This window comes from Paraglaciecola arctica BSs20135 (assembly GCF_000314995.1).
GTDB classification, from domain to species: Bacteria; Pseudomonadota; Gammaproteobacteria; order Enterobacterales; family Alteromonadaceae; genus Paraglaciecola; species Paraglaciecola arctica.
The window spans coordinates 1-57,671 of the sequence record NZ_BAEO01000054.1; the positions used below are offsets into that span (position 1 = coordinate 1).

General features: G+C 39.8%; 35 protein-coding genes, 1 tRNA gene and 2 pseudogenes (1 of these 38 running past the window's edge). 12 read left to right on the top strand and 26 right to left on the bottom strand.

Features of this window, described 5'->3' with window-relative positions:
- Positions 1-404: 404 nt before the first annotated feature.
- On the bottom strand, positions 405-1,127 hold the full coding sequence (locus GARC_RS16855) for a hemopexin repeat-containing protein (RefSeq protein ID WP_007622378.1): 723 nt from the start codon (positions 1,125-1,127) through the stop codon (positions 405-407).
- 385 nt (positions 1,128-1,512) lie between these two features.
- Here GARC_RS16855 and GARC_RS16860 point away from each other — a divergent pair, with 385 nt between their 5' ends.
- Positions 1,513-2,316 carry a restriction endonuclease gene (locus tag GARC_RS16860; protein WP_007622380.1) on the top strand — a complete coding sequence of 268 codons (804 nt, stop codon included), beginning with the start codon at positions 1,513-1,515 and terminating at the stop codon, positions 2,314-2,316.
- Between the two features lie 954 nt (positions 2,317-3,270).
- On the opposite strand, the gene GARC_RS16865 is transcribed toward GARC_RS16860, so the two are convergent.
- The 7 genes from GARC_RS16865 to GARC_RS16895 form a co-directional block, all read right to left on the bottom strand.
- Positions 3,271-5,394 carry a PKD domain-containing protein gene (locus tag GARC_RS16865; protein WP_007622382.1) on the bottom strand — a complete coding sequence of 708 codons (2,124 nt, stop codon included), beginning with the start codon at positions 5,392-5,394 and terminating at the stop codon, positions 3,271-3,273.
- Positions 5,395-5,682: 288 nt separating this feature from the next.
- The gene (locus tag GARC_RS16870; RefSeq protein ID WP_007622386.1) at positions 5,683-9,801 is read right to left on the bottom strand and encodes a hybrid sensor histidine kinase/response regulator transcription factor; all 4,119 of its coding nucleotides are present in this window, start codon (positions 9,799-9,801) and stop codon (positions 5,683-5,685) included.
- Positions 9,802-10,726: 925 nt separating this feature from the next.
- Positions 10,727-11,866: an HDOD domain-containing protein gene (locus tag GARC_RS16875; protein ID WP_007622388.1), complete on the bottom strand. Its 1,140-nt coding sequence runs from the start codon at positions 11,864-11,866 to the stop codon at positions 10,727-10,729.
- A gap of 1 nt (position 11,867) precedes the next feature.
- A complete protein-coding gene (locus tag GARC_RS16880; protein WP_007622392.1) occupies positions 11,868-13,880 on the bottom strand; it encodes an MHYT domain-containing protein in 2,013 nt (670 codons plus the stop codon).
- A 72-nt stretch (positions 13,881-13,952) separates the two neighbouring features.
- Entirely contained in the window at positions 13,953-15,665 is a 1,713-nt protein-coding gene (locus GARC_RS16885) for a GGDEF/EAL domain-containing response regulator (RefSeq protein WP_007622394.1), read from the bottom strand.
- Positions 15,658-16,803, bottom strand: a complete 1,146-nt coding sequence (locus GARC_RS16890) for an HD domain-containing phosphohydrolase (RefSeq protein ID WP_007622395.1) — start codon at positions 16,801-16,803, stop codon at positions 15,658-15,660. The genes GARC_RS16885 and GARC_RS16890 overlap by 8 nt, the downstream gene beginning before the upstream one ends.
- Before the next feature lie 932 nt (positions 16,804-17,735).
- Positions 17,736-18,761, bottom strand: coding sequence for an IS110 family RNA-guided transposase (locus tag GARC_RS16895; protein ID WP_007622396.1), 1,026 nt, complete (start codon positions 18,759-18,761; stop codon positions 17,736-17,738).
- 596 nt (positions 18,762-19,357) lie between these two features.
- Between GARC_RS16895 and GARC_RS27395 the strand changes: the two genes are divergently transcribed.
- The 8 genes and pseudogenes from GARC_RS27395 (at position 19,358) to GARC_RS16925 (ending at position 27,555) form a co-directional block, all read left to right on the top strand.
- Positions 19,358-19,669, top strand: coding sequence for a HipA N-terminal domain-containing protein (locus GARC_RS27395; protein ID WP_226989205.1), 312 nt, complete (start codon positions 19,358-19,360; stop codon positions 19,667-19,669).
- Between the two features lie 115 nt (positions 19,670-19,784).
- Positions 19,785-20,675: pseudogene (locus GARC_RS16900) on the top strand (HipA domain-containing protein).
- A gap of 68 nt (positions 20,676-20,743) precedes the next feature.
- Positions 20,744-20,875 (top strand): annotated as a pseudogene (locus GARC_RS27590) (topoisomerase DNA-binding C4 zinc finger domain-containing protein); the annotation flags it as partial.
- 381 nt (positions 20,876-21,256) lie between these two features.
- Positions 21,257-23,392 carry a TonB-dependent siderophore receptor gene (locus GARC_RS16905; RefSeq protein WP_007622401.1) on the top strand — a complete coding sequence of 712 codons (2,136 nt, stop codon included), beginning with the start codon at positions 21,257-21,259 and terminating at the stop codon, positions 23,390-23,392.
- A 103-nt stretch (positions 23,393-23,495) separates the two neighbouring features.
- A complete protein-coding gene (locus tag GARC_RS16910; protein WP_007622403.1) occupies positions 23,496-23,780 on the top strand; it encodes a hypothetical protein in 285 nt (94 codons plus the stop codon).
- Positions 23,781-23,785: 5 nt separating this feature from the next.
- Positions 23,786-25,402, top strand: a complete 1,617-nt coding sequence (locus GARC_RS16915) for a PepSY-associated TM helix domain-containing protein (protein ID WP_007622407.1) — start codon at positions 23,786-23,788, stop codon at positions 25,400-25,402.
- Complete coding sequence (locus GARC_RS16920) at positions 25,399-25,686, top strand: hypothetical protein (protein ID WP_007622408.1); 288 nt, start codon at positions 25,399-25,401, stop codon at positions 25,684-25,686. The genes GARC_RS16915 and GARC_RS16920 overlap by 4 nt, the downstream gene beginning before the upstream one ends.
- Before the next feature lie 405 nt (positions 25,687-26,091).
- A complete protein-coding gene (locus GARC_RS16925; RefSeq protein WP_007622409.1) occupies positions 26,092-27,555 on the top strand; it encodes a carbon starvation CstA family protein in 1,464 nt (487 codons plus the stop codon).
- Between the two features lie 144 nt (positions 27,556-27,699).
- On the opposite strand, the gene GARC_RS16930 is transcribed toward GARC_RS16925, so the two are convergent.
- A complete protein-coding gene (locus GARC_RS16930) occupies positions 27,700-28,407 on the bottom strand; it encodes an NYN domain-containing protein (protein WP_007622410.1) in 708 nt (235 codons plus the stop codon).
- Between the two features lie 345 nt (positions 28,408-28,752).
- Here GARC_RS16930 and GARC_RS16935 point away from each other — a divergent pair, with 345 nt between their 5' ends.
- Positions 28,753-29,544, top strand: a complete 792-nt coding sequence (locus tag GARC_RS16935) for a substrate-binding periplasmic protein (RefSeq protein WP_081587574.1) — start codon at positions 28,753-28,755, stop codon at positions 29,542-29,544.
- A gap of 117 nt (positions 29,545-29,661) precedes the next feature.
- Here the strand turns inward: GARC_RS16935 and GARC_RS16940 are convergent.
- From GARC_RS16940 to nlpI, 5 genes are all read right to left on the bottom strand, one after another.
- Positions 29,662-29,751, bottom strand: a tRNA-Ser gene (locus GARC_RS16940).
- Between the two features lie 178 nt (positions 29,752-29,929).
- Positions 29,930-30,520, bottom strand: coding sequence for a beta-phosphoglucomutase family hydrolase (locus GARC_RS16945; protein ID WP_007622413.1), 591 nt, complete (start codon positions 30,518-30,520; stop codon positions 29,930-29,932).
- Positions 30,521-30,624: 104 nt separating this feature from the next.
- The gene (gene nadA, locus GARC_RS16950) at positions 30,625-31,683 is read right to left on the bottom strand and encodes a quinolinate synthase NadA (RefSeq protein WP_007622416.1); all 1,059 of its coding nucleotides are present in this window, start codon (positions 31,681-31,683) and stop codon (positions 30,625-30,627) included.
- Positions 31,684-31,993: 310 nt separating this feature from the next.
- The gene (locus GARC_RS16955; RefSeq protein WP_007622419.1) at positions 31,994-33,118 is read right to left on the bottom strand and encodes a hypothetical protein; all 1,125 of its coding nucleotides are present in this window, start codon (positions 33,116-33,118) and stop codon (positions 31,994-31,996) included.
- Positions 33,119-33,120: 2 nt separating this feature from the next.
- Positions 33,121-34,029 (bottom strand): lipoprotein NlpI, encoded by a 909-nt coding sequence (gene nlpI / locus GARC_RS16960; RefSeq protein ID WP_007622421.1) that lies wholly within the window; start codon positions 34,027-34,029, stop codon positions 33,121-33,123.
- A 246-nt stretch (positions 34,030-34,275) separates the two neighbouring features.
- On the opposite strand from nlpI, the gene cdd reads away from it, so the two are divergent.
- Entirely contained in the window at positions 34,276-34,689 is a 414-nt protein-coding gene (cdd, locus tag GARC_RS16965; RefSeq protein WP_007622423.1) for a cytidine deaminase, read from the top strand.
- Between the two features lie 177 nt (positions 34,690-34,866).
- Here cdd and GARC_RS16970 read toward each other — a convergent pair whose 3' ends face one another.
- Entirely contained in the window at positions 34,867-42,117 is a 7,251-nt protein-coding gene (locus GARC_RS16970) for a BspA family leucine-rich repeat surface protein (RefSeq protein WP_007622425.1), read from the bottom strand.
- Positions 42,118-42,380: 263 nt separating this feature from the next.
- Between GARC_RS16970 and GARC_RS16975 the strand changes: the two genes are divergently transcribed.
- The gene (locus GARC_RS16975; protein WP_007622426.1) at positions 42,381-42,758 is read left to right on the top strand and encodes a helix-turn-helix transcriptional regulator; all 378 of its coding nucleotides are present in this window, start codon (positions 42,381-42,383) and stop codon (positions 42,756-42,758) included.
- A gap of 58 nt (positions 42,759-42,816) precedes the next feature.
- On the opposite strand, the gene GARC_RS16980 is transcribed toward GARC_RS16975, so the two are convergent.
- The 11 genes from GARC_RS16980 to GARC_RS17030 form a co-directional block, all read right to left on the bottom strand.
- The gene (locus GARC_RS16980; protein WP_153810955.1) at positions 42,817-43,551 is read right to left on the bottom strand and encodes a hypothetical protein; all 735 of its coding nucleotides are present in this window, start codon (positions 43,549-43,551) and stop codon (positions 42,817-42,819) included.
- On the bottom strand, positions 43,521-46,121 hold the full coding sequence (locus GARC_RS16985) for a protein kinase domain-containing protein (protein WP_039989945.1): 2,601 nt from the start codon (positions 46,119-46,121) through the stop codon (positions 43,521-43,523). The genes GARC_RS16980 and GARC_RS16985 overlap by 31 nt, the downstream gene beginning before the upstream one ends.
- A 33-nt stretch (positions 46,122-46,154) precedes the next feature.
- Positions 46,155-46,757, bottom strand: a complete 603-nt coding sequence (locus tag GARC_RS16990; protein ID WP_007622429.1) for an ECF-type sigma factor — start codon at positions 46,755-46,757, stop codon at positions 46,155-46,157.
- Positions 46,758-46,948: 191 nt separating this feature from the next.
- Positions 46,949-49,147, bottom strand: coding sequence for a xanthine dehydrogenase family protein molybdopterin-binding subunit (locus tag GARC_RS16995; protein WP_007622431.1), 2,199 nt, complete (start codon positions 49,145-49,147; stop codon positions 46,949-46,951).
- 1 nt (position 49,148) lies between these two features.
- Positions 49,149-49,616, bottom strand: coding sequence for a (2Fe-2S)-binding protein (locus GARC_RS17000; protein ID WP_007622432.1), 468 nt, complete (start codon positions 49,614-49,616; stop codon positions 49,149-49,151).
- An 88-nt stretch (positions 49,617-49,704) separates the two neighbouring features.
- Complete coding sequence (locus tag GARC_RS17005; RefSeq protein WP_007622433.1) at positions 49,705-53,004, bottom strand: S41 family peptidase; 3,300 nt, start codon at positions 53,002-53,004, stop codon at positions 49,705-49,707.
- Between the two features lie 86 nt (positions 53,005-53,090).
- Positions 53,091-54,332, bottom strand: coding sequence for an ABC transporter permease (locus GARC_RS17010; RefSeq protein ID WP_007622434.1), 1,242 nt, complete (start codon positions 54,330-54,332; stop codon positions 53,091-53,093).
- Positions 54,325-55,524: an efflux RND transporter periplasmic adaptor subunit gene (locus GARC_RS17015; RefSeq protein ID WP_007622435.1), complete on the bottom strand. Its 1,200-nt coding sequence runs from the start codon at positions 55,522-55,524 to the stop codon at positions 54,325-54,327. The genes GARC_RS17010 and GARC_RS17015 overlap by 8 nt, the downstream gene beginning before the upstream one ends.
- Positions 55,521-56,516 carry an HlyD family secretion protein gene (locus GARC_RS17020; RefSeq protein WP_007622436.1) on the bottom strand — a complete coding sequence of 332 codons (996 nt, stop codon included), beginning with the start codon at positions 56,514-56,516 and terminating at the stop codon, positions 55,521-55,523. The genes GARC_RS17015 and GARC_RS17020 overlap by 4 nt, the downstream gene beginning before the upstream one ends.
- Positions 56,513-57,514 carry an HlyD family secretion protein gene (locus tag GARC_RS17025; protein WP_007622437.1) on the bottom strand — a complete coding sequence of 334 codons (1,002 nt, stop codon included), beginning with the start codon at positions 57,512-57,514 and terminating at the stop codon, positions 56,513-56,515. Before GARC_RS17025 ends, GARC_RS17020 begins: the two co-directional genes overlap by 4 nt.
- Positions 57,515-57,522: 8 nt before the next feature.
- Positions 57,523-57,671: the 3' portion of an ABC transporter ATP-binding protein gene (locus GARC_RS17030; protein ID WP_007622439.1), read on the bottom strand. Its footprint extends 556 nt past the window's final position; only the last 149 of its 705 coding nucleotides appear in the window; its start codon lies beyond the right edge, outside the window; the stop codon is at positions 57,523-57,525.

Below are 57,671 nucleotides of genomic sequence, written 5' to 3' on the forward strand. Positions count from 1 at the left end.
TTCACAGAGCGCTTCGCTGCACAGAGAAGGGCGAAATGATTGTTAAGACTAAATACCCTTAACAATTGAGTACTTCTTCTTACACATAAACTTTCTTTGCTTTACCTCTGTGTTCTCAGTGGTTCAAATCTTTTTGTTTTTATCTTGTCACTAGCCGCTGATTTGTCCAAAACCTAAATCAAAAGCAATTCACCACTGAGTTCACAGAGCGCTTCGCTACACAGAGAAAAGCGAAATGATTGTTAAGATTTATTAAGCCACATCATTAACGATTAAACTCTACTTCTTAAACATAAACTTTCTTTGCTTTTCCTCTGTGTTCTCAGTGGTTCAAATATTCTTTATTTTCAGCTAGCTGATACTTAAGATTCTAAGGAACACCAACCAACTTAAGCAAATCTACCTTAGCGCAATCCTGGCCATTGTTGAGTTACTGAAAGAGGGTAATTAGCGTCTACCCGACCCGCCTCTACATTCCAACGCCAATATCGGTTTCCTTTGAAAAAATAGAGTTTATTGTCGCGGTCTTGTGTACTGACTCCTGCATAAACAGCCATATCTAAACCATTTGGAAGGCCCGGCCAGTTAGCGCTGATTAGCTTAGGATAGCCAGCATCGAGAACATCTTTTTCAATATCCCAACGGTAATAATAGGCACCTTTGAAAAAATACAGCTTATTATTCCGAGAACTAGCACTATAGCCACCATATACAGCAGCATCAATGTTGTCCGGCAATCCAGGCCAGCCATTCTGAATTAATTTCGGATATCCACTATCAAGTTTCCTAGTTTCAAGATTCCAGCGCCAATATTGTTTATTTTTGAATAAATAGATCTTGTTGTTGAACGCACCGCTACTATAGCCTGCGTAAAGACTCGCATCCAAGTTTCCTGGCACTCCAGGCCAGTTATTTACAATACTGGCAGGATATCCCTTATCCATTTTGCTATTTGCAGAAAGCCAACGGACATACCTGTTGTTATCAAAAAAGTACATTTTGTTATTGGTAGGGTTATTGCTATAACCGCCGTAAGTTGCAGCCAATCCATCACCGCCATGAGCAGACCCAGTCGCTATTGCCATAAATAATATAGCGGGGCCAAAAAAGGATATAAATTTTTTCATTGCATGCTTCCTTGTTAAATCAGGTTATAAAGGTCAAGTGAAGTTATTTATAAAGCGGACAGATCATCCTATGCCATTTAACTAAGAACGCTATTTGGTGAAAAATTCAGCAAATAGATATTCTTTGACAAGAGTAACGTATTAACACCTAACTTATTGAACTAACTGATTAAAACTTATTATGCCCCCCAAATTACGAAGACACCAAATTACGAAGACACCCATCGTAATAAAATACAAAACACGCAACACAATTCAATCAAATGACTCACCTACAAACGGCTCACCCAAATATAAAATCTAATAACCAGTTATCAAACGCCACATTGATCAACTTTGACTTGCGGGTATATTTAAACTCCAATTTAAAAATCACGGATTGATCATGAGTCGCAAAAACCCTTCACTTCTAAAAGAACTTTCTTATTTACCTTGGTGGGTAAGTGTCATTGTGGGCATCTGTGTGTATGTAGGTCTTAAATTTGTTATTCCTAATATGGAATTTAGCAATCTATTCATATCATCCTTTGCGGCTGCTGCGCAAAAGGTGGCTGAGTGGTTTGGTGGTATATTCCTGTTCCCTGCCATTTTATCAATTTTTAACCACCAAAAACGCAAACAACTGATTAAGAAACAAAGCAGTATCGAACCCCTGAGAGAAACCTCTTGGAGTGATTTTGAGGTGCTGGTTGGTGAGGCTTTTCGTCGTAAGGGCTTTGCGGTACAAGAAAACATGGTGGGTGGTGCTGATGGTGGTATCGACCTTACTCTGCGTAAAGATGGCAAATTACATATAGTGCAATGTAAACAGTGGCGCAGATCTAAAGTGGGTGTGTCCATTGTGCGTGAAATGTTTGGTGTGCTGACCGCATCGAACGCCGAACGTGTTCATGTTGTCAGTTCGGGGCATTTTACCAATGATGCCATTAAATTTGCACAAGGGTTGCCTATTGAGCTGATTAACGGCGATCAATTGCTTGAATTAATTGCTGACGTGCAAACCACTAAGCCTTTGCAAACTGCAGTTAAACCAATCGATAAGCCAGTTGTTAAACCAACGCCTACAACCACATGCCCAAAATGTGCTTCGCCTATGGTGAAACGCATCGCTAAAAAAGGCGCGAACCTTGGTAATGAGTTTTTGGGTTGCAGTGGTTTTCCAAGATGCAGGCATATTGAACCACTCTAGTTTCTGAAGATTTAGAACTGCTAATTTTAAAAAATCATCAATAAAGCAATTCACCACAGAGTTCACAGAGCGCTTCGCTGCACAGAGAAAAACGAAATGATTGTTAAGACTAAATACCCTTAACAATTAAGTACTACTTCTTACACATAAACTTCTTTGCTTTACCTCTGTGCTCTCTGTGTTCTCAGTGGTTCAAATTCTTTTGCTTTTATCTTGTCACTTGCCACTGCTCTTAATGCTTAATGGATTCCGGCCTAAAAGCACACCGGAATGACGGACGGGAAAGCCATATTAATTACTTGGATATAAATTTTTTAAAAGATAAAAAGCAATTCACCACTGAGTTCACAGAGCGCTTCGCTGAACAGAAAGAAGCAGAATGATAGTTAAGACTAAATATCATAAACGTACTCAAACTATAACCCCGCTCATGAGAAGATAATTTACTGTAATCGCGCACTTAATTGTAAGTATATAGCAGACAAAAAAAGGGGTTACAGTGGGTGTCTTCGTAATTTGTTTCTTCGTAAATTCGAGATTAAAACAGACGCAATTGGTACTTTTTACTTACACCAAAAATGAATTGATATTATTGAAGACTCAGAGCAGTTTTTTTAATAATCCCAAATAACCACTAATGAACTAGGTGGTGCACTTCCAATTAGAATCTAAGATGGATGCCTCTGTAATTCTGATTCTGTAATTCACAGATACTTCTTTTAGGTGTATTTACTGCCGCTACACTATTAGGCTCTTTGTTCAAGATAAGCCGAACAGTAGTGGTGATATTTACCTCTACCTCAAAGGTTTTTACGAACGGCTAGAGAGCTGCGTTTAATACACAAAAAAGATAAGCAAATAAACATTAAAAAATTTTGTTTGAAACATTGTTACTGCCCATGGCGTACCATTGACAGTAACAATGTGATTTATGTAGTTATTAGATTACTAAGACTAATTACAAATGGTGAGCAACAAAGGGTCACTTTGAGTATCGTCAGTTTGATATTGATGGGTGAAGAAGGCTTCACCGCTATCTACATAAATCTTACTTGATATTGAGGTCGCAAGGCGCATATTAATAAGTCCTTTAGCAGGTAACTTTATGGCTTGTGCTGCTTGGCCTATGGCTAACTCTGCAACTACTGGTTTAATAAACTTCATGTTTTCATAACCATCTGTCGCCAAATAAAAATACACCTTAACTTTTTCTGTGCCGCTATAACCTTCACAGGCAGCTAAAGAGATATCTTTTCGTTGTAAAAGAGGTAATTTAACTTCGCCTAAATCTACCTGTATATCATCTGTCTCAGGTATTCTTAAAATAGTTGATAAAATAGTTTCATCTGAAAATGTCAGTACTTTTAATGCCGCATCTTTATTTCTACTCTTAAGAAGCACCTCAAATTGACCATTTTCGTCACTAACAGATTTTTTCTGCAAGATACCACCAACCGCGGAGATGGCGAGAGGTAAGCCTGCTTCATCAACCAACTGCCCTGAAACTGTTAACTCAAAAAGTTCTTCCGGCGTATAAACAATATTTAAGGTCTCTGGCAAGGAATCTTGAATACCATCATTTACGGTCAGTTGTATTGTGTAAGTGCCTGCGATGTCGACGGATAATGTAGCCATTGATAAGTTTGTTACCGACAAGAGTTCCGCAGTTGAACCCTCAGGAGTTTTAATCAATTGCCACAAATAGGTTAAAGCAGCGTTTTCAGGATCATAACTTTCAGTACTGTTAATTGCCAAGTTAGTACTAGCATTAACAATAATATCATTACCTAATATTGCAACAGGTCGTTGATTATCTGTAACCTCAATGTAAATGTGATCGACAGTGGAGTAATCAACCCCGTCAAAAACTTGCAAAGCTATTACATATTCGCCGATAACGTCTGCGGCAAACGAGAACTGGCTTTCACTTGCAAACTTTGGACTAGATAGCTCATCATAACTACTTGTTAATGGTCTACTTACTAAGCTCCATTGATATGTTAAATCACTTGCGTTTCCATCTACATCAGAACTACCCGCCCCATCAAGGATCAAGGGTGTACCCATAGCAACAATTTGATCGGCTCCTGCGTTGGCAATAGGCGCTAAATTTTGATTGGTTACGGTGAATGTTTGACTCGTTTCGTTGTTGAGTAGACGGTCTGAAACCGTCAATCCTATTTGATATTCCCCTAGGCCATCCACATTAAACTCAACAAACTCTGTGTTTTCACCGATCAAAGAAACATTCTGAACTTCTGTGGGAGTGGTAAGTGTCCATTGATAATCTAAGTCATCACCATCGCTATCGTAACTAGCAGAAGCATTAAATTTAACGAGTTGATTAGTACCGTAGGTTGTAAAAGGTTGGCTGATAATAGCAACTGGTTCACTGTTTACTAAAACATCATCAACTTCAATGTTTAACACTTTACTAGCAGTTAATTTATTATCCATATTAGTCACTGTCAGTGATATTTCATAACTACCGACGGCATCTGCGATTAAATAGGCTTTTATTTTACTGTCATCGACAATTGCGCTGCTACTCGTTGTGGGTTTAGATTTTATTTCCCAGGAATAAGTTAATAACTGACCATCAGCCGCGATGCTGCGCTGTGCACTAAACCAATTAATTTTACCTATTTTAGTATTTAAACCATCGCTGATAATAGCAACAGGGTAACTTTGTGCATTAGGATTAACAGTTAGAGTCGATGTAACAACTTTACTACTCGATTTAGCATCACTAACAATGAGAGAAACGTCATAAACGCCAAAGTCATCAGGTGTAAAAGTAAATGTTTCTGCAGTACTATCGACTAAAGTATAATCATCCCCCCCTGCTGTTTTTATACTCCATTTATAAGATAATACATCACCGTCAGGATCATGACTTGATGTGCCGCTAATGGTTACCGAATTATTTAAATCGATAGACACTTGTTCTAGATTGATTAATGCGTTCGGAGGCTGATTTTGAAGCTCTACATTTTTTTTACTATCACTACTGCCACCACAAGCACTGAGGACACTAGTCAAAAATAGACCGAAAATTGCTAAGTTGGTTTTTGCCATTTTTTACTACATTCCTTTTTTATAACTTTTTAATAAATATTATAAGCTCTATTTAATCAGAGATATTTTCGCTTTCTAATAATTTCACTGTATGCCTCCATAATTATTAACTATAAAGGATGTTAAAATAACTATAATTAAAACAATATGTTAGCGATATTAAAAATGCGACAGTTAATAGTACAGAGACGTCAAAATGGTATTTTTATGATTGGATGGTCAATTTTTAATCTCAAAAAAATTGAATGGGGAAAAATGAAAAAATGCTTATACCTATGAATGTAATAATTAGTTAGCCTTACGATAATCGTTTGGCGGCTTTCCATATTTAGCTTTGAAGCAACGAACAAAATAACTACTCGAAGTAAACCCGACTTTATCTGCTATCACAGCAATTTGCTCGCCACTATTTAATAATTGTCTACCTTGAGATAAGCGATATTCTCTTAATATTTCATTAAAACTATAGCCAGAGATCGCTTTAAGTTTTCGCTGTAGCTGCCTATCACTCATTGCCAATTGAGTTGATATCATAGGTAACGTTAATTCGGGATTGGTATACCCTTGTTCAATAAATCCGGTAAAACGTTGCAAAAATCGTTGCTCTACAGCAGACAAGTTATCTGACACATCTGCATTTGATGCTTCTGTATTTTCAGATAAATCGAGAGTAGAGTTTTTTGCAGCAGTAAGTAAATTAATATCAGCAAAGCGTTTTTGTAGAATGACCCTAATCTCTAATAATCGCTGAACACGCATCAACAGCTCTCTGCCATCAAAAGGTTTTGTAATATAGTCATCAGCTAAATCGGATAATCCCTTTAGTTTACTTTGTTGATCAACTTTAGCTGTTAGCAGGATGATGGGAATATGACTTACTGCCACTTCATTACGTATCGACTTTAATAATTCAAAACCATCCATAACGGGCATCATTACATCGGAAATAATTAAATCGGGGCTGTTTTTTAAGGCTGAATCTAAGGCCTGTTGACCATTTTCAGCTTCTAATATTACATAACTGTTAGTCAAACCTGACTTAATAAATTCTCTCATATCTGAGTTGTCATCAACAATTAATACGCTTGGTTTGGTCAGAAGATTATTATCATTATCGAAATAATATACCTCTAGGTTTGGGTTATTTTCGAGTTGAATACTGTCTTTGCCTTTAGCCTCAGAAAGACACGCAGCTCCTAATTGTTCTGCAGTATATGCTGGTTTATGTGGTAACTTTTGCGGTGTAGGTTGCTTAGATAAAGTCCTCGCTAATTTACTTGGCTTAACTCTCGGTAAAGTAAATTTGAAGCAAGCTCCTTTACCTATTTCACTTTCTACAGTAATGGTTCCCCCAAGGTGATCTATTAGTTCTTTGGTTAAAGCCAATCCGATACCTGTACCTTGGACTCCATTACTATTTTCAAGGCGTGTAAAGCGCTCAAATATTTTCTTTTGATCAGATTTAGCAATACCACAACCACTATCAGTAACTTTAAACTCGATCCGTTGACCTTGCGAAGAAACCTCTAATGAAATGTGACCTCCAACATCAGTAAATTTAATCCCGTTACTTATTAAATTATAAAGAATTGTTTCTAGCGCATTTGGGTTTACTGAAACCCACCATGAGTCGTCAATAATATTTTCAAGTTTCAGCGTGATTTGCTTTTCGCGGGCAATAACATCAAAGGTTTGCATGACAAAATGGCAAACAATAGCGACTTGCTGTGTTGTATTGGAAGACGGTTCAGAGTTTTTCAGTTGAGCTAACTTTAGGAGCTGCTCAACCATAGACAATAAACGTAAAGCATTTCGCTCAATTAGTTTGACATTATGTTGGGTTTGCCGATCATCACTGCTTAAGGCTATAGCTTTTACCGGCCCCAAAATTAAGGTTAATGGTGTTCTAAATTCATGGGATATATTAGCGAACAGTTGTTCTTTAGCATTGACCAATTCCATACTTGCTTGGCGTTCTTTTTCAGCCATTTTAGTCCGATAAAACAACCCAAAAAGATAAAGAAAACAACCTAAGTAAAGGCTATACGCCCACCATGTTTTCCACCATGGGGGTAGAACAGTAATATCTAATGACAATGGTACAGTTTCATCTTCCCATTGCCCGGTATTACTGGATGATTTCACTTTAAAAACATACTGCCCTGCTGGTAATAATGAATAGTCAGCCTGAGCGTGATTTGCGCTAGCATAAACCCAGTCTTTATTTAAACCTTGCATTTTATAAGCGTATTTAATGCGTTCAGGTTGACCCGCGCCAACCTGAGCAAAACGAAGGGAAAAGAAAGTAGTTTCAGGCGGAATAACAATACTTTTGGTGTTTTCAATATTTTGCTTTAATAACGCATCTTCATTGTTTGGCTCTGGTAAAATGGATTTCCCTTCAACTTTGTAATTGGTTAGTAACAATTGGCTCTTCGCTTGTAGGGGCACTAATTCATTTATAGGGAAATAAAGTAATATGTTTTCATTGCTGATAAAGAAATTATTGTTATGAGTTAACAGTGCATTTCCTTTGGTAAGTTGTCCAATTTGTGGGTCGTCAATAGTTGCAGAGTCAAGTGTTAAGGAACAAGTAATACAGCTGATTTCAATATGCTTTTCAGTCTGTGAATTCAATTTATAAAGCTGATTATTGGCCGTTAGATACAAATATTCAGCGGATGAGTCTAGATAAAAGCCAGTAATTTTTTCATTCGTTTTATTGCCCAGCTTATGCCATTTCCCACTATTTACATCAATAACAATTAATCCTAACTTTTCAGTGCTAACCCATAGTTGTTCGCGCCATTTAATACTTGCCAACACGTGCCCCGTATTTATTGGCATTTTCTCTATGTTTTGATTTTTCTTATAAAACCAATAAAGTTTTTCTGATTCAGATGAATATGAGGCTATCAACAGCAACTTACTCTTATCTATATCAACCCAACCGCCGATTTCAAGTTCAGTAGAAAAAGTTAAAAACTTATCTTGGGTTCGGTCATAGCGGATAATTCCTGTACCCTTTTTGCTGGTGTGCTTTGCCGTTAATCCATATAAATCATCATTACTATCAGTACGCAGGTGATGAACATAATTAACCCCCATATGTTCATTAACGTCACTGGTAAAGCCATAATGTTTCGAAGTCCCTTCAGTAACGTTATAGCGGTAGACTCCACCACCAACAGTTCCAAGCCAGATGTTTTGTTTTTTATCCTGATAAATGGATATGATTTTTTCGTTAAAATCATGCACTAAATTTACTTGTTGTTGTTCACGACGATAAAGTGACTTATTACATGCAAATAATAATCCTTGGCGATTGTCATGCAAAGCACCTGCTATACAGGTGTCTTTGTCAACGTTCACTAACTGCTTAACTTTACGATTATTTTGCGGGAGCTTGCCTAACCCCTGACTTGTAGAAACCCATACAGTTTGTTGATTATCTATTGAAACACCGTCAAACATACTGTCAGTAGATACAGTGGAAGAAATACCATTGATGTGGGGATAATGTTCGAAAGTCTTACTCTCAGGCAAAAACTTTACAACACCATTATTAACTAGTCCTAACCATAAAGCGCCTTCATTGTCTTCATCAATAGTAAGCACAAAGTTAGCTAAAGCACCTTTGTTTCTATTGACATCATTAGAGACGTCTAACGGCTTAAAATGTAAAAAACTATTGGATTCGGGTAAAAACACATCAAGTCCAGCGATACCACCAAACCAAATTCTTTTTTGACTATCTTCATAAATACTCAGCACAAATGAACTACTAATCGATGTTATATTATGAGGTTGATGCTCAAAGTGAGTAAAACCCTGTTGATTTAAACGAATGACACCTTTGCCTGGATTAGCGGAGCACCAAATATCACCATTAGATGTTACAAGTAATCTCACAATAGTTGCGTCGTCCTCTAGAGGAAATGTATATCGCTCGACCACGGTCAAGTTTTGTTCATCAATTTTAATTACATTGTTTTTACTCGCTAAGTAGAGATACTGATGTTGGTAAAATAGCGTATTGATCTGAGGTGAATCACCACCAATATCAAATTTAGCGGCTAAATCAAAAAAGCTTAGTTTTGCTGAATTAGTATCAAATAAGGCTAAGCCTTTATCATAGGTAGCGATCCATATTCGTCCATCTTGGCCTTCAACCACATCGTCAACCTTGGCTGGAGTAAATTGTTCCAACCCAGGAAATAGCTTAAATTCATTACCATCAAAACGTAACAAACCTGAGTTATTGACTAACCAAATAAATCCTTGTGAATCACGGATCATGCCATTAACGTTGTTGAGTTCTTGACCCGATAATTTTTCAATATTAATGAAAGGTGGACCTGCATTAATAAAATCTACGGCAATAGCAGAAGATGATTTAATACTCATAAAAATAAAGCATAAAATAAAAAGAGTGTAAGTTTTTGTACGGAAGGATACGGACACAGTCGAGATGGTTCCTGAAAAAGGGGAGTTATTACTATCTGATTAGCCTTTATTGGCTACATATATCAAGTCGTATTCGTAATGAATTTCACATTATAATTAATCTACTGTTTGCACATTTACAGCAATTAAAAAACAAGCTTCACAGCGACTGAATCTGTACCTATACATACTTGTAATGGTAATTAATTATCTATACTAGTTGGCAGTAACGGACAAATAGTAAGTAGTGCCATTGCGATAAAGCTTTTTGCTTTTACTCATAGTTGTGCTTTTGTTATGAGCAAAGCAGAACAATTAAAATATATCAACACCTTCTCCCTGCTAAAATTACGAAAACACCCATCGTAACAACTTTTAGGATAAAAGAAATACCCTAGAATTACATAACCTACCAAAATATAAAATCCAATAACCAGTTATCAAACGTCACATTGAACAACTGTGACTTGCGGGTATATTTAACATCACGGATTGCTCATGAGTCGCAACAACCCTTCACTTCTAAAAGAGTTTTCCTATTTGCCTTGGTGGGTAAGTGTTATTGCAGGTATCTGTGTGTATGTAACGCTTAGGTTTGTGCTTCCTAATTTGGAAATTAGCAATCTATTCATATCATCGTTTGTGGATGCTGCGCAAAACGTAGCTGAGTGGTTTGGTGGTATATTCCTGTTCCCTGCCATTTTATCAATTTTTAACCACCAAAAACGCAAACAACTGATTAAGAAACAAAGCAGTATCGAAACCCTTCGAGACACTTCTTGGAGTGATTTTAAGGTGTTGGTGGGTAAGGCTTTTCGTCGTAAGTGCTTCGGCAAAAGAGTTTGCCTCGTATTGGTGTTAAGACTCAGTATGCTACAACAGTTAATTATTCCTGATTCTGAGCTAATTTTTCGGCTCGTTTCTCCCAATCAGGGAGTTTCTCTAACAATTGAAAATGTGCGACAAAATCTTCATTTAATGGCTGTTTACTCATAAGTAAATTAGCTACGTATATAGCGGCAGCGGCGCCAAATTTATGTTCCATCAGTTTTAAAGGTTGATAGTGAAGCAAAATACTGTCTATTAGATGATATGGAAAATTCCACAAGTGCAGTAAATAACCTGCTAATTGAGTATGGTCAGCACCAAATAGCTCATGTTCTAGGGCCGTATTGTCTTCGTATTGGATACGTTTTTGTAGATATGTATCAACCGAGTCTGGGGCAAGTATAAAAAGGATATACATACCAATATCGTGCAATAACCCCACTAACATCGTTTCTTCACGAACTTCGGGGGGCGCCAACGACACACCTAGCAATGCGGTACACATACTGTGTTGTTGCTCTTTTTCGATAGAGTAACCTGATATTTTAATGGTATTTGAATATATTTCAGCAATGGCTACCACACAAGATACAACATCGGCTCCAAGCCTAGTAATGGCATCTTCTATTCTTTGAACTTTGGTATTGAGCATAAAAAATGAGCTATTGGATATTTGTAGTATTTTTGCCGACAACGCGGGATCTTCACCAATAACATTGGCTACCAAATCCATTTCAGCATCTGCATTAAATAATTGTTTGATGCGGAAAAAAAGTTTAGGTGCAGAAGGTAACACTTTGATTCTGCCTACAATTTCTTTTATTTTTTGATTCGGCAGGGTAAGTTGAATTTTTTCTATTCGCTGCACCACTTTTTTTATTTCGTCTGGCGAACAGGGTTTCGAAAACCATTGGTGGGCAACAAAACTGGCTTTAGCGGCCATATCTGTATCGGCTTGACCAGACAAAATTATCCGTACTGTACTTGGGTACAACTCACTGACTTTTTCAAGTAACGCAGCCCCATTCATGCCAGGCATTTGCATATCAGATATCACAAAATCTACGCTAGTATCACTTAGAATGTCCAGCGCCTGTTGGCCGCTATCTGCTAAAATTATCTTCCAGCCAGTATTAAAAAGCGCCCGTTTTATTCCTTTAAGAACCATAGGTTCATCATCTACAAACATCACTTTCATGTCAGGTTCCTGAAGTTGAATTTGCTGCTTGCCTATTTATAGGCAAGATGATTTTAAAGGTAGTACCAACATTTTCTGTACTGTCGATTAAAATTTTCCCTTTGTGGGTTTCAACAATAACGCTGTAGGCTAGACTTAAACCTTGCCCAGTACCTTTTCCAACACCTTTAGTGGTGAAAAAAGGATCGAATATACGTTTCTGAATTTCCTCACTCATACCAGTACCATTATCAGTTATCGTAATAACAATATTGTCTTGTTCCTGCTCAGTAACAATAGTTATCAAACCGGTATGGATTTCACTTTTGCCATATCTGGCTTCGATAGCATGGGCTGCATTAACAATAAAATTCAGAATAACTTGATTTAATCCATCTCTGAGACAGGTTACTAGAGGTAACGATTTATCAAACTTGGTATCAAGTTCGGCTACATAACGCCATTCGCTGCGCGCCACTATGATTGTAGATTCAATTGCTTCATTAATATCCACCTGCTGCATAGTGTCGTCACTAGAATGGGAAAAAGATTTCATTGCGCCGACGATTTTGGTAATACGTTGTAAACCTTCAAGTGACTGTTCAATCGCCAACGGCATTTCTTCGCGAATAAAGTCAATATCTCCATTATCAATCAGTGACCGCAATTTCTCGATGTATTGTTGTTGTTCTGTGTCGTTATTACTATTAAGAAGTTCTTGTGTTGCCGAGACAATTTCTAGGCAGGTTTGTGAGGCATTTTTCAAAAAAGAGGTGTTATCAGATACATATTGAGTGGGGGTATTAATTTCGTGTGCAATGCCCGCCGCCAGTTGCCCAATGGATTCTAGCTTTTGCGCCTGCCGTAATTGCCCTTCTAGCATTACACGTTGGCTAACGTCTCTGATAACGCAATTAAATAGATTTTTATCTTTTACTTGCATCGACATCGCTGAGAAATTGACTTCAATGGGAAAGGGTTGTTTGTTGCTCTTGATCCCTTCCACTACAAAATTTTGCCCTAGATTTTGTATATCTTTCCCCTGTCTAGACAGATGTTGGAAATCAAGTGCTGGCATTAATTGTTTTATCTGACAACCATCTAGTGATTGATTTTCATATCCAAACATTTTTATGCCCATGGGATTGATACTGTCAATATTACCATCTTGGTCAAGGATGATTAGGCCATCAGCTAAATGTTCAACGATATCTTTCTCTCGGGTCACGCTGGCCTGTAATAATAACTCTGTGGCTTGCATGCGGTGATCAACAATAGAGCCTAAAATGGTGGTAGCCACAATAAAAAATACCACTGTGGTTATCATCAGACCAAAAAACACCATATTATTCATATGTTGAGAGCTGAGTAAGGTGTTATTGTCGGCATAAAAATTAACCGCAGCCATAGCAACATAATGCATACTGGCAATGGATAAACCCATAATAAATGCACTTATTAGTTTATGGGTTAATTTGTGCGTTTTAGCATTGTGAATATAGACAATCAAGTATATTGCAATAATGGCGAATAAATGGGCACTGCCAATAGAGGCAATAAATAAGCCTAAGTCATATGTCATTATGGCGTTGACCAACATGGCTTCCATTCCTAAAAAATGCATAGAGCCAATGCCCAATGCGAGAGATAGAGCACTTAGCTGCATATTCAAAAAGGTAAACTGTTGTTTGGCTAGAATGCCTGAAGCAATAAATGCCCCCAACATCGGGGGAGCAACAGACAAAATAGTGACTGGGATGTGATAGGCCATTTCGTTTAGCGGTAACATAAACGCCAGCATCCCGGTGAAATGCATAGCCCACACACCTAACCCAAATACTACGCTACCGAATATTCTCCATAACTGGATGGTGTATTTGGCCTGCGTATGCCATATTCGCTCCAGTATGACTAGTAAAGCATAGGCTGCGAAGCTTGATATCAGTACCGATAATCCAACCAAAAAGAAATTGTATTCTCCTTCGAGTAAGAAGTGATTGTCTAGGTTAATGGTTTTAAAACGCCAGAATTCCATACTTAGTAACTCCATAAAAGAAGTGCTTCACTTTAAATCCTGCAGTTTTATCCTGCGCAATTAAGTTATGCATTAAAACATTGATAGTGGTTGCGGTTTGGCAATATAAAAACCTTGTGCGAAATCGATTCCCATTGATTTAAGTATGGTCATAATTTGTTGATTTTCGACAAATTCAGCCACTATTTTTAAACCCATAGTGTGTCCTACATCACAAATAGACTGTGCCATTGCTCTGTCTATCTGGTCCAGATGTATATTACGAATAAACACGCCGTCTATCTTGAGTATGTCTACGGGAAGAGATTTCAAATAAGCATAAGAAGATAAACCGGTGCCAAAGTCGTCCAGTGCAAATTTAAAACCTTTACTCTTAAGTCCGTTCATAAATTCAATTGCGCCTGCAAAGCCACCTATAGCCGCAGTTTCAGTAATTTCTAAGCATATCTTGTGTTTAGGAATCGCAAAATCAGTAAACACCTGATCAATAAAATCAATCATGCTTTTGTCATTGATGGAATGCCCAGAAAGATTGATTGATGCCATTGATAATGACGCCATATGTTCAGGATGACCTGCTAACCATTTTGCATAGTTTTGCACCACCCATTTATCAACTTTGGGCGACATTTGGTAATGTTCTGCGGCGGTTAAAAATTCACTGGGTAAAATCACATTGTTATTGTCATCGATAAGCCTGAGCAATACTTCATAATGCAAACATTGAGTTTCATCTGCAACTACTGGCTGAATACTTTGTTGATACAGACATAAAAAACCAGTGTTAATAGAATCATTTAGTTTATTAACCCAATGTATTTCGTTTAACTTTTCAGAAAGTTGTTTGTCTTGTGAACTACCAAAATGCACTTGTTGTCGGCCATCTTGTTTGGCTATCTGACAGGCATTTTCAGCATAATGTAGGCTAATGTGGGCATCCTGATATTGAGTCTCAATGGGAATAACGCCAAAACTGGCAGACACATCGATGGTTTTATCATGCCATTTGAATACATGTTGATTAACGATTATATGGATTTTATTGACGAGATCTTCAAGTGAATGATGTTTATCTTTTTTTAGTAGCAGGCAAAATATGTCGCCATTAAATCGTGCTACCAAATTACCTCTGGGGATTGAGCTAGATAAAAGATGACTAATTTGGCGTAATAATTCATCTCCTCCTGTATTACCCACAGCATCGTTAATCAGATGAAAAAAGTCGATATCAATGTAGCAAAGCGAATACTCGAGTTTATCGGTAGATGTCAAAATATCTGATAGCTGTTCAATAAAGGTCGTTCGGTTGGACAAACCTGTGAGAGCATCGTGAAAATATTGAAAATGTAATCTAGAGGTTAGCTCTTTAACTTCCCCCTCTTGAAGCGCCATTTTGTCTTCAATCTGGCTGTATTTGTGAAATTGTAATAGTGCCGCATTGATAACCTCTTGCAACAACTGATTGTCACAGGGTTTACGCAAGAATTTGTATATTTTTCCCTGATTTATCGCATCTATAGTAATTTGTTGACTATCGCTACTGGTCAGCATTATTTTTATTGAGTGGGGATCAATTAATTCCAACTCATTTAATAACTCCAGACCATTCATACCAGGCATCATTAAATCAGTAATGATGACTGCATATCGTTTACCTGCATTCACTTTTTTCAGGGCTGCTTCTGCTCCCTGAGCAATGTCAATTGGACATATATTGTGCATGGCTCGTTGTAATCCATATAAAACGGCAATTTCATCATCGACAATGAGAATATCTCTATTCATTTATCTCTTCTTCGCTGATCGCAACTTTAAGATCGTCAGCTAGGGCTTTATTCTGTAAGCAGTGGTGGATGATTTGCTGAAGTGACTCGGTAATCTGCTGGCCTTTACGGGCGACAAGTTGTCCCCTAGTAGTACGAATATCCTGCCTCAGGGCCATACAGGGTTTCAAATCTCGGATCCCAACCTGTTGCTCTTTCACTTCAATAGATAAGGTTTTCTTGAAGGCGGCAAGAATTTTTGGATCATAAAACTGTTTGTGCTGCTCGAGTTTGGCGAATGACGTATCGGGAGATTCGTCTTTCCTGACACTTCGCATGTAATCCAGAACAACTTTAAGCATTCTTGCACCAAAGGGAATATCGTTGCCTTTAACATCATCCAGTGGAATACCATTACCGTTGTAACATTTTTCCTGATATAGAACAGTACGAGCAATGTTTTCCATGCGGGGTATTTTGCTAATCAAATCTGCCGCTAAACACGGATGTTGGGCAAATAACTGCCTTTCCTCTTCAGAAATAGTCTGACCTTGTTGCATATTAAGGATGGTATGTTCCGGAAAAATAATACAACCAAGCTGTGACAGTTGAATCATAGGTTCAAAACTCCATGACTTTTTCAAACCTAATTCACGCGCCAAATTTAACATATGGCTGCGTAAACGGAACTCGTGTTCCATTGCGTCTGGATTGACCAGTGTGAGCACTTCATTTAATACATTGATGACCCCTTTTAATGTTCTATTTAAGAGAACCTTTTCGGCGATGATCAGGTTGTATTGACGATAAGCATCCTCTACGGCTTTAATCAATAAATCGGGGGCGCATGGTTTGTTTAAAAAACGGAAAATATATCCAAGGTTGACTGCATCTATAGCAGTCTGCTGGTCTGCATTGCCAGTTAACATTAATCTAACTGTATCTGGTGACAGTTTTCTGGCTTGTTTTAAAAATTCAATCCCATTCATTTCTGGCATTTGCATATCGGTGACTAATGCAGAATATGTATGCTTAGCCATAAGTTGCAAAGCCTTTTGGCCACTATCAGCCACGTCAAAATCCAATAATCCACGTAAATTTCGGCGATATGAATTTAAAATATTAATTTCATCATCAACTAGCAGCACTCTGTTTTTCATGGTTTCTCAGCTTATGAGTTAAAACAACCAATATGGTGTAGGTAAATAATAGTTGGAAATATGACTTTCACTTGTATTAATATTAGAGCTATAAACTTAGGGTGTAAAATCGACCCAATTGAATATGCCATTTATCGTAATAAAGAACAACTGTTCAAAATAAAGTTAGAATTTAGGAGGGCCGCCCCCGATTTTTTGCATGACACTGCATTACTAGGGACTAAAACTAATTAGATAAAAACACCTATTTTAATTGGCGACAATCGGTATTTAGCGTCGACATCAGCTATTTTGCAGTACAAATCTCTACGTTTAAATTTACTTTTTTCTTGCTAACTCCAATCTGAGGCTGATAGGCCATAGTACTTTTTAAATACCTTAGAAGAAGTAAGGCAAACGGTCAAAACCAATCGCATAGGCCACTTCACTAATTTTCAGGTTATCTTGATTTAAAACAATTACAAGAAAAGCAATTACAAGAACACCCATCGTAATTTTTCGAAAAACCACTAATGAGACATATATGGACACTCCCCCGAAGTCAACGCACAACTTATCTTTCTGTGCTGTTTACAGCACAAATTCTTTGTCTTTTTCTATGTTCCTACTCGTCAATGTAAATGAAATAGTCTTAAAGTAGCTTAGTTCTGACATATATTCAGGCTCTTAATTGAAATGGTTTTATCATTTCAGGCCTCTGATGAACTCCGTACCTTATCGCCTTTAAAATACACCCACACGGATTAATAATCCTTGTCATAGTCTGGCTTTGATGAGGTAGGGTAGACCGTTTTCTTCATCATATTCTGACTAAGCAGGTTAGGTTAAATAGGTGTTACCCCGAGTACTGCCTTCCACAACACCCACACAGGCTTGACGCCTTTGTCTCGTACGGAATTGAGCAAAACCGGGATAACGTAAACTGTTTCATATTATGTACTCACGCCTGTTGGCGTTGCACTGTAGCTCTCTTGGCGCGTGAGCAATATCCAAATTAAACGAGCAAGACGATGCGCCATGGCAACTGCCACCTTATTAAACGGCTTAGTGACGCGAAGCTTCGTTGCCCATAATGATAAAGCGTCTGTATTTTTAGCCGCTCGACTCACAACTGACCTGGCACCGTGTACTAATTGTTTGCGTAAGTAACGGTCTCCACGTTTGGTTATGCCGCCCATCTTACTGATATTACCTGAGGCATGTTGTTTGGGCGTTAGCCCTAACCATACTGCAAACTCTTTGGGGTTATTAAACGCCTGGCCTTTATCTATGCTGGCTAAAAGGGCTGAGGCGTTGATGAGGCCAATACAAGGAATGCTAAGCAATATCTTACCGCTTTCACTTCCTTCAACAAATATTCCCAGTTGTTGCTCAATTCCTTTTAGGCGCTTAAGTGTGGTTTCATATTCAATCAACATATCTATCACCATATTTTGTAATCGATGACTATATTCAGCGTTATTTATCACACTGTTCAATCCACCTAGCAATGCCTTTTGACCGCAAGGAAACACCACGCCAAACTCACTTAACAATCCCCTAGACTGGTTGCTCAAAGCCGTTTTGTTTTTAATAAGTCGTTCACGAATACGATGCAAGCATAATATCTCCTGCTGGAACTCTGTTTTCACAGGCACAAAACGGATATACGGACGTTGACTGGCTTCGGCTATAGCAAAAGCATCATTATGGTCATTCTTATTACCACGTACAAAAGGCGTCACATGCTGAGCAGGAATAAGCTTCACGTCATGGCCTAATTTCGCCATTTCACGTCCCCAGTAATGTGATGAATAACAAGCCTCCATCACCACCATCGTGGGCTCTTGTTGCCCCATGAAATCCAGTAACTCACTGCGCTTTAACTTTTTATTAAACTGCGCCTTTATATGCTCATTTACACCACATGCTTGAAATACATTCTTTGCTAAATCGACACTGATTGTTCTAAGCTTCATCTTGGACACTTCCTATGTAAATAGTTGGGTTACACTACTATTTTGGCGCATTGACGCCGTATTAGGGAGTGTCCATCTCATCACCCATCATAGGAAATAATGAAATCAGTTTTTCTTTGTTTGAAATTTCAGAAGAAAAAGTAACTGACTCGAAAGGATTTGAGACAAAAATGCCAAGGATGACGGTAAACGTAAGCGCATAATAACCTGCAAACTTTATCCCTTGAGGGGGATAAGCTTAATTATACTCTGCAGGGGATATTTATGTAACTATCCTCTCAAGAGGATAATTAAGTGGGAATACACTCATGATTTACGGCCCTCGACAATTGGCAAATCAGCTCAAGTTGATTCGAACCAATAACAATTGGACGCAAGCAGAAATTGCGTAACGTGTTGGTGTTAAGCAGGCTACCATCTCAAATTTTGAAAACGAGCCAGATCGTTGTCAACTTCAAACCTTGTTCAAGATAATTCAAGCGTTACATGTCAGTATGCTAATTCAAGCACAAGACAATGGATCTCAATCTCCTTTAAGCGATGCCGAAAATAAAAAGGTCACAGAGAACTGGTAGAAGGCAAAGTTATCAATTTACATGAATGATGAATACGTTGGCGAATTACTAAAAAGTGCTAATGGCGCGAATCAACTTCACTATGCTACTGATTGGTTAACGCATCCTAAAGCGCGCCCATTATCGTTGTCACTGCCGCTGCTGAAAAGCAAAATCACTTCTGCACAGGTATATAACTATTTCGATAACTTGTTACCTGACTCTCAGCTGGTCCGTGAACGAATAGTGAAACGATTCAAGCTTGTTTCGGCACAGCCTTTTGACCTTCTCAGTGAAATAGGTAAAGACAGCATTGGTGCTATTACTCTATTACCCTATTACCCTATTACCTGAATCTATCACGCAAACATCCGTACCATCAAATAACAGTACATTGTCGTATGCCACACTCGCCGATGAGCAATTGATAACCTTATTGCAAGGTTATAAAGCGGATCCGCCACTAGGTATGATACAAGAACAAGCCGATTTTCGTATTTCAGTTACCGGTGCACGGGAAAAAGCAGCGCTACTTAAAGTTAAAGATTCGTGGTGTGTGCCAAAAGGGCTGACTGCTACTAGCCGCATTATTAAGCTACCGATTGGTGAAATAAAAGGCCCTACCGCTACACTAGATTTATCTGATAGCGTAGAAAATGAATGGTTATGTATTGAACTTGCCAGAGAGCCTGGCTTTTCAGTCCCTAATATTGAAATCATCAAGGTAGGTGATGTTAAAGCCTTAGCGGTTGAGCGTTTTGTCCGGCGTTAGACTACCGATAAAAATGGGCTGATTACATTACCTCAAGAAGACATGTGTCAGGCTCACGGTATACCACCTGCTACTAAATATGAATCTGACGGCGGTCCCAGTATAACTGAAATCATGAAACTACTAATGGGCTCAAAAAATGCGTTAGTGGATCGGGATGCTTTTATGCGGTTTCAGGTGTTCCAATGGCTAATTGGTGCAACAGATGGCCATGGGAAAAACTTTTCTATTTACCTCGACGCAGGGGGAGCATATCGTATGACGCCGTTTTACGACATATTATCGGCATACCCCATATTGGGCGGCAAAGGTTTGAATATCCGTGAACTTAGTCTAGCTATGGAATTAACTGCGACCAAGGGCAAAAAGAGAAAAATCGATATGATATTTCCTCGACATTTTATTGCCACAGCTAAAACAGTTGGTTTTGACACACATCGAATGACAGATATTATGCATGAATTTGCAGTAAGCCTTCCACTTGCCATTGATAAACTTCAGCAACGTATGCCGGTTAATATCCCAGTTCGGAGCCAAGATGCCATCTTTTCTAATGCATTGAAGCAAGCCCAAAGACTGACAACTTAGTGTTATAGGTAATGTATTCGAGAGCTAGGTAATGCGAAGACCTAGCTAGCTCCCTCAGTCAAAAAAATACCACCACATGCCCAAAGTGTGCTTCACCTATGGTGAAACGGATCGCTAAAAAAGGAGCGAACCTTGGCAATGAGTTTATGGGTTGCAGTAGTTTTCCAAGATGCAGACACATTGAACAACTCTATTTCTGAAGATTCAGAGCAGCTATTTTAAAAAATCCAAAATAAAAAGCGATTCACCACAGAGTTCTCAGAGCGCTGCGCTTCACAGGGTAAAACAAAATGATTGTTAAGATTAACTGCCAATAACGACTTAATCCTACTCCTTAAACATAAACTTTCTATGCTTTTTCTCTGTGCTCCCTGTGTTCTCCGTGGTTCAAAGATCTTTTTGTTTTTACTCTAATTCACTAAAACATCCATCCGAACAATTTTCGGATAAAAAACACTCTAAATTTCACTGCAAGCCAACACCATGAATGCAATTGATAATAGTTATCATTTGCAATACTGTTTGAAATATTTATAATGCGCAAATTAAATGATTAAACACACTTACCGACAGAGAGCGCCATGAATAAAAGTCATACTTTTGCATTATCACCTTTGATGTTGGCTTTGAGCATGCATGCACAAGCAGCAGAGTTAACCAACGAAGAAACAAATACCACTAACGAAACTGATATTGAAGTTATTCGTATTGTTGAAAGCCGTGTGCAACGCATTAGTTCAGGCGCTACCGGACTGGGGCTTGATAGCTTCGATACCCCTCAATCTTTGTCAATCATCGAAAGCGATACCATTAATAAATACAACCTCAGTGACGTTAATAGCCTGTTTAAAAAGATAACAGGTATCAATATTGACCAAACCGAAACTGATCGGACTTATTACAATGCCCGTGGTTTTGATATAACCAGTATGCATGTAGATGGGTCAGGTGTGCCTTTTGGCGATATATTTGTAGGCGATCTTGATACCGCTATTTATGAAAAAATTGAGTTTATTCGCGGCTCTAACGGGCTAATCACTGGGTTAGGTAACCCATCTGGCACAGTTAACTTCGTCAGAAAGCGCCCTAGTAATGATCAGCAAGCAAGCGTAGAGGTAAGTTTAGGCCGTTGGTCAAACAAACGTGCTGTGGTGGATGTGTCTACTCCTTTAACTGAATCTGGAAGTTGGGCTGCCCGCGCAGTGGTTGTGCACCAAGATAAAAATAGCTGGCTAGACCTTTACGAAAATAACCGCACAGTATTTTACGGTGTGGTTGATGGTCAGATAAATGATGATGTTACCCTCTCTTTTGGTTACACCTATCAAAACAATAAGAGTGACGGCGTGACTTGGGGCGCTGTGCCATTGATTTATTCAAATGGAACACAAACCGATTTTGCTGATTCTAGTTCTACCGCTATGGATTGGACTTATTGGGATACCCTTAATCAAACTGCTTTTGCGGAATTAAGTTGGTACATCAACGATAACCTCAACTTCACCAGTAAGCTCACCTACACAGACTACGAAGACGATTCGGAGCTATTTTATACCTATACACAAACTGGGTTTGAGCAAGATACAGGTTTAGGCATGTTAGGTTACCCAGGTAAATATTATGCCGAAGACGACATACTCATTTGGGACAATAGCTTACAAGGTACATTTCAAGCATGGGGATTAGAACATTCGTTCAATCTAGGGGTGAGCCTGGCTGATTCTGAAACCCTGGATCTTGATTCTGCTGCATTGAGTGGATTTGATGTAATGCCTGCATTACCAGGCTGGACAGGAACCGAGGTGGCAAGGCCTAGTTGGGCAGCTCCCAAAAAAGAGGGTTACACAGACGTCACTTTGAATCGTTTTTATGGTTCGATGCAACTAGCCGTGACAGACAACTTAGACTTAGTGTTAGGCGCAAGTTTTGTTGATTATGATAACGAAGGGGAATCATGGGATGTATCCACTTCAACCTCAGAAAATGGCGCTAGCCCATACATTGGCTTTACTTGGGAAGCAACAGAAGGCCTGAATATTTACGCTAGCTACAGCGACATTTATCAACCTCAATATTACCTTAACGAAGACCTGCAACCCTTAGGTTCAGCCGAAGGTCGTGGTTATGAAATGGGTGTCAAAAAACGCTTCGATGATAACTTGTTAGTTAGTTTTGCGGTATTTAGAACCGAACAAGAAAACCTCTATGAATTTATCAAATACGGTGATGGCGACGGCATTGACGACGAAGACTATACCGATGACTTTGATTTCTCTATATATCGTGGCGTAACGGTTGATTCCAACGGTTTTGAATTAGAAGTATCCGGCAAGGTCTCAGAAGAATGGTCTATACAAGGTGGTTTTACCGCTTTAACCATGGATGATGAGAATGGCGACGAGGCCCGTACCTTTATTCCTCGCAAAACCTTAAAGTTACTGGCTGATTATTCTCCTGTATGGAACGAAAAGCTGCATGCAGGTATGTCTGTTCAGTGGCAAAGTGACATGTATTACGAAACCGGTTATGGACGTATCACCCAAGATAGCTACGGGCTAATCGGTGGATATATTCAGTACAGTTTTGACGACAACCTATCCCTCAGTCTGAACCTAGAGAATATTACAGGTGAAAAATACCTCAGCTCTGTGCGAACTGAGCAAGCGTTTAATGGGTCGCCTACTGACTATAACCTAACGGTACGTTGGGACTTTTAAACATCAGCCTGAAGAGAGATTTATTATCTAAATAGGTCTCTCATACTCTGGCATAACACCGCCATTCTAAGGCTAGTTTAGATACCAAAATCGGAAGCAATCAATGAGTAAAACATCGTTCTTATTTCTTAAAAACAAACGCTTTTGGCTAAGTGGGCCAGCAACCTTGCTGGTATCGCTACTTGTTATGCTGGCGATGGCGGTTTGGTTTCCACCGGGTGTAGGCAATGTAAATAACATAATGATGCCACTGTTTATGTTTCCGTTAATTTGGGCGGTTTTATTTTTTTACACTTACCTAGCAACAAATATGCACAAAGCCCAATGGTTACTTGTGGCGTTATTTGTTGTCAATAGTGCCATCCTTACTTTTAAATTTTTAGGTTAATCTTTATGAATGAACAAACCCCTACCCTTCGTTCGAAAGCTAAAGCTTTACTTAGCCTACATTCTTGGTCTGGCATAGTTTTGGGTATGTTACTTTACGCTGTGATATTCACCGGCACAGTAGCAGTGGTGGCCGAAGAAATAGGCGAGTGGTCAAACAGTAATTATCCGCAACACTTAATGCTTTCTAGTGACATAGACAAAACGGTTAAACGTTTGTCAGCACAAACCCCTAAAGAATACCTAGATGAAATTTCTGTTTATGAAAATGATCGTCAACAAATTATCTATTATTTTCACACTCATAAACAAAACCCTTCTGGAGATATGGACGAATACGGGGTGCAATACGCTTTAAACTCACAAGGCGAAATTGTCACTGAAAAAACCGGTTTTGGCAGCGACTTATACGCTCAGGATGATACCTATGCCCTAAGCCGTTTTTTGGTATCTATTCATACTGAGCTGCACATCCCTTCCCCTTGGGGACTAATCCTTACAGGGATATTGGGGCTAGCCATGCTGATTGCTTCGGTATCTGGGTTTATGATGCATCGTCATCTATTTAGCGATATGTTTTCTATTCGTAAACAGCGTGATGGACAGTCGCTGAAACGAGACTCTCACACAGTAGCTGGCACCTGGAGTATTCCCTTTGCTATTTTACTGGCATTTACTGGCAGCTTTTTTAGTTTTTCTACTGCATTTGGTATACCGGCAATGGGTATTGTGGCATTTGGTGGCGACCAAGAAGCATTAATGTACGCCATGGTCGGTGAGCAACAAGATAAAAGCGAAGCACCAATGGCATCAGCGAATTTAAATGCCATGGTACAAGATGCAGTTCAACGACAATCGGCCGTGCCCTCATTTTTATCCATTTCACATATAGGCACCGAGTCTGCCAGTGTACTGACCTTTTTTATGCCAAATGAAGGCAAGGTTGGATACGAACAATTAGTTTACGATGGCACAAATGGCGATTTTGTTGAATATAAACCAATAGTAGGCAGTGTGCCGTCGTTGGGAAGTAGTATATTGTCGCTGATTTATCCCATTCATTTCGGCACTTTTGCAGGTTTATGGTCAAAAATCATTTGGATAAGTTTAGGGGTAGCCGCCTGCTATGTCACTATCACCGGATTGCAACTTTATGCCCACCGAAACCAAAAAAATCAAAGCAGTTGGCAGTGGTTTAGCCGCATGTGTGTATGGGGATTTTTTGGTCTCCCCCTTTGTTCTTTAGCCAGTGCTGTGGGCTTTTTTATTAGCGGCTCGATGGCAACAAACCAAAGTGTTTGGACCCAATTATCCTTTGTAATTCCAGCCGCCTTAATCAGCATATTAAGTTTATCAATTAAAAATATTCAGCTATTAAAAAAGATATTACTAGCAGCTAATGGACTATTTTGCCTGATATTACCTATGCTGCGATTTAGCACTTCTGGCACCGGCTGGTTACAGGCATTACAACATAATATGGTGGCGGTGATGTTTATTGAAATAACCTTGTTGATCTGCTCTGCCTGGTGCTTTTTCGCTTTGTATAAATCAATGCAATTTGATGGACAAAATACCAAACAAACAAGCACATCCTTTGCTGCCCAGGAGACAGCCAAATGAACCACCTTATTATGACTCTGCCTTTTATTGTTTTTAGTTTAGTCATAGTTTTTCTATTGGCTCATACTGATCCTAGGCGTAAGCAGCTTTCTAATAAAACAGACAACACGACTAACAACAAATTTGTTTTATCCTCTTATGGCAGAAAACTGCTTGCATGGAGTTTAGTACTGCCATTTATTCTACTTGCGGTTATGGCAAATTATGCAGGTATTTTAATGTACGCAGGAGCCGTGACCGTAATCGGATGGGCAGTATCTGAATTACCAATATCTGTGGTTTGAATACACAACCACATGAACTCCCATCGGAGTATCTGGGGTCAGAACTGCAGATTTGTCCAAGATCCCAAATAAAAAACAATTCACCACTGAGTTCACAGAGCGCTTCGCTACACAAAGAAAAACAAAATGATTGTTAAGATTAACTACCATTGACGATTAAGCTCTACTTCTTACACATAAACTTTCTTTGCTTTACCTCTGTGACCTCTGTGTTCTCAGTGGTTCAAATTCTTTTGTTAGCTAATTTTAATCGTTGTTTTTATTGATATTTTGTTGAGTTCAATTTTGTTATTATTCTGCCCTGATTTTGACCTTCTTTTAAGTCATTAAGCTAAGCCGTGAATGAATGGGTGAGTGTAACTTTTACGCTTATCACGCGTCCTATAACGAGAGATATACTAAGCAATGCTCATCTTTTTTATCTGTATCACCATATTGATCCTTGGTTATAAGTTTTATAGCCCATTTGTTGAAAAACAAGCTGGGATCGACCCCACTATTGCTACCCCACAAAGTCGTTTTAGCGAGGGTGTAGACTACGTACCTATTCATCCTGTTCGTGCTTTTTTAATTCAATTTCTAAATATTGCCGGTGTAGGACCCATTTTTGGCCCGATACTCGGCGCGCTCTACGGGCCAGTTGCATTGGTTTGGATAGTGTTAGGTAATGTACTTGGCGGTGCTGTTCACGATTATTTCTCAGGTGTGATGAGCATTAAAGAAGACGGTAAAAGTTTGCCTGAAATAGCAGGGCATTATTACAACATTGTATTTAAAGGTGTGATGCTGCTCTTTACCGCTATGTTGCTGTTTTTTGTTGGCGTGGTTTTTATCATGAGTCCAGCAGGTTTATTAAGTAATCTAGATGCATTTCAAGATACCTTTTTGGCAAACAATACCTTTTGGGTGCTGGTGATCTTGGGTTACTACTTTTTAGCTACCTTGTTACCTATCGATAAAATCATCACTAGGTTTTACCCTATTTTTGGCTTGCTGATGATAGTGATGACATCAATGATCGCCATAGCGTTATTAATTGATGCGCCGCATCTACCCATAGCAGGTGATTTTTTTGCCTATTTTGAAGCCGACCATGCCCACGATTTTTTAGCGCCTAATCCCGATGGATTACCGACTTGGCCGTTATTGTTTATTACTATTACTTGTGGTGCTATTAGTGGTTTTCATTCCACCCAGGCACCTATTATTGCCCGCTGCTTGACCAACGAAAAATACGTTCGCCCGGTTTATTACGGTGCTATGGTTTGTGAAGGTGTGGTTGCTTGTGTTTGGGCATTAGCCGGTATTGCAGCTTTTCCTGAGGGATACGCAGGCCTTAAAGCGATGTTGGACACGGGTGGTCCAGGTTTGGTTGTTAATCATATTGCAAACAGCTACTTGGGCGTGTTCGGCGGTATTATGGCGATTGTTGCTGTGGCAGTATTTCCGATTACATCTGGTGATACTGCGTTTCGCTCACTACGTTTGACTATTGTCGACGCATTTAGCATTCCCCAAAGCATTCGTAATCGCTTGTTACTTGCGGTGCCTATTTTAACCATAGCCTATTTCATGACCAAACTTGATTTTACTGTGATTTGGCGATATTTCGCGTTTTCTAACATGCTGTTATCGACCAGTGTTTTATGGCTTGCCACTAAGTATTTATTCGACCGTGGCACTTTTCATTGGGTTGCCAGTATCCCTGCGGTGCTGACCACAGGTGTCACTGTATCCTACATTATGACCGCTGCTATTGGCTTTAATTTACCTGCTGATTTAGGACGCCCTATTGGGGCAGTTGTGGTGTTGGTAGGCTTGGGATTGTTGGTGTTTGTGCATAACAAACATAAGGCCGCATCGGCTTAGGTTTTAATGTAGAACGATTTATAGAACCAATCATTAAAATTGCAACGACACCTAAGGTAATAAAATGTAAAACAAGTGGGTTGCTGCATTTTTTAGTCCGCTATTTAAAACTTTAGCGGACTAAACTATTGGGTATGACTAAACTCATTTAGCCTTACGTTTATCTCGAATATAAGTACCGCTGCCATTTTTCGTCTTAATTTCAAATAGATCTATGGCCGCAAACAAATCGCTTAACTTCTTAAAGCCATAGTTCCGTTGATCAAACGATGCATGATTGGAAATATGCTGACCAATAGTGCCTAAATTAGCCCAACCACAATCGTCTTCTGATGCTTCAATAGCCTGGCGCAACATATTTATTAATTTTGAATCACTTTTGATATTTGGCTTCTGGTGCAAAACAGGTTTTTCATCGGGCTGTTCTTCATCAAGATAGAGGAACTTGGAGCAACTATTCACAAAGGCAGACGGAGCTTTGCGTTCACCAAAACCTATGACAAATTTGCCATCGGCTAAGGCTCTGGTTACTAAAGGTGTAAAATCACAGTCAGAAGACACTAAGCATATTGAATCTACATTTTTAGTGTAGAGAATATCCATAGCGTCAATCACTAGCGCTATGTCAGTGGCATTTTTACCTTTGGTTAAATCGAACTGTTGGATGGGTTGAATAGCGTATTCATGTAACACGTCTTCCCAAGGTTTTATGTTGGGGCTTTTCCAATTGCCATAAGCTTTACGGATGTTTACCACACCGTAACGTGCTAGCTCCGACAGAATAGTTCCTATTTTTGCAGCGGGTGCATTGTCAGCGTCAATAAAAAGAGCGATTTTTTCTTGTTCTTTCACAACGTCATTCCTTTTTAATCCTTATCAGGCGTAACAAAGATAATAGCATTTAAGTTTGGTTTGAAAGAAATGGTAATGCCAAGGCAGTACTAAAAACAGACAATGTAAATCCTTTTGCTCATATAACTACAACTGATGTTGCTGTTAGTAAAACCCGTTTTTGAAGCAAATGAATTTGTTCTCGACAAGTTGCTACTCGGTGGTCCATGTGCAAACGCCAGGGGGGCTAAATATTCCTGACATTTAGTACTTCGTCCCTTTATGTCACCCTCTTAATCAATATAAGTTTTCTTCGTCTGTTACCCCTGTTAGGATAATTTAATTAGCACCAACAGATGAGTTATAGTGAAAGCACTGAGTAAATCAACGGCTTTTAAAAAAACGACCTGCATGGGAAGTAGAAGTGTGATCCTAGGATTGCTGATGTTACTTGCCTTTATTCCCTTGGCTCGGGCTGGTCACTTTGTAGTTGGTAGCGAAAATATCAACTATTACCCCCACTATAAATTTGTCAGCAATCAAACCGATAAAGGTTATGTTTGGGCGGTAATGCACGCTTTTGCCAAAGATTCAGGACACAGCTTTGAGTACAAAGCCTTTCCAATAAAACGCTTACATCGGGAGTCACTGGAAGGCCGAATTGACTTCTCTTACCCGGATAACCCGAGCTGGCAGAGTAAAGAGCGAGACCAAACCGGTAAAATATTTAGCGACAGTTTTATCACTTCCTACGGTAATACTATGGTGCTTGCCACCCGCAAGAGCAAAGGCCTAACCGATTTTGAAACAGTGGCCGTTCCTCATGGTTTTACTTCTGTCATGTATGCTGAATTAGTAGCAAAGAACCGCATCCAATTGTTGGAAGTACCAGATGCGCTTACTGCACTGAAGTTGGTACTCATGGAGAGAGTAGATGGCGCTGATGTGGAATACAATGTGGCGAATTATTTGTTGCACCAACAAGGTCTAAAAGGTGTCCTTATTCATGATATGAGTCTGCCTTCGGACCCTGTGACGTTTCACTTATCGACCCGAAAGCACCCTATTATCATTAAACAGTTGAACCAATTTTTGTCCTCTAATACCGCCTTGCTTAAGGATTTAAAAGTAGCCTATCAACTGATAGAACCTAATTAGGTTTGCCACTAGATATAAAAATGCTATGGCCTTGAAGCAGGTGAACCGTGTGGATACTCATCCCGTCTCAAACCATCAAATACAAAAAAACCCGCTTGATGCGGGTTCTTTTGTATTTGGCGGAGAGCGAGAGATTCGAACTCTCGTTAGGTTTAACCCTAAACACACTTTCCAGGCGTGCGCCTTAAGCCACTCAGCCAGCTCTCCAAATTCTGCTTTTTGTAGGAGAAGTTAAAGCTACTCCTACAAAAGAGGCGCGTATGTTAGGGAAAAGCGCTTGGCTGCGCAAGTAATAACTGCATCCAAAGAGGTGATGCGGTGATTTATTACTCAAATTCCCATTAATAACATACAAAAAACACTAAACGTGTAACATTTAACCTGACTATTGTGGCAAAACTATCTTACCGTTGATGACCATGATGCAGTCCATTCCGGCGTTTTTGGCTGCTAGACGGCCTATTTCAGTGTCTTCAAAGACCACGCATTCATTTGCTTGTAAGCCCATATTTGTGGCGGCTGTTTTAAAGGTTTCACCGTGGGGTTTACCGTGAGTTACATCTGATGCGGTAACAACGGTTTCAAGATGCTCTAGCAAGCCGGTATTTGTGAGCATTCGAATGGCGTTATTACGCTCTGAACCCGTGCCTACGCCCATTTTAAGTTTGCCCTGGTACGCTTGCATCACTTCGAAAGTATCCTCAATAATATTTGGGTTATCGTTAAGGGCGAGAAAGGCTAAACGTTTTGTTTCTGTGACTTCATCTAGATCATGGCTTAGACCATATTTTTCATTGAGTAGTTTTACAATTTCTCTGGTGGGCACGCCGCCAAGGTCATGTATGTATTCCCCATCAAAAGGATAAGCATATTTTTCGCAAGTTTGTTGCCAAGCTAGGCCGTGTGCGCCCATTGAATCAATCAGGGTTCCGTCCATATCAAACACTATGCCTTTGTAACGGCTTAAATCTGGCATTACACTCACTCCTAATATTAAAGTACTACAGTGGTATGAGGGCTATAAATGAAAAAGCCAGCTAAGCTGGCTTTTATCTTGTTGAATAACCCAAAACAATCGAACTAAGCGTTACCCGTCACTTTCATTTTTAATTCGGCTGAAAAATCGAGCATGCGATTTAAGGGTATTAATGCTCGTTGCCGCAAGGCTTCGTCCACAAAAATTTCGTGACCGCTGGAATCTGTAAGTGATTGTTGAATCGCTTGTAAGCCATTCATAGCCATCCATGGGCAGTGGGCGCAGCTTTTACAGGTTGCGCCGTTGCCACCAGTAGGGGCTTCTAACAATATTTTACCCGGTGCAGCTTGCTGCATTTTGTAAAAAATACCGCGGTCTGTGGCCACGATAAAATGGCTATTGGGTAAAATTTTGGCTGCGTTGATCAACTGAGTGGTTGAGCCAACGGCATCAGCCAAAGCAACCACACTAGCGGGCGATTCTGGATGTACTAAAACCGCAGCGTCAGGATAGAGGCGTTTCATATCTAACAAGGCTTTCGCTGAAAACTCGTCGTGTACAATACATTCACCTTGCCACATCAACATATCAGCGCCAGTCTGTTTGGCAATATAGGCACCTAAATGGCGATCGGGAGCCCAGATGATTTTTTCACCTAGTGAGTCTAAATGTTCCACAATTTCTACGGCAATACTTGAGGTTACCACCCAATCAGCACGAGCTTTTACTGCCGCAGAAGTATTGGCATACACTACTACTGTGTGATCAGGGTGAGCATCACAAAAAGCTGAAAATTGATCTTCAGGACAACCAATATCCAATGAACAGGTAGCTTCTAAGGTAGGCATTAATACGGTTTTTTCTGGGCTGAGAATTTTAGCGGTTTCCCCCATAAATTTGACACCCGCCACAATCAAAGTGTCGGCCTCACAGTCGCGACCAAAACGAGCCATTTCGAGTGAGTCTGAAATACAACCACCAGTTTCTTCGGCTAAGGCTTGGATTTCAGGATCAGTGTAATAGTGGGCTACTAACACGGCATTTTTTTGTTTAAGCAGTGTTTTGATTTGCCGCACATATTGTTGCTGTTGCGCGTTACTTAACGCAACGGGCTTGGCTGGAAAAGAGTACTCAATGGTTTTTACGGGAAATAGCTGCGACATAGTCTGTATGTAATACTAACGGGGAATAAAAATGGTTCGAGTAGTATACCATTTTGTTTTTCAAATGACATATTAGCGAGTTAACCTGTATTTTGGTTAAGTCAGACCATACAACGCAGCCATCACTTTACTCATCTTCGTCGAATGCGCACCCAAAATCGGCATACTCCTTCGAAAAACGTCTTTATAAGCACAACAACATCAGCACTAGATGTGTTAAATGACCTAACAAATCAAATGAAAGGATCTAACATATTACTTTTATTAAAGTTACTTTAGGGGAAGTTGCACCTCTTTAACCAAGTTCAGGTTAAAGATTACTGACTCGATTTGCAGAGGTTGTTATGTACTGTTGATACTTAGCTCGCCAAAATTGACTTTCTGATAGGTTATTGGACTGTTCATACAACTGCGCAAAATTGATATGCGCCGATGGTTGATTGGGTGTTGTTTGCAGCTGTTTTTGCCAAGCGCTTAAATAACTAGCTGGAATAAAGGCAGTATCGTGATATTCCATAAAGGTGAGTTGTTTTGATGCTTTATACGCTTGGGAAGTATGGTTATTGCAGGTTCGAGCGGCATATAAGTCAGTGCTATTTTGCAGACCTATTGACTGCCAATAATGTCTATCCACTTTCGATTGTTCTGCTTGCTTAAACACCATATTGGGCGCATCGACGCCTGCACATACACGTTTCGCGAGTTCCTTAGTAAGTGGGTATTCATCTATAAAGCCTGAAAAGTGGGCTAATTCGTGAATAAACACGTCGTAGGTGTCCTTGCGATCGAGAAACATAATACCGTTGTGAACATTGGCTTTGCCTTTGTTGGCAAACATCACTAAATGGGTAAAAGGTAGGTTTTTTAGTTTTTCGGCTAGTGAGGTTAGTTGGCAGCCTAAGCGACCACTTTGTTGCCAATTTTCCTTGCAGCTAAGATCAACTGGGTCAAACCAAGTTACATCATAGATACAAATAGCTAAGGAGCTCAGCCGTGGGTCTTGTGCAAAACGCGCTCTAAAATATTCAGCCTGTGGTAGTGATTCTATATCTGGCGTCACAAACAATATTTTTTGTTTACAGTTATTAGGTAAAGAAGACAGCTGCGGCATAAAGTCAGCGTTATGATTTTTATTGAAGGCAGTGGCGTGATACTGATACAAGCGAATTAAAGATTGTAGTTCTTCATTCAGGTTTTCTGCCGCCAGGGTTGAAAATTCCTGCTCTGCTTGGTGATACTTTTTATTGCGCCACAGAGCTATACCATGGGCAAGTTGTTGTTCAGCAACTTTAATTGGCAGTTGATTTGAGACTTGATTTGAAAAAGGTAGATCTTCAGGCGTAGCGCCAGGATCCTTAGTGAAGTGCGCAACCATCAACCAAGCAGGGATCAGCACACAAGCTAAGGCTATTCCCCATTTGGTAAACAGTGTCATCTTTATTGGGTTTGTAGCTCATCTGTGAGGTTTTTATTAGCCTCATCACGCAATAAGTTAAGTTCTAAGCGAGCGTAGCGGTGTTCAACATACTCAAATACATTAGTACTCAAAGCAAGCTTAAAGTAGTTTGACGCAATGCCTCTGTTGCCTCGGGCAGAATGGTACTTACCTAAATAGAAGTAGGCTTCACATAATCTATCGGTCAATTGTTGTTGGCTGGTAACACCTCGGATCAAGGCGCCTAATAATTCACTTTCAGTGGTTTTTTCAAGATATAAATCCACCAACTGCGTTGCCCAGTTGCTTTCATCTAAATTTTTTCGCAGTTTCGCTAGCTCGATCATCGCCTGAGGTTTATCTATTTCGCTGGAAGCCAGATAACTCCATAGGGCGCGATAAGGATCTGACGCATTACGGTTATAAAAAGTGTCAAAATCACGCACTGCCAAATCGGGACGACCACCATAATACAAAGCAATGCCTCGGTTTAAAAAAGCAAATTCCATATCGGGGTTAATGTCTAAGCTGGCATCAAAGGCTTCGTAAGCTTGGATAAAATCCATTTGCTGGGTGTAATGTACCCCCATAGAATTATAAGCCTCAGCTAAATCAGGTTTTAATTGGATCGCCAAATTAAAATCGTACTGTGCTAATCCAGACAAACCCACACTGTCGTATAAAGTGCCACGCTGATGCAACAGTTGTGCTCTTTGTTCATCTTCTAGATCGGTGTTAGCTAAAATATGGCTGTAACGAGCAATGGCTAATTGTGAACGCTGATTCATAGGCGCGGGTTCGGCTAATAACAAATTCCCCATTTGTTGATTGCCCTGGGTTGAGCCACTGTTGTTGGCACAACCCGATAAAAATGCGCTAAGTAAAATGATGATGCTGAGATGTTTATGCATATAAGTAGAGAAGTTTTACCTGAAAATAGATTATGTCTATGACTCTAACTTTGACTCTAGGTTTCACTACAACCCTTTAATATAGTCAAAAGAAACACGAGAAGTTATGTGCCGTAGAGTCGCTTATTTCCCCCTGAAAGTAAAGTTGCCCTAGCATCAGTGCTAGTAAAATGTGAATTAAACTTGAATCTGGCGCCCAAAATAAAGCAAACTACGCGGCCGAGTTAAATTTGAAGTCTGATTTTTATGACACTTAACCTAACAGCCGAACACAAAATGCTTTTGGCGCTGGCCACAAAAGCACAAAAAAATGCCCATGCACCTTATTCAAATTTTCATGTGGGCGCAGCCATTCTTGATGAAAACGCTCAGCACCATGCTTGTTGTAATGTTGAAAATGCCGCCTACCCACTAGGTCAATGCGCCGAAGCAGGTGCTATTTCAGCTATGATTGCTGCTGGTAGTAAACAGATTAAACAAATCTTAATCGTCAGTCCCAACAATAACTTCTGCCCTCCTTGCGGTGGTTGTCGTCAAAAAATAGCGGAATTCGCTAACGCGGAAACAGAGGTGCATATGGCAACTAAAAGTGGCGACATCAAAACGGTTAAATTTACCGAATTACTGCCGCTGGCGTTTGGTTTTGATAAAAAAGACTAACAATTTTTATCAACGTCCAAAAAAATGCCGCTAAATCTAGCGGCATTTCAATCAGTCAAAATTTGACACTAATCGACATTGATTTAAACCGCAAATCTCGATAACGTTTACCTGATGCTGCAAAGGCTGTTGGTCTTTCATTCAATCCATTTTATTTGATATTTTACATAGTAACGTTTAAGGCCAAATAGGTTCTATTAGTGCGCCTGCTCTTAATGAAAAGTCAGAATGGTCAACAACATTACTAACATCCCATTGAGATATATCAATATCGAATTCAGCAGCTTCATAGAACATCTGGGACATATTAGCGACCTTAGAAACGTCCCATCTTGAAATATTAGCTTTGAAGTTACTAGCATTGCTAAACATACCTTGCATAGTCGTAATGTTACTAACGTCCCAATTGGAAATATCGCCATTGAAGTTAGATGCACCAGCAAACATTCCAAACATTTTCGTTACTTGGCTTGTGTCCCAATTAGAAATATTTGAATTAAAAACTGATGCAAGAGAAAACATAAAGCTCATGTCTTTCACATTACCTACGTCCCATAACGATATGTCACCGCTAAAGCTGGAAGCCGCATAAAACATCGAATACATATTTGTTATGTTGCTTACGTCCCAATTTACTAAGTCACTATTAAAGCTAGAAGCACGATGAAACATATCGCTTACATCGGTTACGTTACTAATGTCCCAGCCAGAAAGATCACTATTGAAACTTGAAGCACCATAGAACATTTTGCTCATGTTGGTTACATTGCTAACATTCCAGTTGGATAAGTCGCTATCAAATTTTGATACGCCGTGAAACATTTGCTGCATATCTACTACCTTTGACACGTTCCAATTTGATAGTTCGCTATTAAAGTTTATTGCTGAAAGAAACATCTTAGATATATAAATAACATTACTTACATCCCACCTTGATAAGTCACTATTAAAATTTTGTGCGTCATGAAACATATAACGCATGTCCCAAACATTACTGACATCCCAGTTAGATAAGTCGCCACTAAAACTATATGCCCTAGCAAACATGGTAATCATTCTTTCAACATTACTAACATTCCAATTAGATAAGTCACCATTAAAAGCGCTTGCGAAATGAAACATACTGCCCATATCAGTAACATTGCTTACATCCCATTGTGATATATCACCATTAAAACTTGTAGCTCGTTCAAACATGCCATACATATTTGTTATATTACTTACGTCCCAATTAGATAAATCACCATTAAAACTTTCCGCATTTGAAAACATGTAAGTCATATTACTAACATCACTTAATATTGGTGTATCAGTTGCTTCGAGCACTAAATTCTTACAAAATGAGAATAAGTTTTCTAAACTCTTCCATTTATTATTTCCCCATTGGTCAATACTTAATAAAGCATTTTGGGTTTCTTCATTACCACATAAGTACTGAAATTGAGGGAATTCTCCTGTCAGTTTTAGTGATATAACCCCTGATTGTTCGTAACTATGGCTCGTGTTTGCGGATTGGTTGCTATTATAGTTACCATCTCCCCAATCTACGCTGTAGTTGTATAGATAGTTGCTATTTGTCGATAGCGTAATCGTTTGTCCTGCTTGAATAAACCAAGTTGTTATAAATGCATCTTTGTTGTCAGTATGGGGACTTTTAAAATAACTTAAGTTGGTAATCCAAGTTACTGTATCTAAATATTCTAAGCTGGCTTGTGACAAGTTAGTCTTGAGTAAATTAGCCGCGCCTAGTGATTGGTTTGCATCTAAATTGACTTCAACGATTGGGTTGTTGCTCAAATCAAGGTCAGTCAATCCCGTCATATAACTTAGTTCACCCACATCTGTAATGTTGCGGTTACTACAAATTAGTGACGTTAAATCAGCAAGTGTTGCGCTAGCTTGCGCGTTAACATGCTCTTGTACACAAGTAGCAAAGTGTTGGTCAGCAAACGTAATACCTAGTACCACATTATTTTGTGGCACTACTTGAACATCAATTTGCATGTTTTCACTCCCTCGTAAAAACACGCCGCCCGACTTATTTTTCACATAGAAGTGTTGTAAACCAGTGGTGTTTGGCGTGCAATCAACTGTTGCACCAGTTGTCGTCACATCATAAACACTAGAGCACATTTGTGAGCCCGCCAGCGACATTGCGATACTGTTTGGAATACTTGAACCAGAAACGGTAAAGCTAGTGCTTTTTCCAGCAATCGCACTTGTTGGCGAAACACTATAAAGCTCGGTTAGCATCTCTGGTTGGTTATTGATCAAAAAAGGCACAGGATTAACAAAACTTCTGTCTGTACCATATCCTAAGTTAACTGTTGGGAAGTCTGATTCAGCATCCCAAATACCAAAATGTAAATGCGGCCAATCTTCTTGGCCATTTTCAGTGCCTACGAAATAATGCCCTACAGTACCAAGTATCTCTCCGGCCAAAACGATGTCTTCTGCTGCTAGACCGTCCGTTGCGTTAACATGGCCATAAAGTGCGTGAAAATTATCGCCATTAGCCTTGGTATGCATCACAACAATAGCCCCACCTGGTAACGATGGCGTTGCACCACCAAAACCGGCTGCGTTTGTTAGCACTTTAACCACTTGCCCTCTGGCCATTGCTAGCACATTATCGCCAACAAAAGCTGGGTAGTCTTTGGCTAAGTGGGTTGTATTATCGCCATGCCAATCTCTATCAAAGGCTCCGGAATAACCGCAATCTCTGCATGGTTGAATGAAGCTGTTGCCATTATTGGCTGATACATTGATCATTAACGACTCTGCACCAGAAATAACACTGCCGCCTTCTACTTCTGGCTTATTTTTTATAGAAAAAACTAGCTGCTGTTTATTTGTATCAGGGATACCGCAAGTAATGGTGGCCGTGGTGTTATTAACCCAATCAACATCTGAACAGCTATCACTGTCCTCTAGAGCTGCAACTAAAGTTGAAGGTAGGTTTTCTCCTGTAATTGTGAACAAAACTGAAGAGGTGCTCGCCACAGCATTTAGTGGATACAAAGATGAAAATGTTACTTGCGCATTTTCAGCTTCTTTGATGGTTGTTGAAACCTCGTAACTGCCTGTACTTTCTCCGACAGCATTACTTGCTGTAAGCGACATATAATAGGTTGTGTCACTGTCTAAGTTAGTCATCTGATAGTTTGTGGCTGTTATATTAGTTACTGTTACAACGTTATCCAACAAACCACCGGTAGTGCTGTAGTAAAGTGTATAACTGGTAGCACTAGGAGCTGCATCCCAGCTTAAATTAATAAAACTTTCTCCTGGAACAACAGATATGCCTGTAAGGGTGGCTGGTATCGCAAGCTCAGTTACTGTAGTGCCAGCAATTTCATTAGAAAAAGTACTACTCCCGACACGGTTAGAAGCCCCAAGAGCAAAATAATACTGAGTACCTGGGTTAAGCTGAGTTACCGTGACCTGTGAAATATTATTTGAGCTTGCTATATAATCCATCGTCCCATCTGGATTAAGCTCAGTTATCGTGGTCTGTGAAACACTACCTAAAGTAAGGCCAGTTGCTGAATTAATCGTGGACGTGGGATCATCACCAAAACTCTGTGTTGAATAAAAAAGCGAATAACCACTTGCATTAGAGTCTTCATCCCACTGAATTATAGCATCTGTTATTCCCATTGTTGCCGTCAGTCCTGACGGCTTTTGTGGTTTTACTCCATCTGGTTTTGGTACAATGCTTACTTCATCACCTATAGCGCTCTCTGCCATAGTGTTGTTTGCGGACACAACAAAATAGTAACGATAACCGTTGGTTAAATTATTAATGGTATAGGATGTTTCGCTGATAGATTGAATTTTAGTTGCGTATTCAAGGGTAGTAACTAGACCGAAACTTTCCTTTGCGTAATATAGGTTATAGCTCGTAGCATTTGGCAGAGCATTCCAACTTAAAAGGACTTCACCGTCACCGACCGTTGCACTTAGGCCTTTGGGAGGGTTAGGCTGGGGGGTTGCTGTAATCTCTACTGATGGATCACCTTCACCTTTTGCATTAGTTGCGGAAACACTAAAGTAATACTCTGTACCATTACTCAGACCGAGAATAACTTTTTGCTTTGCGCCGCACTCATTACTCAACGCATTAACGTTAGTTCTGTTAGAGAAACCTGTGGTTCTATAGTAAATAGTATAGGCTAGCACGTCTTCTTGCAGACAATCCCATTGTAGGCCAACATAGCCATCACCAGGTTCGATCACTAGTTCATTAGGTGCCAAGGGCGGATAATAATTTGTTTCGGGTGACTGAACATTCACCGTCATTGCGGTAGACAGCTTACCTTCATAATTAAAGACACTGTAATATTGGAAGCTACCAAGTTTAGGAGGCAGAGTTAATTCGAACTCTATAGTGGCCTTACCACCACCATTATTAATTACATTGAGTACTTGATATTCCAAGCCATGTAAATCATCGCTTTGTAAATCCCAAATACTATAATCATGGCTAGATATGCTGAAGCTAGGAGCAAATTGGCTAAGAAATTCCTCATTACCAACCACTTCGAAATTTAAATTTAATGTCAGCTTTTCCCCCGAAGCCCCTTCGATCAAAATGGGAGGGTCAAAACGATCATCAATTTTCCCTACATTAAGCTCTCTGTCATTAATTTGATAAGATTCAACAAAAAAGTAGGGGTTTTCATCAAGCTCGTCTTGCTCGTACGCTGTTATCACCATTGCAGCAAACGCAGCTTCTGGTGTTAGGTTTTCAATTTCTGCACAATCCTGTTCTGTACAATACTGATTGTATGGAGTGTAGTTTTTGGCTTCTTGATGGGCTTTTTTGTAGCGATTGCTATATTGATACATGTCTTCAATATTATTGAAAAAATCTTTGGCATTGATATCAGGTATCGAGCTGTACGACGATGATAGCCAACCATCGTCAGATATATAGCCAGCATTCTCAAAGTGACTGTATTCCGCCCTTTGCCCGTCAGCAATACCCAAACCTTCCCTTAGAGAAAAGTAAAGTTCCATTTGTTTATTTAAGGCAATATCGTTTGCCGCTTTTACTAGCGCATCACCTATTTCTACTGGGTTATAGACTGGCAAAAGCTTGCCTACTCCATATTCGATGACTTCCGACTTGCTAGTTGGCAAACCTATGGCTGTTAGGGCTGCAGCAAGAAATTTTCCGCTTACTAATTTTGCAGCTGTTCCCAAAGCCGCTCCTGGGATAAATTTTATGGCGTTCAAACCCTTTTTAACATCATTCCAGCGCTCTTGAGCTTGTTTTATAACCTGATCATTTGGATATAGATAGTTGTAGGCGGTAAGATATTTTGCATCATTGTTGATGCCATTTGGGTGTTCCGCATCTATGAATGTGCCTGCGAGCACTTGAGACAGTGTTATTGTTTGATTAATCCCAAGAAAATGATCATAAATAGTGTTTTCTGACTGTGAATACAATTTTTGATTTAACACTCTTTCCCAACGTTCATCATCCCACATTGAAACGCCTGCATCCCCCTTATAATGATTCGCCATTAGCTCTTTTATTTTTTGAAGATGTAACGCTAATTTTTTACAGGATTGTCGGTAACAATCATCGTATTTTTCAACGACAAAGGTAGTAAAATGATCTGTTTCAAAATAAACCAGTGATTTATTGGTGTCTATGTAGATCGGTAGAAGGTAATCTTTCTCTCCATCTGCGGAGTAGCGAGCTATTCTTAATTTTTCGACTGAATTATCGCTTTGATAAGGCATTGATATGGTAACAGGCTTGTTAAAAACTGTACCTGCGGGTCCCAAAACTAAAGGCATGCTAACAGCAACCTGTTCAACGGGGACTATTCCTGACTCAACCTTATTTACCTGTACCTTGAGATTGCCCGTTGTCGCTCCAGACGGAATGACTACACTACCGCTATTAAATACTGGCGACAAATCGATCACAGTATCCACATCTTGACTCGTTTCTTGTTCTATCGCTAACTGAGTTTCAACTGCATAAAGTTTGTCTTTTATTTCACCAACAATCTCACCTTGATAAAATAGCTTTGCGGTTAGTTCATTAATGCCACTTTTTTGTATCTGCAGGCCTTGGGATAAGTCGCTTGCTTCTCCATCGATAAACCACTCAGTAGTGATACCAGAAGGTAGTTGATTGGTACTTACCTCTAATTCAAAAGGAATAATCTGGTAATTACCTCCATTAACAACTATTTCATTGTCAAAAACAAAGTTAAGCCGCTTAAGGCGTTCAGATTTCGGTTTGTTTTCATAAATCGCGGTTACATACGAGTCTAAAAGCTGTTGATAATTTAATGTGATCCTGTTTTGATCCTGCAATGGGTTAAAGGCTAAGGCATCAATATAGTCAACACTGCCATCTTGATTTAAGTCACTTAGCCATGTTTCAGATAGCTCGTTTAATCGGCTAGATAAGTTAGAAAAATCACTATTTAAGCTGTCGTCAAACGCTATTGTATAGAGCATTTCTGTAAGCAGGGTAACTCGGCTAACATCAAGTTTTAGCTGCTCACCGGTCAAAATGGTATAAAAACTTCCTTGGTTATTAACCTTTTCGTCTTCAACAATAACGCCGTCGTCGTCAGGGTCGGTATCAACACCGTTACTCACCTCCAACACGTAAAAATCATTGTCATCTATAGATAAGCCACTAAAACTAAAATACCCGTAGTTATCTAGGTTAGATGACGTCGTTGTTTCAGCTATTAATTCGAAGCTTTCTGCATCAAGCAGTCTAACAGAGCCCCCAGAAATCAAACCCAATTGAGCAACTCCGCCTATAACCGGCGTTACCGTCACCGTCACGCTATCAGTAACCTTTGCCCCTGCGTTATCGGTTATTGTTAATTCAAAATTGAGGATCGTCGCTTCGGTCAAGGCGGGGGCTGTAAAAGTAGCAATAGGATTTTCAGTATTATTTAAGACGACGTTAGTGCCGCTAGTTTGACTCCACTGATAGCTAACAATAGAGCCATCGCTATCAGTAGCCGAGCCAGACAATGTCACAGCTGTTTGTTCATCGACGCTTTGATCATCACCCGCATTCACTATCGGCGCCTGATTAACATACACAAAATTAGCCGTAATTGAACACGCTGACGATAATGCGCCTGTTGTATAAGTAGTGCCACTTAATGAACCATTACAACCTATAACACTATCGACAACATAGTTATCATCTGGCGAGATGGTAAATGACGTTGTTTTATCTTTCTCAACTTCAATCGAAGTAGGTGAAATACTGCCGCCACTAGAAACTTGAGTTGAAACACTAAAGTAGGTAGTGCTTGGCTCTGGGTTAACAGGTGTCTTCGGCGTTTCACTGGTTCCGCTGACTCCCCCTCCGCAACTAGATAAAAGCAGACTGACAAGGGATAAAAGAAAACAACGTTGGGCGAGGTTCATGTTTAGTTCATTCCATTTTATTCAAGCGCACAAATATAAGCGTGATTTTTTAATCACTCGAATAATCGGTTACTAAGAATTTACACTAGCTAAAATTGCTAGGTATATAAACACTTGCACCTTACAAACTCCTTCCCTGAATCGCGCATTAAAAAAATAATTTATTTTTTGGAAAAATTAGCGAGATTTTCGTGGATAGTTTTTTATCAGGGAATTAGCAGAATAAAGCCACTGTTCATTTATCAGATATCAGAATTTGTATCATGGCAAAACCCAAACGTTTTACTGCTAAGCAGTTCACGCAACAACTAGACCAGGTGATTGATTCACTTATAGAAGGTAAACATGTCCGGCCTGCGTTGATTCAAACCGATGTTCAGATAAGAGATATTGCCCAAGCTTTTGCTGTTAACTCAGCTACCTTAAGGCGTTGGTGCCAAGAACATACCGCTCTTAGCCCCCGTCAATATTTAGCGATATACAGAATGGGACAGGCGAAGTATTTGTTAAGAATGGGACTAAAACCTTCAAAAGTATCTCAAAGACTTGCCTTTACTGAGCATAAAAATTTTTCGTCGGTGTTTAAAAGAACAACTAACAATACGCCCAGCCAATTTATTCAAAATCATAACAATCAATGACTAATTTTGTGTAACAACAAACACTCAACAAATAGCTGTAATACTAACCTTTACAGATCTAATGTGGATTAACCACAGTAAACCTTTCGTTTGATACTGACCATTTTCCATTATCGGCAATGATAAGTATTTTGTAGGCATTACCTTGGCCGTTGAATTGTGAAGGGTCCAGCAAATACCCCCCAGTATTTGGGGCGTTTATAACGATGTTGTACCAACGCCTTTTAATAATAACTTCACTGTCTGCATATAACTTATTACCAATATTACTGGCGTCATCATGCAGAACATAAATAGAAACTTGCTTACCCCCAAGTAAATCCTTATTCCACTCAATTGTATCTATTTCTCCAATTCGATATACCTGATACTCCTTGGGAATAATCATACTGTCGACTAAAAGGGACTGTTTGATATAGTGTTCAAGACCATTATTAATACTGACCCCAGAAGCAATAGAGAAAAAGCCGTCGCTTATTGCCCAGTAACCTAAGTCAGTGACTATAAGTACTTTAAAAGAATGTCTACCATTGGCCATAAAATGATATGGATCGATTTTTAGCTCTCCAACGTTAGCGTTATCTTGAGATGCTAATTTCCAATTGATGTTTTGAATTTGCTGCCATGTACTAAAACCTTTTGTATCGAAATTATTTTTTCCATTTATAAATATTGCGACTTTTTCACCAGGCATTTTATTCGCTTGCCATGTAATAGAGTGTTTTTTCCCAATTGTTAAATTATCCCCGGCAGAAGGTGATGTTACGGCATGCACTCTTCTTGATTTGAACAATTGATATCCGCTTGGTAACTGGTAGGTAAATTTTGTTTTTTGCTGCTATAAGTTGACGAATTATCATGGGCGAGTTCGAACACAGTGTGTTGCTGTTCAATGCTCAGTTTACTTTGATCAATAGAGTTTAATAATTCAGAGGCTTTTTCTTTATCACCAATTGAAAAATACGCGTTAGTGTAAGCCAATAATTCTTCATCTAGAAAATGTCGTGCAGTTGACGCCTCAAATTCTGATACAGCCTGCTGAGCTCGACCTGAAATCACTAAAATGTTGACGTATTCAACGTTCTCCTGGCTATTCTTTTTAAAATTAGTCAGCTTGCTTAAGGCATTTTCAAACTTGTCATCATTAAGTGCTAAATAACTCTTAGCCGTTAAGGAAAGTATATTAAAAGTTGCATTTTCATCTTCTATTGTTTCCCGTTGCTCAACTGCTTCAATAACACTTTTATAGTCACTAAGGCGAAAAGCCATTTCAATTTCTTGTTCTAAAAACAACTCACAAACATTAGATTTTAATTCGCCACAGAGCTGTACCCCAAAAGTATTGTAGGTTCTTGCAAGTGCGAACTCATGAGCTGCAAAATACAAATTGAATTGTTGCAAGTATAAATTGAGTAGCTCGTTCTGATAATTAGGAAGTAATTGGCGGTAGATTTCTTCTTGTTTATTTAAGAAACTTTCTGCCGGACGTTGATCATCATTATTGACGGTCACATTGAAAGCTAGGCCATATAAAGAAGCTAAATCTGGCTGAGTGTTGTGGTAAATTTTTTCAGCCATAACAATTGCATCGTGCATTTCAATATTAGCTTCTTCTAATTGCGCTTCAGTGATGTATTGCTGGGCTAAGAATGCCTTATACCAAACTTGAGTGATATCTGAATTGTCTAACGCTTTTAACTCACTCAACAAACTCCTTACTTCATCAGAGCCAGATTTAATAGCAATTTCAAGCGCCACTTTTAAGCGTTCAAATTGTTGTTCTGAAGTGCCACCTAATAATTTTGCTTGTGATAACCACTGTTGGGTTAATGTTTGATTGGCTTGATGAGCGCTTATTTTTGCTAAAATCAATAAGGCATCAAGTTGATGCATTAAATTGTTATCTTCACTTTGTATTAAGGCAATAGCTTGCTCATGTCTGCCTAACATAAATGCAATCTTCGCTTTTATTAATTGCCCCTCTATAGTGATGTTGTCTAAATCGGAGATTACGTTTTCCGCGTCTATTATGAGCCCCAAATTTAGTAAACTGTTCGCTAAGGTTATTAATAGATGTGTTTTGGTAATAGGGTCGTTGATGTGCTCTTTGCCTATTAATTCAGTACCATATTTCAGCAAATCTGCTGCACTTAAGTTTTCACTCTTGGCTAAGCTAGGTGATGTTGCGCTTAATATATTTTCGTAAAATTTGAGTATGTTTTGACTCTTTTGATTAGCGGCAATTAATTGGTTGTTTTGTAGACTAAGAGTGATACCAATAAATAAAAGTAAAGTAGGTAGAAAAACAGATGATATTGCTGAAACCGGAGCTCTTTTAAGCCACTTTCTGTATTTGTAAATAGGATCGCTTCGATACCACAATAGAGGCCGTATGCTTAGAAAATCGCTAATAGATACCGATAGCGAATGCGCAGTATCAAATCGTTCATTAGGTGAAGTACTGCATGCACATTTAATAATTGCATCAATCTCACTATTTTTCTCAGTATGACTAACACATATGCGTAACACTTTACCTAATGAATAAACGTCGCTTGATGTAGTGATTGACTCGCCATTTATTTGTTCAGGACTTGCATATCCCCGACTTGCCGCAAGAAAAGACTGGGCTGATGGGAGATCATCTGCAGGTTCAGAAGAATGACTTTGGTATCTTGCAATACCAAAGTCCATTAACTTAGGCTCGCCTTGTTTATCCACTAAAATATTGGAGGGTTTAATATCAGCATGAATAACCATATTTTGGTGAGCTTCATGAACGGCATTACACACTTTTTGAATGAGTTTTAAGCGGGCTTTCAAATCTAAATTGTTTTGGTCACAAAAACTGTCAATTGGTAGTCCATCAACGTATTCCATTACCATGTAGGGCATGCCGTTTTCGGTTGCATCAATGGTGTGAAGCTTAGCTATATTGGTATGATCTAAATTTGCTAAATGCTGCGCTTCTTTTTGCAGAAAGTTTTCGCCCGCCAAAGCGGCAATAGACGGATAAACAAATTTTATTGCAACTTTATGCTCTAGTTGACCATCATTTCGTTCACCTAAATAGACAGCTCCCATGCCTCCATGGCCTAATTTTCTAGTGAGTTTGTATAAACCAACCTGAGTTCCTTCAAGATTAAAAATACGATTATTTTCAACCAACGAATCAGCTTGCCAACCAATTAATGCTTTAAATTGGGTGTTTTCTTGGTTTTTGTAGTGAGCATCAATTAGCGAAGAGGTTTCACTATATAACTTGTCATCCACTTGAATAAACGCAGGTAAATTTTCCAACATATTATCTTCATCGAGACGAAGTAAATGTTGGAATAATAAGAGGGAATTATCAAATTTCACGGATTAAAGTCCTTGTACAAAACTACAAAATCATTAAGAAAGGCATTGAGTACGCAGATATGCCTTAGCAGTAGATAGTTCGTTGTACACAGTGGACTTATTGATACCTAACTCGGTTTTTATATCATCAATGTCATAGCCAAGAAAATAATGTAGTAATGCCACATTATACGACCGAGGGGAAAGCTCTTGCAGTTTACTTAACGCCCCATCAAACAAAAAATAAGGTTCTGGGTCGTCTATCTGAACTAAAAAATCGGTTAGAAATTCATGCTCTTGAGTTCTTTTTCTGGCCGATTTAGCTTTTAGGTCATCCAGTAACATCCACCTGACATACGATGCTAGAGATAAATAAAATTGCTCTCTATTATCGAATATCTCACTGGGTGGTGTAAGACTGGCCAAAACATCATGTAACAAAGATGTTGTGTTAGGTAGTTGGTCGATAAGGTTCTGCGATGCGCCCTTCTGGGCTTTAGTGGATATTTGTTTTTTGACTATGCCTTTCAGATGGTAATAGATGATACTGCGCAATTGATTCGCACTGTCTAAATCATTGTCCACTATCCAGCTGTTTAATATTTCGGTAAAGGGCTGATCTTCATGAGTGGTAAAACTCGCTTGTTGTTGATCCATTATTTTAATTCAACTTATTATTATTGTTGTTATACAAGCTTTTTATGCCAGTCTTTGTTTCTGCCAGCCAAAGTTTATAACAAATAAATAATACATAACACAATGAATATTATGATTTTTTTGTTCCATAATAGAATTACAGACAAAAAAAAAGCCGCTGCTTTTAAGCAGCGGCATATTTTAATAAACTCTTACATCGACATAGGTTTAAAGGGCAAATCTCGATAACGTTTACCTGATGCTGCGAATACGGCATTAGCTAATGCTGGTGCAAATGGCCCTAGGCCAGGTTCACCTAAACCTGTAGGTTTGTAGTCATTTTCCATGAAATGCACATTAACTTGGGGCATTTCATTGATACGTAGCACTGGGTAATTATGGAAGTTTGAATTCACCACAGCGCCGTCTCTAAACACCACTTCGGTGCGCAATGATAGCGACATACCCATTACCACTGCGCCTTCCATTTGTGCGGTTGCACTATCAGTATTCAGCACTTGGCCACAGTCTACAATCGCATCTACTTCTAGCACTTTGATGTCTTCGCCATTAACTTCTACTCGAACAGCCATGGCTACATAAGTATTAAAACTATAATGCACCGCTATACCTAAACCTTGATTTTTAGGTAATTTGTCGCGGTTAGCCCAGTTGGACATTTTTGCGGCCATAGCCAATGCACCTTTTGAGCGTGCGACTTGTTCGGCTTGCTCGGCATTTTTGTTGTTGTCATAAATGCTGTTTAACAGGCTAACCGTGTCTTTTTTGGTTTTGTGTGCCAATTCATCGGCAGCACTACCAAAGGCAAAACCATAAAATATGGCGTAAACCGCTCGGTACCAACCAATTCGGGTATGGGCTTTAGCTTCACCTGTTTCACTGCGATAGTTAGCTATACCAAAAGGATGATTATCTACATCACCTAAATTATTGGCCGGAGCTCTATCAAGTGATGGGTCAAACAATGACGCTATAGCCGGAAAAGCTGCGCGGTGTAACCAGCCTGTCACATTGCCGTCTTTATCCACAGCCGCTTCAATATGCTGGGCATTAATTGAGTGGTAATAACCGGTGCGCATATCTTCTTCACGAGACCAGGTAAGTTGTACCGGTGCATTAACAGCCTGTGACAATACCGCGGCTTCGTGAACATAGTCACATTTAAACTTACGTCCAAACGCACCACCCGCCATAGTCACATTGACGAATATATCTTTTGGTTCACGTTTTAGGTATTGCCCTAACACTTTTTGAATATCGGCAGGACTTTGTGTGGCAGCCCACACTTCACAGCTGTCTTTTTGTACCCAAACCACTGAAGCATTGGGCTCCATAGGTGAGTGTGACAAATGCCCACCTGTGTAGGTAGCTTTCACCACGTGTTCGGCTTCTGCAAAGGCTTTAGTGATATCTCCGCGCTCGGCAGCAAGCTGAGCCGGGCTTTCTACATTTTTGACTAGCTGGGCTTTATAGGCCTTAGTGTCGTAACTTTGATGTTCGCCTAAGTCCCATTCAATCTTTAACTTTTTAAGAGCCTGTTGAGCCGTCCAAGTGTTGTCTGCTACTACTGCTACGCCACCTAGTGATCCAAAAGGCACTTCAAATCTTGGAATTTCGATGACATCAATCACACCTTTGACTTGTTTGGCGGCAGTTTTATCGACACTTTTTAGCTTGCCGCCCATAACGGGGCAATGGGTGATAGCCGCATATTTTAACCCTGGCATTTTGGTATCCACGCCGTAGGTTAATTTGCCCACCACTATGTCACCTTGATTGTGCCTAGCGATATCTTTACCGATATATTTGTAATCTTTCTTTTCTTTGAGGGTAACACTCGCTGGCACTTGCTCATTTGCAGCAAGGCTGGCTAACTCGCCATAACCGAGTTTTTGTTGATTATTTTTGTTGATGACAAAGTGGTTATCAGCCATACAATCTTGTGCTGGCACACCCCAGACTTTGGCGGCGGCTGCCACTAACATGACTTTGGCCGCTGCCCCTGCTTCACGCATGGGAATATACATAGTACGAATACTGGCCGAGCCGCCTGTGGCTTGAGAGCCGTATTTTTCTTCGTTACCTTCCCCCTGTTTAATGTTAACCCTTGTCCAATCGGCTTCGAGTTCGTCGGCTACAGCTGCAGGTAAGGCAGTGCTAATACCTTGGCCCATTTCACAGCGGCCACAGTAGATTAAGGTATCGCCGTTATCGGCAATATGGATAAAGGCATTGGGATTAAAGGTGCTGTCTTCGCCCATTTTAAAACCGGCTATAGTGGTTTGCGGCAAACTAATACCCAATACTAAACCACCTGTTGCTAAACCAGATTGTTTAAGGAATTTACGACGACTTTCATTTGATACAGTATTTTGTTTAGAAACGCTCATCTTAGGCCTCCTTATACATTTCTTCAGCGGCATCAGAAACGGCTTGTTTGATACGTTGATAGGTACCACAGCGGCAAATGTTACCTTGCATAGCATTGTCGATATCGTAACTACTAGGTTTTTTGTTGGTGGCTAAAAAACTGGCGGCGTTCATAATTTGCCCTGCCTGACAGTAACCACATTGGGGTACTTTATTGGCTAACCAGGCTTTTTGCAGCGGATGATCACCATTTTCAGAGAGCCCTTCAATTGTGGTAATGGTTTTACCAGCCACAGCCGACACTGGCATTACACAGGAACGTGTTGCCTGCCCATCGATATGCACAGTACAAGCACCGCATAAGCCCATACCACAACCAAACTTGGTCCCGGTTAATTCTAGTTTATCCCGCAAAAACCATAACAAAGGCATATCACCATCTACATCGATAGGATAACTTTTATCGTTAATCTTTATACTCTGACTCATCACTCTCTCCGCTTTACTTATGAGTAGGCTGAATCGATGTTCTGAGTCTGCCTGATTATTTTATTTACGCTGCAAGCCACACAGAAGTTTAACCTTGGATCGCAGGTGTAGGAAACTTAGGTGGCGTTATAGGTTTAGTTTTAATCTTTTTCAATTGTTTAATCAATTCCTGCACACCTCTGAGTAATTGTGGATCCTCACCTTTAGCCAGAGATTTAGCATCTTGATAGACCTCAATATCAGGGGCAACACCAATATTTTCCGCTACCCATTTGTTATTCATTGGGTCAAACACCGCATTATCTGGCGCAGTCAGTGCTCCGCCGTCTACTAAGGCGTAATGCACGGATGATTTGACTAAACCACCCCAAGTGCGTGCACCAATTAGCTTACCCACTTTTTGTTGACGAAACGCCCATGGAAAATAATCTCCCCCCGAGCCAGCTAACTCATTAATCAGTAACACTTTAGGTCCTTTTATCCCTAATGGTAACAACAGCGGTTTGCCGTTAGGCACTTCATTGGTGAGAGCTGAGCGGAGTTTTCGACTCATCAAATCCACCATGTAGTCATCTAAATAACCACCACCGTTGAAACGTTCATCAATTAACGCTCCTAACTTGTCTTGTTGGGCAAAGAAATAGCGATTAAATGAAACAAAGCCAGGTTCAGCGGTATTAGGTACCCATATATAGGCCAATTTGCCATCAGATAACTTGTCGACCAATCTACGATTATCTTCAACCCAAGCACGTTGCCTTAAGGAACTTTCTTTAGCAATTGGTTTAACTGTTATTTGCCAAGCTTCGCTGAAGTTAGGTTTATCGTTAATATGTAATACTGTTTGCTGATCCACTGTACCGTCTAAAAATTCATAAGGATTATCTGCACTGGTTAACTCTTGACCATTTACACCAACCAAATATTGCCCTTCGGCCACTTTTAAACCCGGCTGATCCAAAGGGCCTTTTAGTTTGGGATTCCAACTTTCAGCTGTAAATATTCGACTAAGCTGCCAACGCCCTTCTTTAGGGATTAAATCTGCACCTAATAAACCCGCGCTAGCCTTTGCTGTTTTGGGAAAATCGCCGCCAAACACAAAACTGTGACCTACCGACAATTCACCGTTCACCATATCCAACAAATAAGTTAGATCAGCGCGGTGTTTGATATGTTTGACTAAAGGTTCGTATCGGCTAAATACTTCATTCCAATCACGGCCGTGCATATTTTTATCGTAAAAATAATCTCGCTGATAACGCCATGCTTCTACAAACATCTGACGCCATTCTTTTTGACGGTCGAGGCTCATCATCAACTTAATATCAAAGGGTTTGTCTGGTTTAGCTGTAGGTTTATCTGCGTCCACCACAAACCATTTAGGGCCTTGTTTTATCAGTAATTTTTTATGGTTTGCAGAAATACTTACTGATTCAATGCCTTCTATAAAGGTTTTAGCTTCTCGTGTTTTTAGGTCGAACTTTAGCAACTCAAGCTCTCCTTCTTCGCCTTGTTTTTTGGCAAAAAACACCGTTCCTTCTGGCGCTGTCATAGTAAAAACATAATTTCCTACTGGCATGGGGAGCGGTAAAATACGCCTTTCAATATTATCGAAGTCTATTTTAATTAATTCTACCGATTCTTTTTCTGATTTTTTGTCTTCAGTCTCACCTTTTGCCGAAGCGCTGTCGTCGGCTGATTTTTCATCGTCTTTTTTAGGTTTGTCTTTTGGGGCTTCATTTTCTTCATTGTTTTCCTCATCACTGCGCGGAGCAAAAGGCGAGGTTTCATCTGCTAACAAGCTCACAACATAAGGTGCGTACTCTGCATCAGCTGCCATTGAACTGGTATTTGCCCAACCACTATTTAAGCCATAATCGGTGCTGGCCAAGAAATACAAATATTTACTATTTTGATCCCATGCAGGTGACAAAGAATTAGCAAATTTATTGGTTAAAAAATGCGTTTTTTGGCTGTCTACTGAATAGATTTTGATTTGCTGAAAGTTGTTATCAGCCGTTTTTACATAAGCCAATTGATTGGAATCAGGAGACCAAGCTAAATCGTTTCTACCTCGTTCCATATTGTTGCCGCCGACATCAAGGGTTTTGATGTTTTTAGTGGCTAATTCTATTAAACGAATACGCACATCATCGTCTACAAACGCAATATACTTACCATCAGGAGACCATATTGGTTCCCAGGCCATTTTTGACTCTCCAATTGCTATAGATTGTAGCTCTGACAAACCATCTTGAGACTGCAACATCAGCTGATAACCTTGTTCACCTTTATCAGAAAACCAAGCAATGTGCTCTCCATCAGGTGACCAAATGGGCGCTCTGTCTGCAGCATCAGAAGATTGCGTGAGATTTCGTACACTGCCATGTTCCACTGGAACCGTGAATATTTCACCACGAGAGGCCATGAGCGCTCGTTTTCCTGTAGGTGATAACGAAGCAGAGTTTGCCTTTTTCCCCACATCTTGCCATTTGGTTTCAGCCCAAGGGAAATCGCCGATTAGGGTTATGGATAATTTTTGCAGTTGTTCAGTGGCTAAATCAAAGGTAAACAAATCACCGTTTTGTTCCAATATTAACTGTTTGCCATTAGTGCCTAATTGTTTGATATCAGCGTTTTTAAATTCGGTGATTTGTTTGAGTCTTTTTCGTTTTACAGAATATGACCAGACATTCGAAACCCAATCTCTGTCTGATAAGAAATAAACTGTATCGCCCACCCAAACAGGTTCAATATCTATGGTTGAGTCGCTGTCGATCATAGTTTCTTTAAGACTGTCTAGATCAACCACCACTAGAGGAGTATTTTGGCCACCTCTATAGTTACGCCATTCACCATCCCAACGCGACATACGGTCAATAACCATTTGATTGCCATCAGCTGAATAGGCACCATTATATGCCCATTGGTCGAGCACTAACTCGGCTGAACCGCCTTTGGTTGATATAGTCCACAAACGGTTAATAGGCCTGGGGGCAGTATCACGACCGGAAACAAACAAGACCTTTTGCCCATCAGGTGTCCAACCTCGTACACTGCCACCAGCGGCATGCCATGATAATCTCTTAGGCTGGCCACCATTAGTGGGCATAACGTAAACTGAATCAGTTCCAGAGCGATTAGATGAAAACGCGATACTTTGACCATCGGGAGAAAAGTGGGGGTGGCTTTCTACTGCTGCAGTGCTGGTCAACCTTTTACTATTTTGCCCCGATAAATCGGTTATCCAAATATCAGCTGCATGCACAAATGCGATATGGCTATCGCTAATACTAGGTTGTCGCAATAGTCGAGTTTCTTCGGCAAAAGACTGGGGTAATATAAATATGCTGGCCACAATTAATAACCATGGTAAAAACTTAATCATTCGGTGTTCCTTTTGATGATGAGCACTAAGAAGTCTAATTAGCGGCTTAAGTTACACTCCAACTGTACATTTTTTAGCCAGCTAGCTCAATCACTGTGTAAAGCATCAATAGGATTAAGTTGTGAGGCTTTGATAGCCGGATAAACACCAAAACCAATGCCCACAGCCATACAAATAGTCAACGACAAACCAATAGCCATGATTGACCAACTCACCGCCCAACCTGAATAAAAGCCTATAACTTCGGATAGGATCAGTCCAAAGGCAATCCCTAACAAACCACCTAATACAGAAATAGTGAAACTTTCGGCAATAAACTGCATTTTGATATTTTTTTGTGTGGCACCAACCGCCCGAAGCAAGCCAATTTCTTTGGTTCGTTCAAGTACGTTGGCTAACATAATATTCATTATTCCTATGCCGCCGACCAATAAAGAAATACCCGCCACACAAGCCATAACAATATTGAATATTTGTTGAGTTTGTTTTTGTTGCGCCAACAAAGCCGCGGGAATAACCAACTGATAATCATCAGCTTCACCATGGCGCAACTTAAACAAGTGTGACACCGCTTTTGCCGCTACTATAGGATCGGTTCCCTCAGAAATTTTTAGCTTAACCAAATCCAATTCACTGGCTAATGCCGGACTACTGAGTTTTTTCATACTGGTGCTAAGAGGCACAAAAATGCGCGCACTGTCACCGCCTATCTTCACTCCTTGAAACTCATCTTTATCAAAAAATGGATTGTTTAAAACACCTACCACCTCAAGCCATAAGTGATTCACTTTTAGGTATTGCCCTACAGCTTGGTTGCCTTGAAACAATTGTTCGGCTGCATTGGCACCAATGACGGCGACTTGGGACACATTTTTATCATCTTGCTCTGTTAACAGGCGCCCAGTTTGCACTTGCATATTAGATAATCTGAAATGGCTATCACTGACCCCTACCACTTTTAAATCGGCGCTGCCTAGGTCGCTGTAAACTGATTGGGTTTTTATGTGCCTTTCGGCGCTGTAATCTTCAACAAAAGGTAAGGTTTGCCTAGCGGCATCAACATCTGCCATGGTTAATCCCAAGGACTCTTGGCGTATTTCGTTAAGCTCATCATCAGCAAACTGTTTAGCTTCAATAATTAAGTTTCGAAGTCCCATGGAATCAATCATTTTTAAGGCCTGACGTTCAGCACCTTCACCAATATTAAGCATAGCGATCACTGCGCCAACACCAAAAATCATTCCTAGCAGTGTTAACATAGTGCGCAATTTATGTGCGGCCATCTCGGCCAGTGCGTCTAACACTAGTGGCAAAAAGCTATTATTCATAAGTACTCCGCAACGCGTCTTCTGGGACACTTAAAGCGATAATGTCACCGGCCTTTAAGCCTTCAACAATCTCAACAAAATAAAGGTTTTTGTCTGCGGTTTTGACTGGGCGTCGGGTAAAACTGCGGCCGTCTTTTATATACACATAATTTTCGCTTTTTTCGTTGAATATGGCTTGTAATGGAATCACTATTTTAGTCTGGGTATTTGTGACATTTACCGTGCCGGACACTTTTGCGCCGGGCTGTAAAGTGGTAGATTGTTCATCTAGTGAAACCAGTAACTCAAAATATTTAGTGGGGTTACCGCGCTTAACTGTGCGAGAAAATCCTGAAACAGTCAGCACCTCTCCCTCTAGTTTTTCATCTGGGTAAGCATCCAAGGTTAGGTTCACTGTCTGACCTACCTCTAAATCTATGGCATTTTTATCCAACACATATAACTTAGCCTGCATCTTTTCTAAATTCGGGATTGTGGCAATAGTACTTCCTGGAAACACAGTTTGCCCAATACTGGCCTTATCGCCTCGCCAGTTTTTTTCGTATACCAACATACCATCGTAAGGGGCTATGACCTCTAACTGAGAAAGTGCTGACTGGTGCTGCTGAAATTTAGCCTGATGGCCTCCTTTACGAATATCCAACACTGCTAAAGCACTTTGATTTCTATCATCAATACTGCTTTCTTTCCATTCAATAAACTCTTCCTTAGCGCCAAGATAATCTCGGTTTGACAAAGTGTCGATAATTTCTAATTTGGAATACAGCCTTAGATCATCAATGGCAAAAGCATCTACAAATTTAAATTCTTTTCCTACTAATACCTTGTCAGAATCCAACTCGTTTTGTTGCTGGCTTTCTTGGGCATTTTGTTTGCGCATGTCCATATCTAGCAGCATCATTTCCAATTCTTCTTCACGACTATCAAGTAGCAGTTGCTCTGCATCAAAACGAGCCACAACTTGGCCCTTGGTTACCCAGCTATTTTCCTCAGCCAGCCAATCAATAATCATGGGACTACGGCCTGGAGTGTTGATCCTTTCAGCTTGCGCTGCTTCTAATTCACCCACAGCCGGAATAACCACTGCAAAACCTTTTGGCTCCACTTGGTATAAAGGCACAGTAGATTGTGGTGACTCACTGCAGGCGCCTAAAAATAATATGCAGGCACTCAATAAAATCCATTTATTCATTGATCTACAACCTCAATTTTTGCTTTCATGCCTGGACGCATGACATCTGGCCTTGTTTTACCGAGTTCAATTTGAGCATCAAATATCACCTTAGGGTTGTTAGCTGATTTGGGATAAAACGCATGCCCTAACTTAGTGATCGTACCCATATATGCCATTTCAGGATAGGCTTCAAAAATCACTCTTACCCCTTGGCCTTGTTTAAGTTTGGCTTTGTCTGGTTCGGAAAATTCAGCTTTTAAGGCAACGGCATCCAGTGATGGCAATTGCATTAAGCTTTGCCCCATGTAGACGGTTTCACCCACAACTGCTTTTTCACCATTACCATTTTCTTGGTACATGACTAAACCATCTTTAGGCGCTTTTACGCTAAGTTTGACAATTTCTTGTTGGATCCTATTGACCCGACTTTGCATAATTTTTATTTTGCCTACAGATACTTTTTCATTAATCACCATAGCCTTTTTATGGTGGGCTAATTTTTGTTTAGCTTGGGCCAAGCCCTCAGTTTGATATCGAAAATCAGCCTGCTGTTTTAGGCGTTCAATATTTGAGCTGGATTCATCGACTATTTCGGCTTTACGTTTGGCCTTTTTATATTCCATTTCTGCTTCGGCAAGCTTTAACATTAAATCTTGTGTTGTTGCGTCATCTTTCAACTTGTCGCTTTCTGCTTTTTTAATCTCAGCTTCGAGTTGACTTTGTTTACCAATCAAATCATTTTTTATTCGTTGCCCATCAAACACTAAGATGACTTCGCCTTCTTTTACTTGTTTATTTTCGGCCGCCATTTTTTGAATTTTGTATTGCCACATCCGGGATATATTAGGTGGCCCAATAGTGGCATTTTTCAAAGAGATAAGTTCTGCAGAGGCAGTCACTTTGGGAGATACCACTTCCTCTTCCACAGACTCTTTTTTATCCTGGCAGGCTACTAAGAGAATACTGCTTAAACCCAGAATTATTTTGAAAATATAAGTCATGCTTCTCATATAGGAAGCACCTTATTTGCATGGGGCTGGAGCGCTAGATCGTCATGCTTTAACTGCACTCGTACACTCATACCAGGGAAGATAGCTTGTTTAAGCGGCTCAACAAAACCTAATTCAACTCGGTAATAAGCGCTGTCGCTCCATTGGCTTTTTTGTTCGGCCTGACTCGATACTGATATCACCTTTCCAGTGTATGATTGCTCGGGATAGGCATCTAAAGTCAAAACAAAACTACTTTTTTCTAAATCAATTCGTGCCGCGTCTATTTCATGTAGCCAAGCAGAGACTTGATAAGTTGAAGCGGCTTGCACTGTTAACACTTCCCAACTGGATTGGATATTCATGCCAATTGCCACTTTTTGCGGCATCCATCGATGCATTGCATGGGTCACTGGGCCTGTGACTTTAGCTTTAACACTTAGTTTTTCTAGCTGGCTGCGTTGATAGGTAATTTGTTCTTGGAGCTTAAGGATTTCGATATTTTTTTTGTTTAACTCAACCTGTTGTTCTTCTAGCTTAAGCTTGTAGTTTTCTTGGGCTTTAATTTTGGTAGTTAAGGCTTTTTCATATTCGATAACACTTTTGCCTTTTTCGTAGGCGCTCACTTCACCGTCTGGCACTGATGCTTCGATACGATTTTTTTCAACCATAATATTGGCTAATTTTAATGCGCCATCGGCCTCAAGTACGGCTTGCCCTTTGTCCATTTCTAATTTTAATAATTCTAAGGCATCCGTCTCTAGTTTTTCCTCATTCACTTCTAGCTGCGATTCGATACCGCCTGAATCAAATACAACAACTAAGTCCCCTTCTTTAACAATACTGCCTTCATCTGCCATCCACTGTATTTGTACTTGCCAGCGATTAGTTTTAGGCGCTGTGATTAAATGATAGTTTGAGGATGAAATAATACCGGTGAGCAGCGTGACCTGTTCATTAGCTTTTGCATAACCAGCAACCAGAAAAACAATCAAAATAAGATAATTTCTAAATAACATAAATTCTATTAACCTTTTGCCACTACAGGCACTTGTTGGCCTGTACCTGTGTCTTGCAGTATTTGTCCATCACGCATAGTGATCACTCTTTGTGCATAAGTGGCAATATCGTCTTCGTGTGTGACCATCACTATGGTTTGACCTTGTTGATGTAAAT

Coding starts and splice junctions, on each gene's coding strand:
- nadA (WP_007622416.1), bottom strand. CDS start 31,683: ATGTCGCAGCTATTTCCCGTAAAAACCATTGAGTACTCTTTTCCAGCC.
- GARC_RS17005 (WP_007622433.1), bottom strand. CDS start 53,004: ATGATTAAGTTTTTACCATGGTTATTAATTGTGGCCAGCATATTTATA.
- GARC_RS16975 (WP_007622426.1), top strand. CDS start 42,381: ATGGCAAAACCCAAACGTTTTACTGCTAAGCAGTTCACGCAACAACTA.
- GARC_RS16860 (WP_007622380.1), top strand. CDS start 1,513: ATGAGTCGCAAAAACCCTTCACTTCTAAAAGAACTTTCTTATTTACCT.
- GARC_RS17000 (WP_007622432.1), bottom strand. CDS start 49,616: ATGAGTCAGAGTATAAAGATTAACGATAAAAGTTATCCTATCGATGTA.
- GARC_RS16945 (WP_007622413.1), bottom strand. CDS start 30,520: ATGCCAGATTTAAGCCGTTACAAAGGCATAGTGTTTGATATGGACGGA.
- GARC_RS17020 (WP_007622436.1), bottom strand. CDS start 56,516: ATGAGAAGCATGACTTATATTTTCAAAATAATTCTGGGTTTAAGCAGT.
- GARC_RS16970 (WP_007622425.1), bottom strand. CDS start 42,117: ATGAACCTCGCCCAACGTTGTTTTCTTTTATCCCTTGTCAGTCTGCTT.
- GARC_RS16885 (WP_007622394.1), bottom strand. CDS start 15,665: ATGAATAGAGATATTCTCATTGTCGATGATGAAATTGCCGTTTTATAT.
- GARC_RS16910 (WP_007622403.1), top strand. CDS start 23,496: ATGAGTAAAACATCGTTCTTATTTCTTAAAAACAAACGCTTTTGGCTA.
- nlpI (WP_007622421.1), bottom strand. CDS start 34,029: ATGCATAAACATCTCAGCATCATCATTTTACTTAGCGCATTTTTATCG.
- GARC_RS16870 (WP_007622386.1), bottom strand. CDS start 9,801: ATGAGTATTAAATCATCTTCTGCTATTGCCGTAGATTTTATTAATGCA.
- GARC_RS16955 (WP_007622419.1), bottom strand. CDS start 33,118: ATGACACTGTTTACCAAATGGGGAATAGCCTTAGCTTGTGTGCTGATC.
- cdd (WP_007622423.1), top strand. CDS start 34,276: ATGACACTTAACCTAACAGCCGAACACAAAATGCTTTTGGCGCTGGCC.
- GARC_RS16875 (WP_007622388.1), bottom strand. CDS start 11,866: ATGAAAGTGATGTTTGTAGATGATGAACCTATGGTTCTTAAAGGAATA.
- GARC_RS16855 (WP_007622378.1), bottom strand. CDS start 1,127: ATGAAAAAATTTATATCCTTTTTTGGCCCCGCTATATTATTTATGGCA.
- GARC_RS17015 (WP_007622435.1), bottom strand. CDS start 55,524: ATGAATAAATGGATTTTATTGAGTGCCTGCATATTATTTTTAGGCGCC.
- GARC_RS16925 (WP_007622409.1), top strand. CDS start 26,092: ATGCTCATCTTTTTTATCTGTATCACCATATTGATCCTTGGTTATAAG.
- GARC_RS16880 (WP_007622392.1), bottom strand. CDS start 13,880: ATGGAATTCTGGCGTTTTAAAACCATTAACCTAGACAATCACTTCTTA.
- GARC_RS16890 (WP_007622395.1), bottom strand. CDS start 16,803: ATGAAAAACAGAGTGCTGCTAGTTGATGATGAAATTAATATTTTAAAT.
- GARC_RS17025 (WP_007622437.1), bottom strand. CDS start 57,514: ATGTTATTTAGAAATTATCTTATTTTGATTGTTTTTCTGGTTGCTGGT.
- GARC_RS16905 (WP_007622401.1), top strand. CDS start 21,257: ATGAATAAAAGTCATACTTTTGCATTATCACCTTTGATGTTGGCTTTG.
- GARC_RS17010 (WP_007622434.1), bottom strand. CDS start 54,332: ATGAATAATAGCTTTTTGCCACTAGTGTTAGACGCACTGGCCGAGATG.
- GARC_RS16990 (WP_007622429.1), bottom strand. CDS start 46,757: ATGGATCAACAACAAGCGAGTTTTACCACTCATGAAGATCAGCCCTTT.
- GARC_RS16895 (WP_007622396.1), bottom strand. CDS start 18,761: ATGAAGCTTAGAACAATCAGTGTCGATTTAGCAAAGAATGTATTTCAA.
- GARC_RS16915 (WP_007622407.1), top strand. CDS start 23,786: ATGAATGAACAAACCCCTACCCTTCGTTCGAAAGCTAAAGCTTTACTT.
- GARC_RS16995 (WP_007622431.1), bottom strand. CDS start 49,147: ATGAGCGTTTCTAAACAAAATACTGTATCAAATGAAAGTCGTCGTAAA.
- GARC_RS16865 (WP_007622382.1), bottom strand. CDS start 5,394: ATGGCAAAAACCAACTTAGCAATTTTCGGTCTATTTTTGACTAGTGTC.
- GARC_RS16920 (WP_007622408.1), top strand. CDS start 25,399: ATGAACCACCTTATTATGACTCTGCCTTTTATTGTTTTTAGTTTAGTC.
- GARC_RS27395 (WP_226989205.1), top strand. CDS start 19,358: ATGAATGATGAATACGTTGGCGAATTACTAAAAAGTGCTAATGGCGCG.